This window comes from Paenibacillus sp. sgz302115 (assembly GCF_056120445.1).
On record NZ_JBVYOK010000037.1, the window covers coordinates 1 to 40,888 of the forward strand.

Below are 40,888 nucleotides of genomic sequence, written 5' to 3' on the forward strand. Positions count from 1 at the left end.
GCTTGCCCCGGAAATGAATAAGCAGCTTGGCGCCAAGCAGGCCGAATACAATAAAGAAAAAGAAAAATTCGACAACAAAGTTATGCTCTCCAAAGCCGACAGCCACTCGCAAATCCAGCAGGCGGAAGCCGAAGCCAAGGAACAGCAGCTCAGCCAGCAGGCCGGAGCCAAGGCCGAAGTGGATAACCTAAGAGGCGAGTGGAAAAGTGAACTGGATGCCGCCGAAGCCGACTATGCCGGACAGGCCGGAGCAGCAGCCCAGCAGAAAAAAGGCGAAATCAACACCGTGCGCACCGAAAAAGAACGCGAAGCCCAAAAGCGGCAGTCCGAAGCCGAACAAGAAGCCACGACCGCCTACAGCAAAGCCAAAAAAGAGGCCGACGGAAAACATGAGGAAGAAAAAGCCAAGGAAGAGAAAAAAGGCGGCTTCCTCGGCTGGGTGAAGGACAAGCTCGAAGCGGTGGTCGAAGTTGTCAAAAAAGCGGTCAACTTCATTTTCGAGGGCCTGAGAAAAGCGGTTAAGTTTATTTTTGAAAAAGCCAAACAAGCGGTGCTGGGCATCATCGAGCTGGGCCGCAAGCTGATCACCACCCTGATCCAAGGGCTGGGCACCCTGCTCAAAAAGTTGGTCTCAGTGGTCTTCGCCAAATTCCCGGGCATCGCGGCCAAGATTTGCGGCAAAATTGATGCTGTCGTGAACAAAGCAGTGAAAGTCGTCAACCAGCTCGCGCAGAAGCTCAAAACGAAAGTCACCCAGGTTATGGACTTCCTGGCAACCAAAGTGGATCAGGCCTTGGCTGTCGTGCAGAACTTCTACACCAAATTGATCTCCACCTTGGGCAACCTCCTGATCGCCGTCTTCCTCGACGTCATGGAACGGATCGGGGCGCTCGGCAAGGCGGCGAAACGGTCTTTCAGCCATCTGGAAGGCAAGATGTGGGAATATCTGCTGGGAGTAGACATCTCGAAGCCGCTGGGTGCAGGTGCGGCAGAAGGCGGGGCAGAGCAGGCCCAGGAAGCGGGAGAGCCGCAACCGGAAGAGAAGCTTACCGCAGATGATATCGAAATGGAGTCGGTCGAAGAGGGCGAAATGGACCCTGAGCTGGTCCGTGACATTAACCTCAAGGACGGCGAAACCAAGCAGCTTCCGGGCAGCAGCGACCCGCATACGATGGATAGCATTATGGCGGATTTTGACACGGGAAAAGCGGACCAAAGCCTCGGAGGCAAAATCGCAGATGGCGTATCGCTACGGGCAAACAATGCCAAAATGGTGTTTGACCAGATAAAAACATATGTAATAAAATGGATGAAGAGTAATGGATTGAAGCTTTTGGCGGCGGTCATCGGGATATTGGTTGGCGTCGTTGTTGCAGAAATCGTCACGGGTGGAGCGATCACGGCTGCTCTTCCAGCGATAATCCAGCTAGTCAGCTTGTATCTGCAAGCCGATGCGATTAAATCCGTGGCGCAGACCCTCGCACAGGCCTCCGGCTATATTGGCACCTACCTCAGCCAAGGCTGGCAAAAGCTGATCGAACCGGCGGCAATCGCGCTGGCAACAGCAATGGCGATGGGCTTGGTAGAACTAGCGATGGACCTGGGCTTCAAGGGCCTCGGCAAGGGACTCAAGAAGGCCGGACAAGCCGTGAAGAAAGGCGCAGCGGCAACGGCCAAAGGTGTGAAGGCTGTAGCTGGCGCAGGAGCCAAGGGCATCAAGAGCCTGTTGAAAACCGGAGCGAAGCTGGCCTCCAAGAGCGGCAGCATGATCATCCGAAACGGCAAAATCGTGATCAAGAGCCTGCAAAAAGGGCTCATGAAGGGGGCCAAAAAGCTCCAAGGACTGCTTGGCCGGATTCTTGCGAAGTTCAAGTTCAAGAAGTTCAAGCTGGAGCGCAAGGGGAAGCATATCCGTCTGTACGGTGAGGTTAATCCTTGGGTGCTGTTGATTGACGGTGAAATAGACAACGTTAGCGAACAAAAATTGAAACAGCTTGAGAACGATGGCAAGAAACCGATTACCCTTAGCGATGCGGAGTTAGAAAAACTCAATAAATTAGATAAGGATCAGCGGGCAATTATCTCCAAGAGTGCGGATGGAGATAAGAGTAAGCTTGATTTAGATAGTACTAAGGGGACAGGTGAAGTTCTTGATTCTGTACCTTCAGTAAGAAACGGCGAGTTCAATAAGTGGTTTAATTCTTTGACTCCTGATGAATTTGATAAAGTATGGGCAGACCCTAAATTAAGAGATACCATAGAAGACCGACTCAGACATCCTGGTGGATTACATGAGTGGCATTTGGTGTCAAGAGCTGATGTTTTCAAAAGATGGGGAGTAACAAGTGAACAAATTGCCGATATGCGGACACTTATAAGCGAGACCAAGTTCGTAAATCCCACTGGCAAGCATGGTGGGAAAGGCTCAACAAAAGCACATAATGAATTGTTAGAAATTATTGATTCGTCGACTGATTATGATATGTTTAAAAGAAGATTACAAAATTGGGCGAATTATAGATTTGAAGGTGGGGTAGATGCTCTGCCCGATGGATTAAAACCTTAGAGGGGGCTTAACATGGAAAAGGAAGGATTAGTATCTCTGTGGGTAGGGAGTGTTCGATCTTCCGAGGAACTCGATAGATTACTTGTTGTTTCTTATTCAGATGAAGGAGATTTTATTCCATCTATATTTGCTAAACACTTTGAGATTCGTAGATATGATGATGCGGTAAGAGAAGCAGAATATTATGAAGAAGCAAGTAATGACCTGAATCAATTACTTAAAGGATTTTCTTATGATGATGAAATTGTCCCGAGATTTGATACGCTAGTGCAGGAAGAACTGCCGAATGATATTAATGTAGTAGTTTTACTTTATAACTTTAAGTATACTGGGGAAATTGCTGAAGTTACAATTCAATCCAATTACCTGAGATTCTTAGGTGCGGTAGAATATCAATAATGGGGCTATCCAGTGCCGAATGAGCCCATCATTCAACCAATAACACATATAACCCATGTAATACCCGTATAAAGATTTCTTCATTTCGGTTGTACGCACATCAAATGCTTTAATTTTATAACCTAAATAAAGCTATTCCGTTATATTGAACAGGTCGATTATGGTCAGATACTACCATTATTGACCTGTTTTTTTGTTATGTTCGCTTTTTCAAAATAGCCTTTTGGGAGAAGTGCCCTGCACCGCATCAGGCATTGACGGTGGGTGTCGATGAACTGGCTATGCCAAGCGAGTCTCGACCCGTAAGTCAAAGGAAATCTTGGAACTGGTGAAGAAGGACGGCGAGACGAAGCAAAACTTCCAAGAATACAGGAATTTTCTGATCATAAACATGGTCAAAGACATGCGGAGAAGTCGGAAACTCATTAAACAAATCGAGGAACAACTTCTACAAGTATTGGTAGAGACTGTTTGCAGGCTAGAATCGATGGACAGGATTAAGCAAATCCAAGTGGCTAAGCTGAGGGTAAGACGAAGAAGCAAACCCTCAAATGCGTCATGAGAAGGCTTGTAAACATCATTTACAGCATGATGAAGCATACGAGAAAGTGTCGGGTAGCAACTCTAACCGAGCGCCAAGCAAGCTAATATAATGGCGGTAATTGGTAAAATGTTTATCACCTTCTTTATACCCAAGTTTAAGATTACAACTTAGGGGACGGAGAAACCTCAAAAACCAAAAAAACATCAAGCAGAGAAGAGAAGCACTCCACAATCTGGAAATGGACCTTATTCACGTCTTCAAGATTCCAAGCCTGTAGGTTCTGGGAAGGATTTTACTCCGGCTCAAAAGAGATAATTGAAGAGAATATAAACCGAAAAGGAGAAAAGAATGAAGCCATTGATATTAAATAATCAATTAAATAAAAGCATTTTATGGAACGGTTGTATACTTGCATCTGTAGCACATGCAATAATGGTTGCTCACTATCCTGAATTATCTTACGAGCATTCATGGGATGGAGAGAACTATAGTGTTGTTGATGGTTCGGGAGGAAAAGGGACTATTTCCTTCAAGGATAATTACTTAGTGGGGGCGTTTCGAAATGAGAACATTACTCGAACAGATATCCCTACAGCTATAGATTTTTTTATGGATGCGCCAGAGAAAGTAATTGAGTTAGCTAAGAATGAAACTTTAGAATACCTTCTTGAAGAAGAGGAGGATGGTACGACTTCGCCATCTATCACTACTGCATTTTGGGGTGATAGTGATACTATCACTTCAATTGATAATATCGTAAGAGTAGTGCAATGTGGTGGCTATTTATTAGAAAGGCAGTTTATGGGGAATGACTCTGCAATTGAATCTTGGCGAGATTATTATGAGATGACTTCTGAACAAGTAGACTTATTAAAGTCAATATATGCCAGGAAAGTGAATAATCCCAATAAAAACATCACGTTGACAAAAAGAGAGATTGAAATAATTGGAGCAGAAAGTCCCGAAGGTTTGAGTGAAAGTATGTCTTCGTTCGAGGAAATTGGGGTATATTGGGATGAATAATTCATCATTCACCATAACACATCTAACCCATGTTATACTCGTTTAAAGACTTCTCCATTCTTATTGTACGCACATCAAATGCTTTAATTTTATAACCTAAATAACGCTATTCCTTTACAATAAACAGGTTGATTATGGTTAGATACCACCATGATTGACCTGTTTTTTGTTATATTGGTTTTTCGCAGTTTTTTGAAATCAATCGCAACTAAAAACCGGAGCAAAGCTGGCCTCCAAGAGCGGCAGCATGATCATCCGTAACGGCAGAATCGTGATCAAGAGCCTGCAAAAAGGGTTCATTAAGGGAGTTCAAGTTCAAGAGGTTCGAGTGGGGCAATAATCTATAGTAAATATGGTGTAGAAATTCAACCTGCCGCTGTACAAGGGGGACTTCGCGTTCCATCTGGATTTGGATAGGATTGAATAAGTGGGTTCCTTATCGTGGTTCAAGTCGATTAGATGCATTGAAAGGAGGTTATTTTAATGAGTTCAGAAGAGTTACTTCCTACTAATGAAATAATTGAAGCTGTAATAAAAAATTCGATAGACCCTATTCTTATACAACTAGAAAATGACATTGGAGAACTCAAGTATAGATGTTCTGTTTATGCCGATGATAAGGAAATGAGTACCCAAATATTAGGTTTTAATGGAACGGACATTTCTAATGGGGACTCACAACCAATACGGTTGAGATTCAGACCAGCATATAGCGCTAATCAACTAAAATTTCAAGTCGAAGCCGTATTTTCACAAGATGTTTCGCCTCAAGGAACGGGTTTTTCTGGCTTTTGGACAAAGGGGAAAATTAATACTGATAATTTTGTAGTACAGAAATCACCCTGGGTAGCACAGTATAATGTTTGGAAATGGAGAGGATGGAAACACTAAATCCTTGACAAAGATGCTTAGAACAACTTTCAAAGGCTTATTCCAACTTGAACTATGAGGAGGAATGAGCCTTTAAGTTTTGTAGAATACGCAATCAACATAGAACAAGCCGTCCTATAGTCAGTCGCAAATCTGCGGGATATAATGAAACCAGCTTATGCAGTACAAGATTTCGGCCATTCTTCAGGGGTTGGGGTGGGGACAGTGACAGAATCAGAGCTATCGTTTGATCGTTTTTTTGAAAGTATGGAGTCCCTGGCGGATACCATCAGCGAATCGCTGCAGGCGCAGGTGACGATTGAGGACAGCAATCATCATGTGATCGGCTACAGCTCCCATCAGTTCGAGAGTGATCCGGCGCGAATCTCCACGATAATTGGCAAAAGGGTGCCGAATACGGTTATTATCGGCCTGCGCAAAAAAGGCGTAATGCAGCAGCTCGAGAACACTCCCCACCCGATCCGCATCCCGGCGGTGATGGAGGTGGGGCTTGGGCCGAGGCTGGCGATGTGCATCCGGCATCAGCAGGAGATTCTTGGTTATATCTGGGTTGTGGACAGCGGCGATCTTGCCGAGGGGTATGCGGAGCGCATTGTCGAGAAGGCGGCGGGAATTGTCGGACGTTACCTGCTGAAGCAGCGCGGCTGGAAGACCAAGCAGGAGAAGACTCATGAGGATTTCTTCTGGAAGCTGCTGACCTCACACTATGAAACAGAGCTGCGTATCCGCCAGGAGGCGGAGGCGTTCTCGATTCTGCTGCCGGAGAGCTATTATATCGGGGTGCTGGAGAGTGATAAGAGTATCGACGACCGTTTCCTGCAGAGGTTCCGCCAGATAATGGAGGCGAGTGCCGGGCAGCGGCTGCTGTTTGTGACCGCCGAGCATAACCGGCTGATTGTATTATTCTCCGTCTTGTTTCCGGTGGAGGGAACGGAGCTACTGTCTTCATTCGTGCGCAAGCTGATTCAGCAGATGGACTCAAGCGAAGGCTGCCGGCTTACTGCGGGCTGCAGTCCGGGCTACCGGGAGTACACCTCGGCGGCGGCTGCATACCGCGAAGCGCTCTCGATTCTGGAGATCAAGAAGCTGCTGCCCTATCATGCCCGCCATCTGCTGCTGTATGAGGAAATCGGCTTTTGGGCCTACATTCCGGCCATTATGGAGCAGAAGCGCAGCCGGACGCGCCGTAGCTCGCTGCTCTATCCGCTGAAGGAGCATGACCGCGAGCACAAAAGCGATTTTCTCAAAACCATCGCCGTCTATTTGTCGCTGAACGGCAATCTCAAGGAGTCCGCCGCCTTTCTGCACATCCACACCAACACCCTGATGTACCGGCTGAACCGGATTGCCGAAATTACGGGCAAAAGCCTTAAGGAAACCGACTACCGCACCTCGATCTATCTCGACATTCTGACGGAGGAGACCGCTCAGGTCAACCGCTGGTTTCAGGAGGGATGATTTTACGAAAACTGCTTCGCACCATCCGGAGGCCCGACACGTACAATAACCTAACTATTGTGAAGAAATAATGGAAGGGGAAATGATTAGTGGCCTATGGATATGGTAATCCCAATTCGGGATTTGAGCAGACTATGAGGGAACGGATTATTGACACTGCCAAAGCGATGAATGTCGCCGGCACAGATTTTTCCACGTTTAAGAACTCGCGCTGCAATCCGAAATATTGGATTCGTACCGCTAATGGGGGCTTCCAGCTAAGAAATGATGTTACGCCTTCGGCGGCAATCAAGGATATTTTTGTGAACGGCAAGCTGTATGCCTTTGAATGTGCTATGGCGATGGTCATGATTCTCTACAAGGCGACGATTGATATGATTGGAGAAGAGGCGTTCAACCGGTACTTCACGGGCTTGTTCCTGTGGGACTGGAATTATGACGACAATCTGCGGCTGATCACCACCTTCAGTCAGTCCGAGATGCAGCCGGGAGATATCGTATACTTCAAGAACCCGGATCATGATCCCGACAAGCCGGAATGGCAGGGCGAAAATGCCGTGTTGCTCGGTCCTGACAGCTACTACGGGCACGGGCTGGGAATTAAAAGCGCGCAAGGCATGATTGCTTCACTTAACCGCGAGAGAGTTCCGGGCAGCCGGACTTCGGCTTATCTGACCGATGAAGCGCTCCACCCTGATTTTGCTTATCTGCAGACTCTTTCCAGCCGATCTGTACTGTACCCTAAGGGGGGCAACGGCGCACGGAACACCATATTCTCCAGAATTGGTGTCAATTCCTACATCATTAAGTAGCGGCGTTAACGGTCAGCCGTATCTATTTACTTGCCGGAGCGGTATTTGAGCGGATGCATGCCGACGGTCTTTTTGAAAACAGTGCTGAAATAGTGGGGATTCTCGTAGCCGACGCGCTCGGCAATCTCCATGACCTTCAGGTCTGTGGTCTGCAGCAGCTCTTTGGCTTTGCCGATGCGGATCTTGGTGATATAGTCGGTGATGGTTTCGCCGGTTTCTTTTCTGAAAATAAGACTGATGTAGTTGGGGGTCAGATACACCTCCTCGGCGATCCTTGCGATGGACAGCTCCTGGGCATAGCCCTCCTGAATGATAGCTCTGATTCTGCTGATGGTGCGGCTGTTCTTGTTCGTGTTTTTACCTGCCACATAGGTAGAGAGATCATTAAAAAGAGACAGCATATAAGCCTTAAGCCCGGAGATATTCTTCTGCCCGTACAGCGCATCCATGATGATGGTCCGGTCCTCCAGCACCTCCTCGATATCCTCATCCAGCTCATACAGGGTTCTTGCCGAGGTGAAAATAATCTCAGCGCAGATGCTCTGCACATAACCGATCTGCAGCTTGGGGGCGGCCAGCCGGTCGAACAGCCGCTCCAGCAGCTCCAGGACCTGGCCGGTATGGCCTGCCTTCAGCTCATTCATCAGCCGGGCATGAAATTTGTAGAAAAAAGTGCTCTGCAGCGTCCCCGTCTCAGGCTGGATATCCTTGATATAGAGAATGGAAGCATGGCCGGTATAAAAGGTGTACACCAGCGCGGCCAGCGCATCCTTATAGGAGTCCTCCATTTCGCTCATGCGGGTGCAGGCTCTGCCGATGCCGATGGAGGCGTCCAGCCGCAGATATGTCTTAATGCTCTTCGTGATCTTTTCGCAGAGGCTTGAGATGGCGCTAGTGCCGGGAGAAGCGGGTTCGTCCGGGCGGAAGATCAGAATAAACTCATTCTCGCCGCCGATGAAACAGATTCCGCCGGGAGGGTTCCCGAGGCATTCGGTGATCATATTCTGGATGGCGAAATACAGCAGTTGCTTGTGTTCCTCCGAGAATTTGTCAACTGCGCTCCGGTAATCATCAAGCTGAAGTACACCTGCCGTCAAGATGTCGCCTTGCTTGAAGGGGAGCTGGAAATAGGCGATTTTCTCCCGAAGCTCGCTTTCATCCCGGTACATGCCCGCAATCCAGTTCTGGAGGAATTTCTCGCGGATCAGCGGGATATTGTCCTGAAGCTGCTTCTTCAGTTGCTCGACATTCATCTGGCGCTCTTGTTCCTGGCGGATACGGGTGACAACCTCCTGAAAGACTTCCCGAAGCTCTGGCAATTTCACGGGCTTCAGGATGTATCCCTCGGCATTTACCTTGAGCGCATTCTGGGCATACGAGAAATCCTGTGCCCCGCTGATGACAATAATCTTGGTGGGGCAGTTCCCTTCCTTCAGCTTCTCAGCTACCTCCAGGCCCCCCAGCATAGGCATCATAATATCTGTGAACAGAATGTCCGGCTTAAGCTCCATACATAATTCATAGGCCTCCTGTCCGTCTGCGGCTTCCCCGATGATCTCGATGCCGAACTCCTCCTGCCAGTTGAACACACGGATCAGACTTTTGCGGATGAATGGCTCGTCATCGGCTACGATCATCGTCAACATCTTCCATCACCTCATCCCATGTAGTCACCACCGGAAACCGGATTATGGCCAAGAGGCCGCACCCATCTTCGGCATTGGCATAATAACGAATGCCGTAGGCCTCTCCAAAAAACTGCTGAATTCTCGTATGCACATTGCGGATGCCGTACGACTCTTTGCCCTGCTGCTTATCCGTAAGCAGCAGGTTCAGCTGCTCGGGATCTGCGCCCACCCCATCGTCGAACACCGAAATGCTGAGAATTTCTTGCGAGCATTCCACACGGATGCGGATTTTACCTTTGCCCCGCCGCTTCTGGATGCCGTGGATAAGCGCATTCTCCACCAGCGGCTGCAGGCTCAGCTTCACCACAAGGCATTCCTCCAGCAGCCGGGGGTCAGTCTCCTCCAGCTCATATTCCAGCTTATCCTGGAAGCGGAACTGCTGGATTTGCAGATAGCTGTCCACCTGCCGCAGCTCGTCGCGGAGCGGAATGATATTCCGCCCTTTGCTCAGGCTGTATCTGAAGAAGTCGGACAGCGAGGTTACCATATGGCTGATCTCAGGGATATTGTGATTGATTGCGATCCAGTTGATGGAATCCAGTGTATTGTAGAGAAAATGCGGATTGATCTGGGCCTGGAGCGTTTTGAGCTCGGCTTCTTTTTTGCGCAGCTCGGTGACGTAGAGCTTATCAATCAGCGCTTTGATTTGCTGCAGCAGCTTATTGTAGCGGTTGAACAAGTAGGAGAATTCGTCCTTGCGCCGGTATCGGATTATAATGTTGAAGTTCCCGCTTTCGGCATGCGACATCGACTGGATGAATTTGCGGATAGGCGCCGAAATATTCTCCGACAGCAGCAGGGCCATCATGAGCGAGATCAGCATACAGATGCCGATGGCGATATACATCACGCGCTGGAACGAGGCCAGTTCCCCGTTAAGCTCGCTAACAGGGGAAAAGGACAGGATCGTCCAGCCGGTATCCGGTATCTTGGTGTAGGAGACCAGCATGCTCTCGCCCTGAATGACCTGGCGGAAGGAATGGAGGCCGCTTCTGCCATCGGCAGTGGACTTCATGTGGCTGTAGTACTCTTGTGTGCTGATGTTCTGGCCGACCAGTCCCGTGTCCGGGCTGATCGCGATGGTTCCGGTCTGGTCTGCGATATAAATTCGGCTGCCTGCCGTAGGCTTGTAATGCTCCAGAAGATTGTCGAATTCCGTCACCGGAATGTCGATGGTAAGCAGCCCGACGTAGGGCAACTGGGCATGGCGGATGCCGAATAGGCGTTTTGCAAATTTGAGCGTGAACTTCGAGTCCAGCGAGCTGAGTCCGACCACAGTGAAATCGGACCTGGGCGGAATGCTGAGATACCACGGCTTCAGCGAAATAAGGTCAAGATTGAAGACCCGTCTGGAGAAATTATATTGCGTATATTCCGGGCGGTTCAGCATATAGAGCATAGGTACGAAGCTGCTTCCGGGTGTACCGCTCCCGGGGAAGTTCTCCAGGAGTTTGTTCAGTGCGGCCAGCTCATTAATGATCCCCGTACTGTCCGTAGGGCGGTTGGAAGAGATGAGATCGGCAAATTCGCTATTGAGATACAAGGTGATCATGGAATTATTCGCTGCGGCAAACCGCTGGGCCAGATTGTCCTGAATCAGGTTTAGGTTATTTTCGATGGATGTGTTGACGTTTCGGGTGATAATGTCCGTGGATTTGTTATATACCGTAATGGAGATGATTGTAGTTGGGAGAAGGACAAGGAACAGGAAGTAGAGGATCAGGCGGCTGCGGATACTGAAATTGTACAGGAAGAGGGTTCTGGACAGCGTATCAAACCATTTCTTCATCTGACCCCCCTCTAGCTCTGCGGATAATCTTCGCTTGCCATTTAGCAGGTATTATTGGAAAATATCCATCAATAGATGGTATTCATTGTAAGGCGCGTTAGTTCATGCTGTCAACGCGGGAGGTGAAGGATGAAACGGCTGCTGCTGTACATGATCGGCCTGGCTCTGTGCGGACTTGTAATCTACGCCATAGCCTATGACTGTCCGCTGCTGGTGGAATTTAATGCGGAGCCTGTGCCCAAGGCTGCACCCGCAGTTCAGGTGCGGATTGCGCTGTATGACTGGACGGACAATCTGGAAGTGAAGAACGCGATCCGGCAGTACAACCTGAACAATCCTGACCATATTGAAATTGTAATAATGAATATCCAGGCGGATGCCTATGATGACACGCTCAACATGCTGATGACCTCCGGTCAAGGACCGGATGTGTTCAGTGTGGATAATAGCTGGCTGGCTACCTATGTGAACAAGGGGTATCTTGCCAATCTATACAGTGATCTGTCCCCCGAATATCTGGCCAGATTTCCGCAGTGGGCCAGGGACTACGCGCATAGCCCGCTGTTCAAGGGAGGGCTCTACTTCATCCCCTCAAGTATCGAAACTGTGCGCCTAATTTACAACAAGCAGTTGTTCCGTACTGCCGGTCTGGACCCGGAGCGGCCGCCTGTTACCTTTGCCGAGGTGAAGCGGGCTGCGGGCAAGATCAGCCGGGCCGGGGTTGGCGTGAACAAATACGGGTTCGCGCTTCCGGCTGGCGACAGCCAGGACAGTCTGCAGATCGGCCTGGAGATGTCAGGCACCTACAGCGGGCAATATCTCTATAATTACCGGACTGGAAGGTATGACCTGAGTGTGTATGAGCCGTGGCTGCAACTGATGCTGGACATGAAGAAAGAGGGCAGCCTGTATCCCGGAGAAACGCTGCTTAAGCGGAACAGCGCTCTCAGGCAGTTCGCCGACGGGAATATCGGCATGATGTATGCAACCAGCAAAGATTATGTGAAATTGCAGGAATATATGCCTAAGGATGATTGGGGAGTGGCGCTGCCGCCGGTAAGGGCAGCGTCCGAGAAGGGAGCTGGCGCGCTGATGGTGATTCCGCACTCCCCGCTGGTGGTGAACAGCAGCGCCCCGGATCGCGGGGCGGCAGTGAAGGTATGGAAATTCCTGCAGTCACAGGCCTTCCTGACCATTCTGTTCCAGCAGGCCTTGGCACTGCCGGTGGTGGACGGCATCACGGAGCATCCAAGCCGGGTTCCGGGGCTGGGCCACTTCAAGGAATTCCATCCCACTGCCGCAGAATCAATCTATCCACTCTCTCCGCAGATTATGGACCAATACGACCCCAACACCGTCTCCGTGGAGCCGCGCGATTCGGGTGACCGCTCCCGGATGCAGCTCTATCTGCAGATCCTTTCCGGCGGAATAAGCGTGGGCGCGGGCCTGCGCGCGGAAAGCAACCGGCTCAACCAGATGCTGGACATCGCGGCGACCGGGTATTTTTTTAAGCGTGAGGATTATATTTACCCGGACTTCGATCCGAAGAAGCCCTTGCAGGGGCAGAGTCTAGAGAGCAGGTGAAGGTACGGGGAGAGGGGAAGGAGGCTGGGGTTGGCGAGAATTGGGGCCGGAGAGTGAGGCCTGGGCTGATCCGTGTGCAGAGTGATGGTAGATCGTTCAGGGGGAATCCGGGAGCGAAGGCGCCGGGAGGGGAGTTTGAAGGGCTGGAAGCCGGAAGGCTGGGAAGATAGAAGGTTCAAGGGTCGGAAAGACGGAAGTTCAGAAAGCTAGAAAGGCAGAAGGTCAGAAGGCTAGAAAGTTGAAAGCTAGGGGGCCGGAAAATTGGAAAAGTGAAAGACGGATGTTGGATGAGGCACAAAATTAGGTGGAAAAAGGGAAACTATTCTGGGGGGATCCGTCTCCCGGAAGGGGTTAGATGGAATTTGTCCACCTATTTTGAGTAAATAGAGCGCGTGTGAGTGAATTCGGGCAGATTAGTGATACTTTTTCCTACTAAAAGCTGTTTGGGCAGCAAATTTTCCGGATTAGTGGTACTTTTTCCACTTCGGTTCCCTGTAAAAGTCTCTGCGTGTATCAAATTTATAGTAAGAGGAGCCTCCGCATGTTCGAGACATGCCGCAGGCTCCTTTTTTGTTGATGTTCAGCAGTGGTCGGATTTAGGGGTAACAGCTCTGCGCGGACACAGTTATCTTCTCAAAGGCATATAGGAGGCAGGGTGTAATTCTTCACTTTCGATCACAATGGCAGTTAATCCTGTACTTGTTTTTGTCTCATGCCATTCCCCTTTGCCCCAGAATACGGCATCTCCGGAGTGAACTTTACAATATTCTGTTCCATCGCTTCGGACGTATCCTTCCCCAACCATAATAAGAAGGAGCTGAGGCGTGGTTGCCTGGTGATACCCGATAAGCCCGTTTGCTTCCAAATGCATACATCCAATATGAGTGCTTCTATCCGTCTGAATAATGCGGGACATCACAAACTCGGAATCGAATTTGGTTATCCGTGTGCCAACCGCTTGATTGAAACTGAATAACTCCACGGTGTACCTCCTTTTTGAGTCTGAATCCATCCTGATTATTATACACAACCGTATCCGCGCTGGGCCTCTCCAAACTCTGTAGGATTTCGAACTTTTATTATAGATGGCCTTATTCAGCCTGCGGCGTTCTCCGGCTACACTTAAGACAGGAAAGAGAGAGACTGCTGAAGGATCGGGAGGCGTAAGGGATGATCACTCATGAGAAAAGAAGCTTGCTGAGTATCGGGCAGAGCGCGCAAGTGCGGACGGGCGTGAAAAGAAGCTCCACGCTCAGGCATTTGCTGAAACACAAGGTGCTGCTGCTTATGCTGCTGCCGGGGGTTATTTTCCTGCTTATTAACAACTATTTGCCGATGTTCGGGATCATCATTGCTTTCAAGAATATTAACTATGTGGACGGAATCCTGGGAAGCCCGTGGGTGGGGCTGGATAACTTCAAATTTCTGTTCGCCACGTCGGATGCCTGGATCATCACCCGCAATACGGTGCTGTACAATTTCGTATTCATTATCCTCAATCTGGTAATTGCCGTCTCCATCGCGATTGCCCTGAATGAGCTGAAGAATAAGCTGGCGGCAAAATTTTATCAGAGCATCATGTTCTTCCCGTATTTTCTGTCGATGGTGGTGGTGAGCTACCTCGTGTTCGCTTTTCTGAATGTTGAATACGGTTTCATTAACAAAGGCATCCTGGCGATGTTCGGACTGAATGAGCTGAACTGGTATTCGGAGCCGAAATATTGGCCGTTCATCCTGCCGCTGATTAACCTCTGGAAAGGGGTGGGGTATGGCTGCGTGATCTATCTGGCGGCGATTATCGGCATCGACAATGAGTACTATGAGGCTGCTCTGATCGACGGGGCCAGTAAGTGGCAGCAAATTCTGCATATTACGGTTCCGCTCATCCGTCCGGTTATCATCATTACGACTATTCTCGCTATCGGCGGTATTTTCCGCTCCGACTTCGGGCTGTTCTACCAGACCACGCTGAACTCCGGGGCGCTCTACCCGACCACACTGGTCATTGACACCTACGTCTATAACGCGCTGATCAATATGGGCAACCTGGGTATGTCCGCCGCAGCCGGATTATACCAATCCATCGTCGGCTTCTTCCTCGTCCTCGGCTCGAACTGGATCGTGCGCAAGGTCGACAAGGACCAGGCTGTGTTCTAAAAAAGGTGCAAGTAACGGAGGTGAAGTTTGGAACTGCAGGAGCGGTAGCGTCCGTCTTTGTCTTCGGATTTTATCCGCTAACGCGGTAATAATTCATGAAATCTGAAGACAACAGCGGCCGGAAGTCCAAACATTCACCGCAGTTACGTGCAACACCTTTGTAATGGATTTTGAAGAAGAAGGAGGATGGAACCAGTGACCAACAATGAAATATCCAGGCCGGCCAACATTATACTCCATATTGTTTTTATCATTTTGGCGATCACCTGCCTGCTGCCGATTGTGCTGGTGTTCATGATCTCGATTACCGACTACGATTCCATTGTGCTGAACGGCTATCAATTTTTCCCGGAGAAGTTCAGTTTGGAGGCGTATGCCTATATCTTTAAGGATTACACCGTGATTGCAAAAGCCTACGGCGTGTCCATCTTCGTAACCGTCACCGGCACACTGCTCAGTGTATTTATCTCCTCTCTCTATGCGTATCCGATCTCGCGGGCTGATTTCAGATACAAGGGCTTCTTCGCCTTCCTGATTTTCTTCACGATGCTGTTCGGTGGGGGGCTGGTGCCGTGGTACATGGTCTACACGCAGGTGCTTGATCTGAAAAACTCAATTTGGGCCCTAATCGTTCCGATGCTGCTGTCTCCGTTCAATGTGCTGATTATGAAGACCTATTTCCAGATGAGTGTGCCGCCTGCGCTGATTGAAGCCGCCAAAATTGACGGCGCAGGGGAGCTGCGGACGTTCTTCCGGATTGTGTTCCCGCTGTCCCTGCCGGTGTTCGCCACAATTGGCTTATTTAATACGCTGCATTACTGGAACGATTGGTTCAACAGCATGATTTTTGTGACGGATACGGATCTTTATTCCTTGCAGTACCTGATGTACAAAATGATCTCCCAGGCGGATTACCTGAGCCGCAACGGGGCTTTGATTCAAGGCTCGGCCACCGAGCTGGCCAAACTGCCGGGTGAGACCATCCGCATGGCGATGGCGCTGATTGGCATTGGTCCGATAGTGCTGGCATATCCTTTTTTCCAGCGGTATTTTATCAAAGGCTTGACGCTTGGCTCTATTAAAGGCTAACCTCGGAATTCCGATTAGCATATATTGACCATCAAGGGGAGGAAACAAACTATGGCAGGTAAAAGAGGTACGGGTCTGCTGCTGTCGCTTGTACTACTGATCGGACTATCGCTGAGCGGGTGCGGCGGAAATAACAACAAGGAGGCTGCTCCCACCGGGACAAAAGCAGAAAGCACCACCGCACCGGTCGCCTCGGATAAGGCTGCAGCTACGGAAGCGACGAATAAGCTGGAACAGGTGGAGCTGTCGCTGTATCTGCCCGGCGGACCGGATAAGGATGTGGCCTCTGTCGAACAGGCGATCAACGACTATCTGAAGGATAAGATCAATGCCACGATCAAGATTAACCAACTGAGCTGGGATAAACCGGCAGACAAAGTGAACCTGATGATTCAGTCCGGCGAAGTGTTCGATATGGTGTATACCTGGAACTTCATGACCAATGCCGCCAAAGGCGCGTACCTGCCGCTCGAAGAGCTGCTGGACACCTATGCCAAGGAGACCAAAGCCCAGATTAATCCGGCTTATCTCCAGGCTGCCACCGTTAACGGACATTTGTATGCGGTTCCAACGGAAAAAGAGCTGGGCCAGTCGGTGGGCTTTGCTTTTGACAAGGCGATTGTCGATAAGTATGGGTTCGATGTGAACAGCATCAAGAAGCTTGAGGATATTGAGCCGATGCTGAAGACGATCAAGGAGAAGGAGCCGACGATTACGCCGCTGTTCATGAACCACACGGACAGCCTGAACTGGTTCACGGTGTACCCGGACAGTGAAGACCTCGACGGCAGCAACGAAATTCCGACACTGCTCGATTACAAGACGATGAAGGTTTTTAACGAATATGATACTCCTGAAATTCTGGCACGGCTGAAGCTAATCCGGGAATGGTACAAAGCGGGCTATATTAACAAGAACGGGGCTACCGACAAAACCGAGCTGAAGGACGCAGTAAAAAGCGGCAAGGCCTGGTTCACCTACGGCAATATGAATCCAACCTCCACCAATGACTGGACCCGTCTCGCCGAGAAACCGATGATCATCAAAACCCTGCTGCCGGTACAAGTAAGCACCAAAAGCCTGCAGGGCTCGATGCTCGCCATCTCCAGAACCTCCAAAAATCCCGAGCGGGCCATGATGTTCATGAACCTGATCCACACCGATCCGGTTCTGTATAACCTGCTCACCTTTGGTATTGAAGGCAAACACTACAAGAAAGTGGGTGATAACACGGTGGAGTTCATCCCGGACAGCGGCTACAACTCCGTATCCTCATGGATGATCGGGAATGTGCTGCTCAACTATCTGAACAAGGACGAAGACCCGAAACGGGTGCAGCTCTACACCGACTGGAACAAAAATTCTAAAGTGTCGCCGGTCATCGGATTTGTCTTCGATTCAACGAAAGTGCAGTCGCAGATTGGAGCGCTGATCAACATTACGAAGCAATATAAGAATACCCTGTACTCCGGGGAAAAAGATCCTGAGCCGATCCTGAAGGAAATGAACAGTAAGCTTAAGGCCGCTGGACTGGATGCCGTGATAAGCGAAATTCAGTCGCAAATGGATGCGTTTTTGGCCGCCAAGTAAGTAATTAAAGTATTAGCAGACCCGATATCCGGGTAGATAGCCGCCACCTGCCTCCCTGAGTCGGGCCTGCAATGGCCGCTGCCTGGATGTCGGGTATTCCCATTCGCCAAATTAGCAATTGGGGGCCCTGTTTCTATTCTTATAGAAGAGGGTGTTAATGTGCGAATTCAAAAAAGTACAAGTGTGCTGCTAATCCTGGTGTTAGTGGTGATGTCCTGCCTCATGCCGACTGAACGTATCGTATCGGCCGATCCCCCGGGCGCAGCAGTAGTCAAGCAAATTGCACCATCCGCTGAAGCGCCGGAGCAGGTCTCCAGTCTGGTCTACGGAGAAACGCCATCGCCATCGGTAACAACCGCTACCTATGAGCCGGCGGGCGTGATATGGCAGGTGGGTGAGCCGGATAACAGCTCTGCGGAATTTACAGTGTTCAATAATGTGTATAGCGACCTGTCCCTGCCTATGCCCTCTGACAGTTGGAATACAGTCTCCAAAGGCATGAAGGCGAGTGTGAACGGGAGCGTTTATCTGTCATTTGATTTGGAAGCGGTTCCACAGTATGGGGCGGAATTCAGCATCAAGGTTATCGACGCCAGCACCGCCATTCCCCAGCTTGCTGTATTCACAAACGGCCTCATGAGCGGACTGCTTCAAATTACCGGCCTGAATAACGGGGAGGTCTCCCTGGAGCGTACATGGAGACAAACCTATAGGCTGTATATTCCCAAAGAACAGCTCCATGTCGGTGAAAATCAGCTTCAGCTCGTAGTTGACCGCGGCTTGTACGCGGACCCGGAGTCTCCCGGCTATGACGGAGACCAATATCTATGGTTCGAGTGGGATTATTTCAAGCTGGAGGCTCTGAATCACCAGGCGGAGGAGCCGATACATGGGCGATATGTCCATCTGGGAACGACCCTTGCCGCCTCCACCTTCAAATATGACGAGAACGCGATCCGCCATCTTGCGCCCATGACCAAATGGATGGGTATTGCCTACAGCGGCAACTGGATGCGGACCTCCTTCTGGTCGGATACAAGCGCGGGCTGGGACCCGCAGGGACGGAACTATCTGGCTACGCTGCGTGACCTGAATCTTGAACCGATGATGAATATTATCGGAGGCAACTGGAAGAGCAATGCCGATCTGGTGAACGGAACGGTCAGTGCCGCTCTCAGAAGCAATTATGCCGCATTCGTCAGCAAATTCGGTGACTTGTACCAGTATGCGGAAACGGGCAACGAGCCGGGATTGTTCGGGTGGTCCCAGAAATCTATATTGGCGATTCATGAGCTGATGAATGAAGAGCGGCAGACGAATAGCCAGCCTTATCTGAAAATTGTGGCACCAGGCTGGGCCTATTGGCCGTACAACGGAATCCCCGACGGTTGGGAGCGGGATGCTGCACAACGCGAAGGAATTGAAACGCTTTCAGATATTACGAACGGACACAGCTATGGCGGAACGGGTGTACAGCCGCTACCGGGCGGGAGCCTGTATGAAAATCTGCGGGTCTACGGCGGAGCGGACGAAGGCTTCGGCAAAAAGATGGCAATGAGCGAGACAGGCAGCAATGACAACCATTCCGACAATACGAAATACGGCACGTATGCGTATAGATTCGCTTCCGCTTTTGACCGGGAGCTGCGCGGGGATATCGGCTATGTGGACCATATTATGCAGCATGCAGCCTTCTTCAATGACGGGACTGAGTTCGGATTGTTCGCTTCCGGCATCAACTGGGACACACACCGCTTCGAGGATACGGTGGCGGTTCCCGCGAACAGCAATGAGCAGGGCGAGACGCGGCTGAAGACGTTCCGCAGACTGGCTGCCGCTTATGCCACGCATGGCCGTCCGCTCAGCTACGAGGTGCTGAATCCATCCGACCTGAACGGGAAAAAGGCTTATTTCCGCGCGGTGGACACCTCGGCGCTGGGGACCTCGGCGATAGGGGCTTCTTCAGATAAAATTTTGCTGAATTTCGTGAATTTCGAGACACAGCCGGTGACGATGCAGGTGCGGGTGACGATGCCAAGCAGCGGCCAGTATGCCGGAGAAGTCTTCGGCCCAGGCGATAGCTACGCTACCGCACACTCGAATGTGCAGCTTACGGCGACGCCGGATGTCACGCTTACAGTTACTTTGGGGGCAGGCGAGACCGTTCAGTATATTCTGGATGAGCTGGAGACTGCAGCGCCTACTGTTCCAACAAGTCCTGTGGCGGCGACAGTAAGCCATGAGCAAATCAGGCTGACGTGGGGCGCTTCAACAGACAATGATAGGGTGGTCAGCTACAATGTGTACCGTGATGGCGGAGCGGAGCCGATCATGACGGTTCCGGGACGGATCAACTTTTATAATGACTATACCGTGGCTCCTGAAACGGAATACAGCTACACCGTTCAGGCCGTGGATGATTTCGGCAATGTGTCGCCTTTGACCTCTGCGGTATCAGCGACTACACTGCCTATGCCGATCACGCAGCACGTAGCAGGAGACCCGACCAAATTTGAGGCGGAAGCCACAGCCTTTACCTCGCCGCTAAAGGTCAGCAATAACAGCAGCGCCTCCGGCGGAAAGGTTGTAGAGCAGACGCATGGCGGAGGTCTGACCATACAGGGGTTCTATTCGGAGCATGGCGGAAGCTACACCTTAACTATTGCATACGCTTCCAATCAGGACGCGAAGAAGAATATCCTTGTCAACGGGCAAAAGCAATCTACGGTGAGCCTGCCCACCACCGGAAGCTGGAATGCTAATATTACCGCGAGACAATATGGTATCACGCTCCAGCCAGGCTATAACATGATCACCTTCACCTCTGGCGGGAACGGCGCGAATATTGATTACTTCAAGCTGGTAGAAGGGGCGTATGTACCTGTTTCGTCCTGGTATACTGTGGAGCATGATCATTCTTATATCGACTATACCGGCTTCACAACAGCACCTAACGGAGTTTCTCATGTAACATATGCGCCAGACGCCACGGCTATGTTCAATTTTACCGGAATCGGGGTCCGCTGGAGATCGGATATCAAGAGTAATATGGGCAGTGCGGATGTCTACGTAGATGGGCAATATAAGGAGACAGTGGTCATTCCGCAGGCCGGTCTTGAGGGCGAGAACAGGATCGTCTATGAGCTGACCGGTCTGGAATACGGACTGCACCGGATTGAGATCAGAGACACTGACGGGCTGGTTATGGTACACGGCTTTGAATTCGAGAGCTATGAGCCCATCCTTCCTGCTCCAATGGCAGACATGATCGTTACGGATATCGGCTGGAATATCGTGAACAGCGACGGCACTCCATCTGCCCACAGCACACCGCAACTGGGGGATTCCTTAATCTTCTGGGCCAAGGTCAAAAATATCGGAGTACGCCCAACGCCTCTGAATGCCTCGACCGGACTTGGGCAAATCACCGGCGGCGCCTTCTCCGTCAATGGCGGAGTCGTCTCCTGGTCGGATACGAACAACACGGTCATTCAGCCCGGCGAAGAGATTATGCTGACGGCTAACAGCAGCGCCCAGGGCACGCCCAAGTGGACGGTTCCGACCACCGGCAATTTCACGATCAGCTTCTTCGTAAATGATATCTGGAGGTATCCGGAAATGAACAAGGAGAACAATAAGCTTAGCGAGATGCTGAGTATCAGCTTGTTCTGAGCTGGGGTTGCGGCATATCAGCAAGCAAGTTCTACCCCCCCACCCGCTGTCCGCTGTGGAGTATGGCGGGCGGGGGATTTTCATTGGAGTGTGCGCCCACGATTGCGGGCGCTCCTCCAATCTACTGTATTTCCTGCAACAGAATTTGATTCTAACGCTGCAGAATCGGATTTGATTGCACTTTGTACAGCAGAATGCGGCCTGGGACCTTCTAAAGGGTCGTTTCCAGGAAATCTGCTGCATGAAATACAGTAGATTGATATTTAGAGCAGAGAAATCGAATATCTGCTGCACATTCTGCAATAGATTTAGATTTAGGTGGTGGTAACTGCGGTTGGCTTAACTGCATTGGGCGACTGAACAAGGTATGCAGTTGGGGGCGGTGCCGCGTGCCATTGTATTTGCGGGGCTAAGGGGCAATGCGGCGTACCCTTGTAGTTTGTGATGTTGGGGAGCAGCCGCAGCGTGCCCTTGCAGTTGTAGGTTTGGGGGCAGCGTAGCGTACCCTTGCAGTTTGAGGTGTTGGGTGAACAGCCGCAGCGACCCTTGTATATGTAGGGTTTGGGGGGCAGCGCAGCGTACCCTTGCTTTTATGGCAGGTGGACTACAGCCAAAGTGGCCCCGCAGGGGTAAAGCGCTCTCCGCACACAGCAGCACGGGAGCGCCCACCCTCCGCCCACGCCAGCCTTCCGGGTGTCCAGAGGGCCGGGGCCCTTGGGGTCCCCCTTGGCTAAGGGGGATTTAGGGGGATCGAAATCATTGTAGAATTTCAAACTTCCATTATAGCTGTCTTTATTTAGAGCAGCCGGCGTTTTCGTTACACTGTGTTTAGAAACTATCAGGAGGAATTGTGACCATGCGGAGGCCGCTTACGAAGGAAGAGCAGGACTGGGTGGAACGCACACTCGCATCCATGAGCCTGCGGGAGAAGATTGGGCAAACGATGCAGGATCATGCGGGCAGGCTGCCGTTCAAGGGAAATGATGAAGCGGCGCTTGAAGCATATCTGCAGAAATATCCGGTGGGCAGCTTTTTTATCGGCGGGGAAGTGATTCAGAAGGCTGCGGGCAAGGCGGAGGAATACCGGGATTGGACGCGGCTGCTCCAGAAGCTCAGCAAGTATCCGCTCTTGTTCTCCGGCGATTTGGAATTTGGTGCGGGGTCTGCGGTCAAAAGCTTGACCGCTTTTCCGCCGCTGCTAGCGTTGGCTGCTGCCGACGATGAGGCTCTGGCTTACGAATACGGCAAATTTACGGCGCTCGAAGGCCGTGCGGCGGGGTTCACCTGGGCGCTGGCGCCGGGGACGGATCTTTTGCTGAACTGGATGAATCCCGTGATCACTACGCGCTGCCTGGGGGATGATGCCAAGCGGGCGGCACGCCTGGCAGGTGCGGTGATGCGGGGAATGCAGGAGCATGGCCTTGCAGCGTGCGCGAAGCATTTTCCGGGGGATGGGGTAGATTATCGGGATCAGCATATCGTTTCAACCGTGAACAGCCTGTCTGAGGAGGAATGGTTCGCCACTTACGGACAGGTGTCCCGGCAGATGATTGACCAGGGCGTAATGTCGTATATGACCGGGCATATTGCGCTTCCTTGGCTGGAAGGGGATACGTCTGAGAAGAAGCCTGTACCGGCAACAGTGTCGGAGCGCATTACAACGAAGCTACTGCGGGAGAGGATGGGCTTCCAAGGGGTGGTGCTGTCGGATGCGCTGGATATGGGCGGATTTCTGGTTTGGGGCGATTATGAGAAAAGGATGGTGGACTGCTTCAACTGTGGTACGGATGTGCTGCTATGGCCGGGTGTGGAGTATTTCGAGGTCATGGAGAAGGCAGTTGCAGAGGGCACGGTGAGTATGGAACGGCTTGATGCCAGTGTCCGCCGTATTTTGGAGCTGAAAGCCGGACTTGGTCTGCACGACATAGATGAAGAAGGACTCGACCCGCAGGCTGTATCGCTGCTGAACGACAAATTGCCGCCGGAGCTTGATATGGAAGCAAGGGAGCTTAGCCGGACTCTCGCGGAGCGTTGCATCACGCTTGTCCGCAACCGGGGTGAACTGTTGCCTCTGAATCCGCAGACGACCCGCCGGGTACTGGTCATCCTGCTGAACAAGGTCACGGAGGGGCGCAAATATGAGCGGATGAACGTCTTTGTTGATCTTTTGCGGGCGAGAGGGCTTGAGGTGGATATTCTGGATGAATTTGAGCCGCTGAACACACTGCGGAAATGGGAGCTGTCCGGGGTAAGGTGGGATGCTGCTTTTGCACCGTTTTTCCTGCCCCTGCACGGAATGATGAACACGGCCCGTCCGGTGGGCGAGGCTGCCAAAGCCATCTGGGCGATGCAGCAGGCGGAGACGATCAGGCCGATCGGGGTTTCTTTTGCTACGCCGTATTTACTTCAGGATATGCCGTTCCTCGATGCGCTGGTTAATGCTTATTCGCTGCATGAAGAGACGGTGGAGCTTACGGTCAAAGCGCTGTTTGGCGAGATTCCTTTTCAGGGAGTGTCTCCGGTGAAGGCAGACCCGCAGGGGGGTTATCCTGGTACGAGGGGGTATCGGCATTGTGAACACTAGGCGGAAGCTGGAGGAAAGACTGGACCTGCTATTCGAATATATGATCGCCGAGCGGCATCAGGGGAATTGGGGAATGGATATTGACCACTGGGATTGGGTCCCGGGGGTCGGTGTGATTTCTCTGCTGGAATATAGCACAGTCTCCGGGCAGGGAAAGGTGGTAGATTATCTGCTGCAATGGGTGAACCGGAACAAGCACAAGGCCGAAGGGGTAAAAGTGATCAATTCCCTGGCCCCGTTCGCGCTTTTCCCTGAGCTGTACCGCCTGACTGGAGACCCGTGGTTTCTGCAAAAAGCCATGTCTACCGCCGATTGGATGCTAAGCACAGCGCCCAAAACGCGGGAAGGGGCACTTGAGCATACCGTCACCGAAAATGTGGATTTCCCGGAGCAGGTATGGGCGGATACGGTATATATGGCTGTTCTGTTCCTGGCGCGGCTTGCCGGATTAACCGGAGAACGGCAACTGGCGGATGCGGCGCTGGAGCAGACCTTGCTTCACCTGCGGCTGCTGCAGGACCCGGCATCGGGGCTGTTGTTCCACGGCTGGAACAGCCGCGAGGGGAATCATATGTCCGCAGTCCATTGGGCGCGCGCCAATGCCTGGATCACCTTGGCGGTTCCGCAGATTGTAACAGAGCTTCAAGGCGTGGCCGAAGTTCCTGATGAGCTGTACCGCCGGTATGCATTGCTTGCGGCGGGCTTGCAGTCCTGTCAGGCGGAAAACGGAATGTGGCACACGGTACTGGACAGACCTGATTTTGTGCAGGAGACTTCGGGCAGTGCGGGGATCGCCTGCGGCTTCATTAAGGGAGTAAGGTGCGGCATGCTGGAGACTTCATATCTGGACAGTGCCGGACTGGCCGTGGAAGCCATCCTGCCGCTCATTGCGGCGGACGGTGAAGTAAGCGGGGTATCCGGCGGCACTCCGGTAATGCCTTCGGCAGAGGCCTACAATGAAATTACCGTCTACCCTACACTGTATGGGCAGGGACTGGTGATGCAGCTTTTGACGCAGGCACTGGATCTGGATCTGAATCTGAAAGACGGTGACTTGTAGCTTGGAGTTTGGAGCCGCAGTTGAACGGCAAACCCTCCTTCCTGTGGAGTCGCACCCAAGCTCTAGCTGTATTTGATACAACTAAAAAGTTCCATTTGCGCGCTTCTACCGACTTAGTTGCACTCTGTACACTTAAATAGTCTGCAATTCAGTAAAAGAAGGCTATCTGCCAATTTTAACTGTACAAAGTACATTTATCGCTAAAAACACAGGATTTCGCCTCCTCTTAGCTGCAGAAAATACACTTATCGGGTACGCGTTCCACATAAAAAGATTTGGACTCCTTATTGGAAAGGAAGATCATCGTGAAGAAGGCCGCAGAGGGAAGAAAGGCTCTTGAAGCACCTGACGAGGAGAGAACAGCCGGCAAGCATAAAGAAGCCATCGACGAGCAGCGGCTGCTAATCCGTAAAATGCATACGCTGGAGTCCCGCTATGATCCGGAGGTTCGCATGCTGCGCTCGCCGTTCAGCAGCCCGGGGTATCATACCACGCTGCGGGAGGTGGAGTTCATCCATTCCACCCGGGATTCGCTGTCGTATGCGCTCGGGCTGCTGGATACGGAGCTTCCCCAATATGAGCAGCGGGCTTTTGACATTATAGGCCGGGTAATTTCGCTTCAGGACACCGACCGCAGCCATACTACCTTTGGCATCTGGTCCTGGTTCTACGAAGAACCGCTGGAGCAAATGTCGCCTCCTGACTGGAATTGGGCCGATTTCTGCGGCAGCCGGCTGGTTCAGGCCATCACGCGTCACGGACAGCGGTTCCCGGTGGAGCTGCGGCAGCGGGTTATCCACTCCATCAGCTACGCCTGCGAAGCGATTATCAAGCGGAATGTGGGGCCGGATTACACCAATATTGCCATTCTGGGAGCCTTTGTCACTAGGATTGCCGGTGAACAATTGGGGCGGGAGGATTATGCGGACTACGGTCTAGAGCGGTTACAAAAGCTGTACGATTACACGATGCAACGCGGGGCTTTTCAGGAATACAACAGCCCGGTCTACACGTATATTGCCATCCTGGAGCTGTCCAAGCTGCGTGCTGCGACCATAGACGACAGGGTTAGGGAGTTAAGCAACGAGCTGATTGATCTGACCTGGAGAACGGTTGCCGGGTATTATCATCCTGCCACAGCGCAGTGGTCCGGGCCGCATTCCCGTTGTTATCAGACGCTGCTTGGTGATCAGAGTAAGGCTTTTTTGCAGCTGGCGACTAAGGGGCGGGTGAAGTTTTTTGACTGGGAGGAGCTTCCGTACGAAGAAGAATGGTATCGAAGCAGCTTCGAATGTCCACCTGCCTATCTGGACACCTTCACAGTTCCGGGAACGAGGAAAATCAGACAGCTCTATGAAGGGAATGAGGCCGATGGAAGCGGCAAATGGGCGGTTACTTTTATGACGCCGCAGGTGAGCGTGGGATCTTTTACATCGAGCGATTTATGGAATCAGAGAAGGCCGCTGCTGGCATACGTAGATAATAACGGCTTGCCGGCCTATATTCAGCTTCGTTGTCTGCATGACGGCTATGATTACTGCTCGGCCCGCTTCAAAGCGAAGCAGGATCAGGGACATTTGCTGTTCGGCATTGATTTTATCACGAATGGCGGAGATACCCACCCCAATCTGGACCTTACCGGGGGCGCTATCGAAGTTGAAGATTTACGGCTGCGGCTAGAAATTGGCGGCCATCTGGACGGAATTCATGCCGAGTCTTCGGAGGAGGGGACGATCATCCAAATTGGAGAGGTCGAATGTATCCTCACCACATGGATCGCGGCGTTTACAGGGCATTCAGGGGCACAGCGCGACTGGACATGGGAGGTTAAAAAGACTGCGGATCTCCTCCTAGTGGAGCTGATTCTCTATTCCGGGCCGAGGAAAAGGCTTGATTTCACGGCATTGCAGCAAGCGGCAATGGTATTCTCCCTGGACATTCAGCAGGCGCCGGAAGAAGCAGGTCCGCAGCTTGAGCTGACAGATGACGGTAAGCTGCGGGTAAGCGGCAACGGGGAGGAGACGGAAGCCTTTTCGCTCTGTCTGCGCCCTGGTCCGGGGGAGTAGAGTTTTTAGGAAATGGTGCGTTAAGATTTGCAAAAGTACAGCAAAGAGAAGGGCAGGAATATTCCTGCCCTTTAAGGAAATCAAATATGTAGAGCCCTTTTTATTATCTATCATGTCTTGTCAGCATGAATAGTCTATAGTAATTCCAGCTTCTTTATATGCAAGTACAAATATTTGATCGTTTTTCCTTCCAATAGATACTTTCTGAATTTCATTAATATACATTTTCAATTTTTCTTTGTTTATTTGCGGAAACATCTCGTTCAAGTCATCGTCGGTAAATAAAGATTTTAAAAGCGTTATTATTGATAGGTAGATATTCGGATGATGGTACTCAATAATCTCTGCTTCCCTTATAAAATGATCCATATATTTATCAAATTCATAACAGTTTTCCGCTTCTTCCTGCCAACAAAACGGAAACCCACTCCCATCGTACCATTCTAATAACAAACCTATAAAAGCTATTAGGGAACCCGTTCTGTATCTAGAATCCTTATCATCGAAATGCAAATAATATGGATATAGCAATTCATCAGAGCACCATGCAAAATCTATTATTCTGCCCATTTCACGAATTAAGTTAAATAGGTAATCTAGTTTCTTATCTAATACCAGATAATTTTTCATTTTTTCTCCTCAAAGCACTTCAACAAGTCCCCAAACCCGCCCTCACCTAACCCATACATCAGCACGTGGTAGTTACATTAAACAAAATACAGCCTAGTTACATGCTATCGCGCACTCTTGTTACATTATTGGGCTAATTAGTCATGTTTTGTAGATATGGCCCTGCATCTACATCGGAGGTCCAACTACCCGTTGGCGGGTTGTGCTCGCCTGTATGATTTTGGTTACCAACTTGTATAATTATTCCAGTAAATCCGTGCTCCAGTTTTTCTCCTGGATTTTGAAGTCCAACTCGCGGTATTGCCTCGACAATTCGTCTACCTCTTTTTGAAGATCTGCAATCTCAACGGTCGTGTAAAATTTCACTTCTTGCCGGCTGTATCGTTCCTGCTTGATAGAAGCCTCGTTAAGCAATTCATTCAGGATGTTGCGATGCTGCATGATGCGGTCACGTTCCGCCAGTGCTTCTGCCAAGCTCATGCTTGCATCGAACGCGCTTAAAGTATTCGTCTTATTTATCTTCTTCACCCAGACGGCCAAATCCCCGAGCGTCCGCTTCAACTCATCCATCAGTTCAGTTGGCGATTCCGAAGGTTTCTCTCCTTCCTGAACCTTTATGACTCTCCCAAGACGCTGCTTGATCTGTGACACCCTCCGTTGGCAGTCCGCCCGCATTACAAGTGCTTCCGCTAATCTCATCGATAATCCCCCTTGATAGTTGGGTCAAGAAACTTATCTAGCTTTTCTTTATAGACCTCAATTTTATGAAAAGTCTGAAGTCCATTTTCCTTCAATAAATTATTTAACTCCGTTAGGTTGTTAATCAGTTTCTCTGCAATATGTGCAATATTGTTCCTTGAAAAAGTATACTTTTTAACAGCAGATTGTTCTACTTCCCAAATCACAGTTTGTTTCTTATTCAGAACATTAATATAAAATCCTCCGCAACCAAAAATACCACAAGAGCAAGTATACATTGGGAATTTGCCTTGATGGGTAAGTGAAATTTCTAACGTCAGTTTGTCCAAGCTTTTTTCCATCAGAGTCCTTCCACTGTAGTCTCAAAATGAGTTCTCTAGACAAATATAACTTGAAACTAAAAACAAAAAGACTCCGCAATAGCTAAATGAAGCTGCTGCGGAGTCTTTGTCTGCTTAATCTGTTATTTGCGAGCTATTCTACTGCGGGATTGCAATAAAATCGTCCTTGAACCGCTCGTAATCGGCAATCCGGCACTCCAGCTTGAGGCGTGTGCCCTGCTCTTCATAGCTGACCGACTGCACATCGGCGTGCTCATTGAAATAGGAGACCACACTGCCGCGCTCGAATGGAACCAGGATTTCACACTGGATATAATCATTAAAGACATGCTTGCGGATCAGCCCAACCAGCTCGGCAACGCCGATTTTTTGTTTGGCCGAGAGGGTGACGGAATTCTCCTCCACTACCGGGTACGGCAGCTCCGTCAGATCGGCTTTGTTATAGGCATAAAAGGTTGGAATTCCATCGGCGCCCAGCGCCTTCAGGGTTTCTTCCGTTACGGCCATGTGCTGCTTCACCTGCGGATCGGAAATATCGGCGACGTGAATCAGCAGATCGGCCTCCGTCACCTCTTCCAGCGTAGAGCGGAAGGCTTTGACCAGATGATGGGGGAGCTGGCTGACGAAGCCGACAGTGTCGGTCAGCAGGAAGGTTTTATGATCCGGCAGCTCAATGCTGCGCACAGAGGTCTCCAGTGTGGCGAACAGCATATCCTTGGCGAACACCCCTTTGTCAGAGCCGGGATGATAGGTCTCCACCAGTGTATTCATTAAGCTGGACTTGCCGGTATTGGTGTAGCCGACGAGACAGACAACGGGCACCTCATTTTTGTGCCGCTGCTTGCGCTGGATCTGGCGTCTGGCTACCTGGGCCTGCAGCTCAAGCTGCAGCGCCGTGATGCGCTCCTCAATGCGGCGGCGGTCCAGCTCCAGCTTGGTCTCACCGGCGCCACGGTTCTTCAGTCCCGCTCCGCCGCCTTGTCTGCCAAGGGACTCACGCATCCCGGCCAAGCGAGGGAGCATGTATTGAAGCTGGGCGACCTCCACCTGAAGCTGCGCTTCTTTGGTTTTGGCCCGCTCGGCAAAAATATTCAGGATCAAAATCGTCCGGTCAATAACCTGGCGGTCCAAGGATGACTCCAGATTGCGGATCTGGGAAGGGGATAGCTCATCATTAAAAATAATGACTGTAGCGTTAGCCGACTCCATCAGCATCGCCAGCTCCTGGATTTTGCCTGTCCCGATATAATGCGACGGGTTAATCCGGCTGGATTTCTGGCTCAGCTCGCCTACAACCTGAAGGTCGCAGGCAGCGGCCAGGTTGCGCAGCTCCTCCATAGAATACGCGAAATTATTGTCATTCTGCAGTTGAACACCGACGATCACTGCTTTTTGTTGTACAGGTTCCATATATTTATTCAACCTCCGTTATTCAATTTGAACGTAAAAAAGCACAGGCCATCTGCCTGTGCTAACAGTATCAAAGAGGACAACAGAATAGGGCTGCGGGGGCATGCATGCTTATGCCACCTCCGCAGATGCACTTCCATAGCGGCCATGAGACAAAGAACCGTTCGCTGCAAAGACGGAATAGCAGGCTATTCCATCCGCGCTTCGCGGTGGGGCTGTGTCACTTGGGCTATGGAAATGCAGGTTCCGAAAGGCGAACGCCGGCGGAGATATCTGTCCGTCTGGCGCTTGGTTATAGCTATGGGTTGCCTTGAAAATGGATAGACCTATCCTGAGTCCTCTGCACAGGGCAGAGCTTTAGCGCTATAAAATTAGCTTAGCCGCGTAAAGTACGAATCCGGATATAGTCTATCACACGCAACCCTCCGTTCTAAAAAAGTTAAGCCCAGTTTAGCACATTCGCGAGCAGCTGGCAACATGCTCCAATTAAGGAAGGCGATGATTAAGCAGCGGCTGCTGTCATGTCAGCAGCCGCTGTGCAAGTGAGTCGTATCAGTAAAGTTGACGAAGTCAATATCAGCCGACCCATTCCCGCCGCAGTGTGAACAGATCCTTCAGCGCATCGGTGGACAGCTCCGTAATCCAGCCCTCGGAGCTGGAGATGACATCATCGCTGAGCTGCTGCTTGCTCTCCAGCATCTCGTCAATCTTTTCCTCCAAGGTGCCAAGCGAGATGAACTTATGCACCTGCACATCCCGGGTCTGGCCCATGCGGTAAGCGCGGTCCGTGGCCTGATTCTCAACGGCCGGATTCCACCAGCGGTCGAAATGGAAGACATGGTTGGCTGCGGTCAAATTCAGGCCGACTCCGCCCGCTTTCAGTGAAAGGATGAACACATTCGGCTGATCGGACTGCGGCTGACCGGAAGCAAGCGGAGATTCGCCCTCCGGCAGCGGAGGCGCTTGGAACTGCTCGATCATGCGGTCGCGCGCGCTTTTGGGCGTGCTGCCGTTCAGGTACAGCACCGGCTCCAGCAGCTCCTGCGACAATACAGTCTGCAGCATCCTGCCCATGCCGACATATTGGGTGAAGATCAGGCAGCGCTCATTCTCCTCGCGCAGCTCCCGCACCATCGCCAGCAGCCGTTCGAGCTTCGCTGAACGCTCGATTAAGGCTGCGGTATCTATTTGACCATTGGCATCCGGCTCTGGCAAGGCATCCTTCGTCAGCAGCACCGGATGATCGCAGAGCTGCTTGAGGCTGGTCAGGGCAGCCAGAATAGCCCCCTTGCGTTCAATGCCCTCAAGCTTTTGCATCCGCTCCATAAGACTGTTCACGTTCTGGTCATACAGAGCCGCTTGCTCTGCCGTCAGATGAACATAGGTCTTGCTCTCATTCTTGTCGGGCAGGTCGAGCTGAATAGCCGGGTCCTTCTTCTTGCGGCGTAGCATGAACGGCTTGACCATCCGCTGAAGGTCGGCGGTCCGCTTCGCATCCCGCTCCTTCTCTATCGCATTTGCGAACCGGTCCTGAAAGGCTTTGGCACTGCCCAGGTATCCCGGTGTAATAAAATCATAAATGGACCACAGCTCCGACAGCCGGTTCTCAATCGGTGTTCCTGTCAGGGCGATCCGGTGCAGCGCCGGGAAGCTGCGCACCGCCGAGGACTGCTTGGTCCCGGCGTTTTTGATGTTCTGCGCTTCATCGAGGCAAATTGCGGCCCAGGTGAACTGCTTCAGCAGGTCCTGATCGAGCGCCGCCGTGGCGTAGGAGGTCAGGACGACATCGGCCTGTGAAGCGGCGCCGTAGAAGTACCCGGCATCCAGCCGTTTGCTGCCATAATGCAGCATCACCTTCAGGGAAGGAGCGAAGCGCTGCAGCTCTTTTTGCCAGTTGCCGAGCACGGAGGTCGGGCAGATGATCAGTGACGGCCATCCGGGCGGGTCCGTCTGGCGCAGCTTTCCCGCAGCAGGATCGGCTTCGGCCACCGCTTGCTGCTCCTTCAAGTGGAGCAGATAGGCGATGAGCTGCACGGTTTTGCCGAGGCCCATGTCATCGGCAAGCACCGCCCCGAGGCCGAAGCGCCGCAGGAAGGCAAGCCAGGCAAAGCCCTCCTGCTGATAGCTTCTAAGCTCGGCATGCAGTCCAGCAGGTACAGCAGGCTGCGGCCACCGGTCACGCTGGCCAAGCTGGCCGATCAGCGTAACCAGATGCGCGTTCAGTTCGACCTCAAGCCGCACGCGCGCAGCCTGCTCTTCCGCCTGCTCGGCAGCAGCTTCTTCGGCGGCATCGTCCCCGCCGCTGCCGAGCAGATGCAGCTGCAGCACATCCTGGAAGGACAAGCCCTGCGACTTGTCCATGCCTTCCATGGCCCGCTGAATCTGGGCCAGGAGGGCAGGGTCCAGCGGAATCCACTGGCCCCGGAACTTCACGAGCCGCTCGCCGCGCGCGACCAGCTCGGCGAACTCCGCCTCGGAGAGGTCGGCGTCGCCGATGGAGATGCGCCAGTCGAAGTCGACCAGCGCGTCCAGGCCGAACAACGACCGTCCGCGTCCGCCCTCGCCGGAGCTGATCTTGGCGCGCAGGCGCGGTTTCCGGCGGCTGGCGGCCTCCCACCACGCCGGCAGCAGCACCTGCCAGCCGGCCTCCAGGAGGCGCCGGCTGGTAACCGTCAGGAACCGCCACGCGGCCTCGCCGCTCAGCGGTTCCCCAAGCACATCGCGCCCGCGGCCGATGTGCTCTTCGGGCAGGCTGTCCCGTTCGTGGACGTGCTCCGTCCACGGGGCGGGCCAGCGGCCATGCGGCTCTCCGTCGTCCGAGAGCCGCAGCGGGACAAGCGCGGATTCGTCGCGCTTGTCCTGAAGCAGCAGCTGCAGCCGCCAGAAGGACGAGTCCTCGTCCGGCTCCTGCAGCTGCAGCGCGGGGCGGAACGGCGCGCTGTCCGCCTTCCAGCCGATGGACATCAGCCAGGTGTCCGCGTCCATCCCGGCTGCCGAAGCGCCGCCCCCGCTGAACAGCAGCGGGAATTCGCTGCGCAGGTCTCCGGCCTCGGCCTCCGTGCTGTAAAAGCGCTGGAAGACCGCCGCCGAGAAGGCGGCCTGCAGTCCTTCCGCGAGAGCGGGACGTTCCGCCAGTCCCCGCAGCGCTTCTGCAGCATCCGGGCTTCCGCCCGCCGCGCGCTGGAACGCCTGGTCGTCCCACTCCCACTGGAGCTTACCCTCGCGGTAAGCAGAGAAGCTTGGGGCAAACTGCTTCTCTTCCAATAATCCGGCGAGAAGCGGGGCCAGCGAGGTCAGGATCGCAGCATTGCTCTTCCAGTTCCAGCCGACATGCCGGAGTACCCGGAGGTCTCCGAAGAAGGGAATCACCTGGTCGGCGGGCAGGATGACAAGCTCCACGCCATCGGCGTTCTCTGTGGTCAATTCCGTTCCATAGAAGGACTCCTCATGCCAGGCGAACAGCAATTGCTTGAGCTGCACGCCGGGGACATAATCATCCCGCTCATTAATTCCATAGATCAGGGCATCGCCATATTGGCTCAGGAGCAACTGAACGTTAATATTACGTGTATGCATACTCATGGGATCAGATTTCCTTTCCGCAGCTCCTCCTGCAGCGCGCGAAGCCGGCTGTGCCGGGCGGTGAAGGCCTCCAGAAACTCCTCCCACCGCTCCTCGCGTTTTAGTTTCTTGTACAGCTTCGCCAGGCGCTTAAGCAATTTCACGGCGGATTTGTAGCTGTGCCGGTTCTTCTCCAGCACGAAGCGTTCGGCGGCCTGATGGTAGAACGGCAGCAGCAGCTCCGGTGCATTCTTCTCCACCGGCTTCAGGTCGCTAACCCGGAAATCAGCCGGTACTTTGCCTGAGGTCAACTGGTAGTCCATCCATTCCTGCCATTTGCCGTAAGCCAGCAGCTTCTCGTCATAAATCTCCCGCGAGATCGGCAGCATGCCGGCCAGCGTGTCCCACATCCGGGGCTCAAGCTCCGGCAAGCGGCGTATAGCCTCTTCCCAGTACCCGGCATAGCCCTGCAGATTATACAAGCGGCTGTTCAGCAAGGGCCCCACCGCTTCGAGCCAGACCGCAAGCCGTTCCCAATGTCCGGCTTCGGCGAGCGGGGCCAGGAAGCTCATCAGCTCGTCCGGCTGGAGGCCCGGCCGCTCAGCAGCGGCGGCGAGCCGTTCCCGGGCGGCAGGCTCATCGTTCAGATAGAAATAGATCCGGCTCTCCGCGAGCTGCAGCGCCGGACGGGTAACGGCGGCACCAAGTCTGCTGCCGGTCTCCCGGAGCTGCTCCAGCTCTTCCAGATACAGCTCCGTCCCCTGGAGATTCGGGGTAATCCAATTTTGCCAGAGCAGGTTATAACAAAAAGAATAATAAGGCTGTTCCCGCAGACGGTCGCGGGATTCTGTCAGCATCTCAAGCCGCACATGGGCCAGCGTATCCTTGAGGCGCGGCCACTCCTCCGGCGCTGAATCCAGCGGCAGGCTGCGCTTCATAAGGCGTGTTATCGCCTCCTGAAGCTCTGTGACGGCAATAGCAGTGTAATATCCGAGCGAATAGCTCGCAGAGGAGAGGGCTCCTGTGTTATGCAGATTGCCAGGCTTGATTAGGCTGTCCAGGATAAACAGATGGCTATTTAGCTGAAACAGCAGCTCAGCGGCGGGGGAGAGCTGTGCCTTCGCCTGCGCAATAGCGGCGAGCGCCCGGTCAGCATATTGCGGATTGCGTACAGTCTGGGCTAGCGGAGCGGTGAGCAGTGCCATATATTCGCGCCACTGCTCTACGGTTGACCCTGGAATCAGGCCTTCGAGCTTCTTCGCCTGTTCCTTGCGGCTGCCGGAGACACCTGCAGCGGAGGAAGCCTCCAGGGCTGCTGCCTTGTTCCGGCTCGTGACCGCTTTGGCGTTGGCGAGCATATTAACGGACCGCTCCTGCGACTCGGCAACATTCATCAGCACAGCCGCCATATGCTTGCAAGGCCCCTGCACAGGGCAATCGCAATGACTTTCCGTCAAGCTGTCCAGCTCAAGGCTGACGGCATAATCCTCTCTGCCCTCGACAAGCGCCATAATTCTCCGGGACGAGATCATCCGCAGAGATTTTACACGATTTTGCTTATAATATTGAAAACCACGCTTGAGGGTCAAATCATCGAAATAATAAGCCACATCCGAAATGAGCTGTTCCCATTCAGCATCGCTGATCATCATTTTAGACTGCATTTTGGCTGGTCTCCTGTACACAATGTTCTTTTTTGAAGCATTTGAACCTGTTCCCTTCATTATATCATTTAACATGTTCCTGACTGTAAATCTTTAAAATCTTAAAGGGTATGATATGCCCCATATTGAAGTATAAATGAATCATGCTACTCTAGTATCCGTTCAGGCACTAAAAAGCGAGAGCACCATGGAAGGATGAAGCAACGCCAATGCTGCGATTCAAGTTGAAATATTTGCTTAGCAACAAACAAAACCGGCTGATCCTGATGCTGACCGTCAGTGTATCGCTGCTGATTATACTGATCGGACTGTTCTCCTACAGGGAGTACCGGGATGCGCTGGATACCGAGCTGAACACACCGAATATCGAGCTGCTGCAGATCAATCTGGATGTTACCAACCGGGCATTCCGGGAGTCGGACAACAAGGCGGTGGATTTGTCTTTTCACCCGGCCGTTCTGAAATATATCGACGGAGCATCTAGTGACAATGCGGGCATTTCCAGCGAGCCGCAGGACTATCTGAAAACGCTCGCTACCGAGCCGGACATTCATGCCATCAGTGTCATCAAATTCAAGGATCATTCCGTACTGTCGAGCGGTTACGGCTACAAGGCCTCCTGGGAGGAAGCGCCAGAGCATGCCTGGACCGCATGGATTGAAGAAATTAAGGACAAGCCGCTGCTGATCAAGCGAAGAGTCTACACCGGCACCGATCCCCAACTCAGCGGGACAGAGCTGCTCTCGCTCGCACGCCCGATTGTCCGCAGTGGCGAGGTTACAGGAGCCGTGCTGATTGATCTGGATTACGATATGCTGTTCTCCAAAATGTACAGTCACTTATCCAGCTATCAATTTGTGTACAATCTGGAGGGCGAGCTGATCTATCCGAAGCTGAACCTGCCGTTTCCGCTTGCGGAAATGAACGGAATGCTGAAGGACATTGATGTAAGCCCTTTTGCACATGTGAAGATTGAGGGCAAGGCGTATATGGCGAATCAGGCTTTTTCCAATGTGACGGGCTGGCGGCTGGTTTCGCTGGTTCCGATGGAGCAGCTGCTCAAAAATGTGACAACCGCGCGCAATATGATGATCATGCTGTCGCTGATTTCCATCGCAGTAGGCTGCTCAGCTATTTATTACTATAATTTCGCGGCCTTCCGGCCCTTGAAACGGATCAACAAGCTGCTGGCCCCGGATGAGGCGTCAGCTGTTCATGGCAACCTGTATGATCTGGAGCCGGTGATCGGCAAGCTGGTCGGCGATTTCCAGAGCAAGTCGCTGGTCGCGGAGTGGAGTCTGCCTGAACTGCGCTCCAAGTACGTGAATGACCTGATTAGCCGGAGCATGGGCACGCAGGAAATGCGGACCAAATGGGAGCATTACTTTACGGATTGGCAGGAAGGTCCCTTCGAGCTGCTGGTTATATCCATCGACCGCCATTCCCAGTGGGCAGCGGCTTATGTGGAAGAGGACCAGATGCTGCTCAAATATGCAATGAACAACATTGTGCTGGAATACTTCGAGCCATCCTGGAGAGCTGTAACGACCGCCCTGCATAAGGACAGTCTCGCCGTGCTGCTTCAGGTCAAGGATAAGGAAGAACGGGAGCTTCGGGAGGAGGCCGTCAAATTGGTGGGCATCCTGCAGGAAGTATTGAAATTATCGGTGTCCATCGGGATCGGCAGCGAGGCTTCCGGCATCACGCAGGTGGCCCGTTCCTATAATGAATCCGTGCAGGCCTTGTCCTGCCGCTTGTATGAGGGTTATGGCCAGGTTCATGCCTACGCGGAAGTGAAGAGCAAATATACGGAAGGCGGCGGAGCGGCAGATGATGCCTGGCGGCTGGAGGTGCTGCATGCGCTGAAGTCCTCGGATGGCGAGACCGGACTCCAGTGGGTGCGCAGAGGCTCAGCCGAGACCCGCAAAAAAGGCCTCCAGCCGCAAAAAGTATTCCGCGCCATCAATGACTTGCTGGAGGAAATTATGAATGTTGCCGCAGCCGGAGGCTACCCGCTTCCTGCCGAGCTTGCGGATTATACGTGGCATCAGGTTACGACAATGGATTTTAACGAGATAGAAGAGATGCTGTGCAGCATTGTGGTTCATATGGCAAACGAGCTAGGTGCCCACAGGCAGTCCAAAGAATATCTGCTGGTGCAGAATCTGATCCGTTATATGGAGAGCCACTTGCAGGAAAATATCGGCCTTCAGGATATCGCTGCCCATGTTAATCTGGGGGTATCCTCGGTAAGCACCCTTTTCAAAGAAGAGACCGGAACCACCGTCTACGACTATCTGACCAATCTGAGGATTGATAAAGCCTGTGAGCTTCTGCAGGACAGCAGCCTGAGAATTGCCGATATTGCCCTTCAAGTGGGCTATCAGAATGAGAACAGCTTCATCCGGGCCTTCCGCAAAATCAAATCGACTACACCGGGCAAGTTCCGAGAGAGCAGCAAATATTCCAACGAGTATGCAGATCGGCCAAAACCGCGCCATTCCGGCGTTTCTGACGATTCAGAATAAGATTATATGATTGTATGCAGCCCCCCGAATGCGATAAAGTTCTACTTGAGAAAACTTTCACAGCTATGAAATTGCATGGCTGATGCCTAAGGAATCCGGGGGTGAAGCAGCGGGCGGATGGCGGAATTCAGTACTCGGCCTGAGGCTCGATGATCGTTAATTAAGAGAAGAGGGATGCTTTTGAAACGGAGAACAAAAATAGCAATCGGAGCGGCATCGCTGCTGGCTGTGGTGATCCTCCTTCTGATTGGAGGCCGCATGACCGGCGATCGCAGCAGCAAGAATGTAAGCGCTGATTTCCCCAAAAAGCCGATCACATTGCTTGTGCCGTACGCCGCAGGCGGAGGAACCGATACAACCGCGAGAGCGCTCGCCAAAGCGACAGAGAAGGTGCTGGGACAGCCGATTATCGTAGTTAACCGGACAGGCGGCGGAGGTTCCGTCGGACTGATGGAGGGCGCGAATGCCAAGGGTGACGGATATACGGTGATTTTTCTCCCGGCCGAGCTGACCATCCTGCCGCATCTGGGCTTGCTGCCGATTACCTATGAGAAGTTCAAACCCATCGCTCAAACGAATTTTGATCCTTCCGCCATTACCGTTAGGCAGGGAGCGCCGTGGCAAACCGTAAATGAATTTCTCGACTTTGCGAAAGCGCATCCAGGTGAAGTGAAAATGGGAAACGCAGGAACGGGGAGCATTTGGCACTTGGCTGCCGTAACGCTCGAACGGGAAACAGGTGTGAAGTTCGCACATATTCCCTTTGAAGGTGCAGGACCCGCCGTCTCCGCTTTGATGGACGGTTTTGTGGATGCGGTGCCTGTAAGTCCCGCCGAAGTGAAAAAGTATGTGGATGAAGGAAAGCTGCGGACACTGGCGGTCAATGCCGACAAGCGCTCTGAAGCGCTGCCGGGCGTTCCGACTCTGGAGGAGCAAACCGGAATACACGTGAATTTCACCAGTACATGGAGAGGACTTGCCGTACCTAAGGATACACCGGACGCGATTGCGGAAGTGCTCGCCGGAGCTTTTATCAAAGGGAGTGAAGACAGGGCATTTCGGGAGTATATGAAAAACAACGGGCTTGGACTGTTGGTTACCGATGGTAAGACCTTTTCCAGACAATTGAAGGAAAGCGACGATCTGTTCGCCAAAATGATCCCGGAGCTCGGATTGAGCCGCAAGTAACATGAAAGCGTAGTCAAGCGAATTTCCTCAGAGCAAACCGCTCACAGGGCTGTCAACTGTGGTGAAGAGTCGGACTCGCGGGGCTGATTTGCTGCGCCCATTTGAGGAAAAATAATCAATTTATGAAAAATTTTAAGAGAGAAAATGAAGAAGGGTATGATCAATCACATGAAAATCAAACAGACTTTAGACAAGATTCCCGGCGGTATGATGCTGGTTCCACTGTTCCTTGGAGCCATTATTCACACGGCTTTCCCGGATGCAGGCGAATATTTCGGCGGCTTCACCAAAGGCCTGATGACAGGCACTGTACCGATTCTGGCGGTCTGGTTCTTCTGTATGGGCGCAGCTATTGACGTTAGAGCGACCGGAACCGTACTGCGCAAATCCGGCACACTGGTATTGACCAAAATCGCCGTCGCCTGGGTCGTGGCTATGATTGCGATTCAGTTCCTTCCAGAGGGCGGTGTAAAAGGCGGATTTTTCGCCGGATTGTCCGTGCTGGCAATCATTTCTGCGATGGATATGACGAACGGCGGCTTGTACGCTTCCATTATGCAGCAATACGGCACCAAAGAAGAGTCCGGCGCATTCGTATTGATGTCGCTAGAGTCCGGCCCGCTCGTAACCATGCTGATCCTCGGCAGCACCGGTGCAGCCGTGTTCGAACCGCATCTGTTTGTCGGCGCTGTGCTGCCATTCTTGATCGGCTTCCTGCTGGGCAACCTGGACCATGAGCTTCGCGCCTATTTCGGCAAAGCTACGCAGACACTGATTCCATTCTTCGGTTTTGCACTGGGAAGCTCGATTGACCTTGGTGTAATCGTCGATACAGGCCTGCTTGGCATACTGCTCGGTATCGTTGTAATCGTTGTTACAGGTGTGCCGTTGATTCTGGCCGACAAGTACATTGGCCGTGGCGACGGGACTGCCGGGCTTGCCGCTTCCAGTACTGCCGGAGCCGCTGTAGCCAACCCGATGCTGGTAGCCAACATGAAGCCGGAATTCCTTCCCGCTGCACAGTCCGCAACCGCACTGGTAGCCGCATCCGTTATTGTGACCTCTATTCTCGTGCCGATCATTACGGCCTACTATTCCGATTACATGAAGAAGAAAAAAACGCCGGTGGAGGGCGGCTCTGCGGAGCTTGCGGATCAGAAGACTGCGATATAATATATTCGTATAACAACTATATAAGTTAACTTTAGGTTTGCATATTTTGGCCTGGTCGTAACTGCGGGGAATGTTTGGACTTCCTGATTTTAGTCCGCTGGCTGCGGTAGAAATCCAAACATAAAGGCGGACGCTACCGCTCCTACAGTTCCAAACTTCCCCTCCGTCACTTCGGCCCTCTTTATGTTTCCTTTAGTTGATATAGAAATATACAGTTCATATACTTGTCCTTACTATTACTTTGACCCTCCAAACGCCGAGATGGCTTTGTCTGGAGGGTCTTTAGATCGTCAGACTCTAAATGCTAAAGTTCAAACGATACTCCGCCGAACAGATTAGGGCGTGGTTATCACGCTGGAGGCGAATCAGGCCCCACGAACAGAATCCTTCTAACCGGAAGAGTCAGCCCGTTTGTAACGGACTCAGCAGCTCTTATTTCAACTGGAAGTCATTTTTTCGCAAGTGAACGGACTCCAGAGCCGTTATGGGCGGACATTCACCCCAAATATACCTGCCGAAGAAGCAATAAGCGCTTCATGGTCCGTTAGCTCGAATAAATGTATCCTTTTCAGGGGAATAAAGGCTTTACGGTCCGTCCCTCGTATTTAAGGGGTATTCTCACGAATACTCACTCATTCGCAGGATTTCATCGCAATGAAGCGGTGGAGAAGGTTAGTTTGGGGTGGAGAGGGAGCCGCCAGAATGCTAGCGGGCATGCAGGA

The 40,888-nt window shown here is 52.1% G+C and carries 25 protein-coding genes and 1 pseudogene; 17 read left to right on the top strand and 9 right to left on the bottom strand.

Annotation, left to right across the window (positions count from 1 at the left end):
* The 6 genes and pseudogenes from AC0LWN_RS31510 to AC0LWN_RS31535 all read left to right on the top strand — a co-directional run.
* Positions 1-2,566: pseudogene (locus AC0LWN_RS31510) on the top strand (HNH endonuclease); the annotation flags it as partial.
* A gap of 12 nt (positions 2,567-2,578) precedes the next feature.
* Complete coding sequence (locus AC0LWN_RS31515) at positions 2,579-2,965, top strand: immunity 22 family protein (RefSeq protein ID WP_474672365.1); 387 nt, start codon at positions 2,579-2,581, stop codon at positions 2,963-2,965.
* 892 nt (positions 2,966-3,857) lie between these two features.
* The gene (locus AC0LWN_RS31520; RefSeq protein ID WP_474672367.1) at positions 3,858-4,532 is read left to right on the top strand and encodes a hypothetical protein; all 675 of its coding nucleotides are present in this window, start codon (positions 3,858-3,860) and stop codon (positions 4,530-4,532) included.
* A 483-nt stretch (positions 4,533-5,015) separates the two neighbouring features.
* Positions 5,016-5,423 (top strand): hypothetical protein, encoded by a 408-nt coding sequence (locus tag AC0LWN_RS31525; RefSeq protein WP_474672369.1) that lies wholly within the window; start codon positions 5,016-5,018, stop codon positions 5,421-5,423.
* Positions 5,424-5,627: 204 nt separating this feature from the next.
* The gene (locus AC0LWN_RS31530) at positions 5,628-6,881 is read left to right on the top strand and encodes a PucR family transcriptional regulator (protein ID WP_474672371.1); all 1,254 of its coding nucleotides are present in this window, start codon (positions 5,628-5,630) and stop codon (positions 6,879-6,881) included.
* A gap of 89 nt (positions 6,882-6,970) precedes the next feature.
* Positions 6,971-7,693, top strand: a complete 723-nt coding sequence (locus AC0LWN_RS31535) for a protein-glutamine gamma-glutamyltransferase (RefSeq protein ID WP_474672373.1) — start codon at positions 6,971-6,973, stop codon at positions 7,691-7,693.
* 26 nt (positions 7,694-7,719) lie between these two features.
* Here AC0LWN_RS31535 and AC0LWN_RS31540 read toward each other — a convergent pair whose 3' ends face one another.
* Together AC0LWN_RS31540 and AC0LWN_RS31545 are read right to left on the bottom strand one after the other, a co-directional pair.
* A complete protein-coding gene (locus AC0LWN_RS31540) occupies positions 7,720-9,339 on the bottom strand; it encodes a response regulator (protein WP_474672375.1) in 1,620 nt (539 codons plus the stop codon).
* On the bottom strand, positions 9,314-11,170 hold the full coding sequence (locus tag AC0LWN_RS31545; RefSeq protein WP_474672377.1) for a cache domain-containing sensor histidine kinase: 1,857 nt from the start codon (positions 11,168-11,170) through the stop codon (positions 9,314-9,316). Before AC0LWN_RS31545 ends, AC0LWN_RS31540 begins: the two co-directional genes overlap by 26 nt.
* 129 nt (positions 11,171-11,299) lie before the next feature.
* Here AC0LWN_RS31545 and AC0LWN_RS31550 point away from each other — a divergent pair, with 129 nt between their 5' ends.
* Positions 11,300-12,754, top strand: coding sequence for an ABC transporter substrate-binding protein (locus tag AC0LWN_RS31550; RefSeq protein WP_474672379.1), 1,455 nt, complete (start codon positions 11,300-11,302; stop codon positions 12,752-12,754).
* 625 nt (positions 12,755-13,379) lie between these two features.
* On the opposite strand, the gene AC0LWN_RS31555 is transcribed toward AC0LWN_RS31550, so the two are convergent.
* Positions 13,380-13,736: a cupin gene (locus tag AC0LWN_RS31555; protein WP_474672381.1), complete on the bottom strand. Its 357-nt coding sequence runs from the start codon at positions 13,734-13,736 to the stop codon at positions 13,380-13,382.
* A 188-nt stretch (positions 13,737-13,924) separates the two neighbouring features.
* Here AC0LWN_RS31555 and AC0LWN_RS31560 point away from each other — a divergent pair, with 188 nt between their 5' ends.
* The 7 genes from AC0LWN_RS31560 to AC0LWN_RS31590 all read left to right on the top strand — a co-directional run bounded on the left by AC0LWN_RS31560 (position 13,925) and on the right by AC0LWN_RS31590 (position 26,972).
* Positions 13,925-14,911, top strand: a complete 987-nt coding sequence (locus tag AC0LWN_RS31560) for an ABC transporter permease (protein WP_474672383.1) — start codon at positions 13,925-13,927, stop codon at positions 14,909-14,911.
* A 186-nt stretch (positions 14,912-15,097) separates the two neighbouring features.
* Positions 15,098-16,000, top strand: a complete 903-nt coding sequence (locus AC0LWN_RS31565) for a carbohydrate ABC transporter permease (protein WP_474672386.1) — start codon at positions 15,098-15,100, stop codon at positions 15,998-16,000.
* 51 nt (positions 16,001-16,051) lie between these two features.
* The gene (locus tag AC0LWN_RS31570) at positions 16,052-17,590 is read left to right on the top strand and encodes an ABC transporter substrate-binding protein (protein ID WP_474672388.1); all 1,539 of its coding nucleotides are present in this window, start codon (positions 16,052-16,054) and stop codon (positions 17,588-17,590) included.
* Positions 17,591-17,749: 159 nt separating this feature from the next.
* Complete coding sequence (locus AC0LWN_RS31575) at positions 17,750-21,262, top strand: polysaccharide lyase family protein (RefSeq protein ID WP_474672390.1); 3,513 nt, start codon at positions 17,750-17,752, stop codon at positions 21,260-21,262.
* An 856-nt stretch (positions 21,263-22,118) separates the two neighbouring features.
* Positions 22,119-23,846 (top strand): glycoside hydrolase family 3 protein, encoded by a 1,728-nt coding sequence (locus tag AC0LWN_RS31580; protein WP_474672392.1) that lies wholly within the window; start codon positions 22,119-22,121, stop codon positions 23,844-23,846.
* Positions 23,836-24,906 carry a glycoside hydrolase family 88/105 protein gene (locus AC0LWN_RS31585; RefSeq protein ID WP_474672394.1) on the top strand — a complete coding sequence of 357 codons (1,071 nt, stop codon included), beginning with the start codon at positions 23,836-23,838 and terminating at the stop codon, positions 24,904-24,906. Before AC0LWN_RS31580 ends, AC0LWN_RS31585 begins: the two co-directional genes overlap by 11 nt.
* Positions 24,907-25,211: 305 nt before the next feature.
* Positions 25,212-26,972: a DUF8769 domain-containing protein gene (locus AC0LWN_RS31590; RefSeq protein ID WP_474672396.1), complete on the top strand. Its 1,761-nt coding sequence runs from the start codon at positions 25,212-25,214 to the stop codon at positions 26,970-26,972.
* Between the two features lie 120 nt (positions 26,973-27,092).
* On the opposite strand, the gene AC0LWN_RS31595 is transcribed toward AC0LWN_RS31590, so the two are convergent.
* The 6 genes from AC0LWN_RS31595 to AC0LWN_RS31620 all read right to left on the bottom strand — a co-directional run bounded on the left by AC0LWN_RS31595 (position 27,093) and on the right by AC0LWN_RS31620 (position 35,277).
* Positions 27,093-27,602 (bottom strand): hypothetical protein, encoded by a 510-nt coding sequence (locus tag AC0LWN_RS31595; protein WP_474672398.1) that lies wholly within the window; start codon positions 27,600-27,602, stop codon positions 27,093-27,095.
* Between the two features lie 240 nt (positions 27,603-27,842).
* Complete coding sequence (locus AC0LWN_RS31600; RefSeq protein WP_474672400.1) at positions 27,843-28,301, bottom strand: DIP1984 family protein; 459 nt, start codon at positions 28,299-28,301, stop codon at positions 27,843-27,845.
* Positions 28,298-28,642, bottom strand: coding sequence for a hypothetical protein (locus AC0LWN_RS31605; RefSeq protein ID WP_474672402.1), 345 nt, complete (start codon positions 28,640-28,642; stop codon positions 28,298-28,300). Before AC0LWN_RS31605 ends, AC0LWN_RS31600 begins: the two co-directional genes overlap by 4 nt.
* A 138-nt stretch (positions 28,643-28,780) precedes the next feature.
* Positions 28,781-30,052: a GTPase HflX gene (hflX, locus tag AC0LWN_RS31610; RefSeq protein ID WP_474672404.1), complete on the bottom strand. Its 1,272-nt coding sequence runs from the start codon at positions 30,050-30,052 to the stop codon at positions 28,781-28,783.
* A gap of 576 nt (positions 30,053-30,628) precedes the next feature.
* Entirely contained in the window at positions 30,629-33,634 is a 3,006-nt protein-coding gene (locus AC0LWN_RS31615; protein ID WP_474672406.1) for a DEAD/DEAH box helicase, read from the bottom strand.
* The gene (locus AC0LWN_RS31620; RefSeq protein ID WP_474672408.1) at positions 33,631-35,277 is read right to left on the bottom strand and encodes an SWIM zinc finger family protein; all 1,647 of its coding nucleotides are present in this window, start codon (positions 35,275-35,277) and stop codon (positions 33,631-33,633) included. The genes AC0LWN_RS31615 and AC0LWN_RS31620 overlap by 4 nt, the downstream gene beginning before the upstream one ends.
* A 209-nt stretch (positions 35,278-35,486) precedes the next feature.
* Between AC0LWN_RS31620 and AC0LWN_RS31625 the strand changes: the two genes are divergently transcribed.
* The 3 genes from AC0LWN_RS31625 (at position 35,487) to kdgT (ending at position 40,166) form a co-directional block, all read left to right on the top strand.
* On the top strand, positions 35,487-37,805 hold the full coding sequence (locus tag AC0LWN_RS31625) for a helix-turn-helix domain-containing protein (RefSeq protein ID WP_474672410.1): 2,319 nt from the start codon (positions 35,487-35,489) through the stop codon (positions 37,803-37,805).
* Between the two features lie 174 nt (positions 37,806-37,979).
* Complete coding sequence (locus AC0LWN_RS31630) at positions 37,980-38,993, top strand: tripartite tricarboxylate transporter substrate binding protein (RefSeq protein ID WP_474672412.1); 1,014 nt, start codon at positions 37,980-37,982, stop codon at positions 38,991-38,993.
* Positions 38,994-39,161: 168 nt separating this feature from the next.
* Entirely contained in the window at positions 39,162-40,166 is a 1,005-nt protein-coding gene (gene kdgT / locus AC0LWN_RS31635) for a 2-keto-3-deoxygluconate transporter (RefSeq protein ID WP_474672414.1), read from the top strand.
* The last annotated feature ends 722 nt before the right edge of the window (positions 40,167-40,888 follow it).

Bases quoted from the DNA above. Each gene is read 5' to 3' on its own strand.
- AC0LWN_RS31550 (WP_474672379.1), top strand. From the start codon at position 11,300: ATGAAACGGCTGCTGCTGTACATGATCGGCCTGGCTCTGTGCGGACTT.
- AC0LWN_RS31525 (WP_474672369.1), top strand. From the start codon at position 5,016: ATGAGTTCAGAAGAGTTACTTCCTACTAATGAAATAATTGAAGCTGTA.
- AC0LWN_RS31615 (WP_474672406.1), bottom strand. From the start codon at position 33,634: ATGAGTATGCATACACGTAATATTAACGTTCAGTTGCTCCTGAGCCAA.
- AC0LWN_RS31565 (WP_474672386.1), top strand. From the start codon at position 15,098: ATGGAACCAGTGACCAACAATGAAATATCCAGGCCGGCCAACATTATA.
- AC0LWN_RS31625 (WP_474672410.1), top strand. From the start codon at position 35,487: ATGCTGCGATTCAAGTTGAAATATTTGCTTAGCAACAAACAAAACCGG.
- AC0LWN_RS31570 (WP_474672388.1), top strand. From the start codon at position 16,052: ATGGCAGGTAAAAGAGGTACGGGTCTGCTGCTGTCGCTTGTACTACTG.
- AC0LWN_RS31600 (WP_474672400.1), bottom strand. From the start codon at position 28,301: ATGAGATTAGCGGAAGCACTTGTAATGCGGGCGGACTGCCAACGGAGG.
- AC0LWN_RS31515 (WP_474672365.1), top strand. From the start codon at position 2,579: ATGGAAAAGGAAGGATTAGTATCTCTGTGGGTAGGGAGTGTTCGATCT.
- AC0LWN_RS31540 (WP_474672375.1), bottom strand. From the start codon at position 9,339: ATGTTGACGATGATCGTAGCCGATGACGAGCCATTCATCCGCAAAAGT.
- AC0LWN_RS31560 (WP_474672383.1), top strand. From the start codon at position 13,925: ATGATCACTCATGAGAAAAGAAGCTTGCTGAGTATCGGGCAGAGCGCG.
- AC0LWN_RS31545 (WP_474672377.1), bottom strand. From the start codon at position 11,170: ATGAAGAAATGGTTTGATACGCTGTCCAGAACCCTCTTCCTGTACAAT.
- AC0LWN_RS31595 (WP_474672398.1), bottom strand. From the start codon at position 27,602: ATGAAAAATTATCTGGTATTAGATAAGAAACTAGATTACCTATTTAAC.
- AC0LWN_RS31580 (WP_474672392.1), top strand. From the start codon at position 22,119: ATGCGGAGGCCGCTTACGAAGGAAGAGCAGGACTGGGTGGAACGCACA.
- AC0LWN_RS31630 (WP_474672412.1), top strand. From the start codon at position 37,980: ATGCTTTTGAAACGGAGAACAAAAATAGCAATCGGAGCGGCATCGCTG.
- AC0LWN_RS31620 (WP_474672408.1), bottom strand. From the start codon at position 35,277: ATGCAGTCTAAAATGATGATCAGCGATGCTGAATGGGAACAGCTCATT.
- hflX (WP_474672404.1), bottom strand. From the start codon at position 30,052: ATGGAACCTGTACAACAAAAAGCAGTGATCGTCGGTGTTCAACTGCAG.
- kdgT (WP_474672414.1), top strand. From the start codon at position 39,162: ATGAAAATCAAACAGACTTTAGACAAGATTCCCGGCGGTATGATGCTG.
- AC0LWN_RS31605 (WP_474672402.1), bottom strand. From the start codon at position 28,642: ATGGAAAAAAGCTTGGACAAACTGACGTTAGAAATTTCACTTACCCAT.
- AC0LWN_RS31520 (WP_474672367.1), top strand. From the start codon at position 3,858: ATGAAGCCATTGATATTAAATAATCAATTAAATAAAAGCATTTTATGG.